A 55,500-nucleotide genomic window follows, 5' to 3' on the forward strand; every position below is an offset into this window, starting at 1 on the left:
GGGCTCCGGCCGTCGAGGAACCACGCCGGGGGATGAGCCCGCGGGCGCAGCTGACAATCCGCCGGAGCCTTGCCCTGGCGATCGCCCTGGGAATGGCCTACGGCATCTTCCATGTGGTCTTCCGCACCGATGTTCTTGCGCCGGTGATCGCTTACGCCGAACCCGTCAAAGACGGGATCACATGGGTGATCGAGGACCCGAAGCGGGCCTGGCTGGCCTTCGCCGTGCTCGTCACCCCGCACATTGGGCTCTACTACCTGCTGTTCGAGGACCGGAAATGAGGGGACTGGCCATGCTCAAGAACACCAGAACGATCGTGGGGCTGTGCGCACTAAGTGGAGTCTCGGTCACCGCCGTCATCGGCTGGGCTACCGGCTTCTTCGCCTGGGCCGTAGGCTCCGTCCGTAGCCTGTGGGATGGCTTCATCGCCTTCCTCAACTCGCCGTTCAGCTGGGAGCACCTCACCGCCGGCGCGGGCGTGCTGCTCATCCCGATCATCATCATTATCGTGATCTTCGCCATCGCGGATAACTGAGTCGCGCGGCATCTTTCGCGGAACCCGCTCCGGCTGCCGATTCTTGCTTCAGCGGGCACAAATTGGGTGCTTAGGCCCGCGATAGCTCGGAATGCCGCTCGAGGCTGTACCGGATCAAATCCATAGCCGGGGTAAGGGCCCAGACAAGCAGCCTCATGGTCGGCCGGTTTTCCTTGGCGATGACATCATCCGGCAGAGAAGTTGACTGCGCCGGCTTCAGCACGGCATCCGCGGCCCAGCGCCTGCCGTGGGCAAAACCCGAGCACAGCTGCCATACGGACAAGGCGGACGTCCTGGGCACCAGGTCGCGGACCTGCGTGAGTATGTGCGTGCTGCTGGGGAGAATCAACTTTCCAGCGGCCCCGGAGGCATCGAGAATAGCCTGCAGTTGCGCCTTGTCGCTGTCGAAGTCCGGAAGCGTTCCCTGAAGATTCGGATGGCGACGTGCCAGTTCGCTGTACGCAGTCTCGCGGTCTTTGGCTACCTTCAGCGACAGAGACAGCGAACGAACTATCCTGGTCGCCTGTTCTTCTGGCGCTGAAATCCAGGCGGCCTGTGCGGCGCACTCAATGGCTGCCCTGACCAGCGAGAACGGGGCAAGAGTATGTGATGCTCCGGCACCAAGCATGATGCTGTCCAGCGCGTGCAAATGATCGATCGCGCTGACTACCGCATTGGCGATGTTGTGCGACGCCTGGTGGGGTTTGATGAGCCCATCGTCCTGCGCCAGACGGCTTCCGGCTTCCGGGATCCACGCCTCGTGGGAATCCCGGAAGCCCAGCCAGGTCCTCAGCTCCTGAAAATACGAGTCGGCAATCTCGAACTCTTCAGGTTCATCTTCTCGTCGCATGACTCCATTCTTCACATGGCTACATTCTTTATCGCCAGGCACGCTGGAAGCCTTCCGGGAGGGATACTTCCGTCGGCGACAACTCAGGCCTGACCCGTATGAGGCGGACTGAATGCCGGAATGCCTGACCCGACCAGGCTATGTCGGCCGAGACTTCAACCACCAACGGCTCCACCAAAGTCAAGCGAGTGGTGCCGCCCTCCTTGGTGAAGCGGTCCAGCACCCGTTCGCTGATTTCCTCCGGCCATGGATGCCTTCCCCGGGGAGGATGAAGATATATGGCCAGATCCCTTCCCGCACGAGCCGTCAAGGACGTGGACCGGCCGACAATCCGCAGCCGTCCGTGTACCGGCAAACCCACCACCGCTGCCCGCGGGTGCGCCATGGGACCTATGACCGCCGCAAGAACCACATCAAGGGCGCTTCTGCTCTTGACCTTCAGCCAAATTCGCCGGGGCTCGTACGTCTGCCCTTCACCCTTGATCACAATTCCTTCCACGCCCGTGGCGGTCATGTCACTGAACCACGTGGCCGCCAGGGCCCGGTCGCTGGTCGCCGGTGACAGATGCAGTGGCGGAACCCACCCGCGCGCCAGCTCCTCGAGCAGAGCCCGGCGGTCCCGGAATTGAAGCCCGCGGGTATCCTGCCCCGCCACTGCCAGGACGTCGAAGGCGATCAGCGAGGCAGGGCTTTTCATCACGAGCTCCGCAAGAGCCGCCTTTGAGCTCACCAGGCGCATCTGCAGCGCATCGAAATCCAGCCGCCCTTCGGACCACACCACAACTTCGCCATCGACAACACAGCCCGGAGGGATCTGCTCACGCACGGAAGCCAACACGTCCGGAAAGTACCTGCTCAGATCCTTGCCCTGTCTGCTGTAGAGCCACGCCCCATCCGAACCGACCAGACACACTGCCCGGAAACCGTCGAACTTCATCTCAAAGACTGAGCCGCCGGACAGTGCGTCACCGCGTGGTATCGACTCCACGGCCTTGGCCAAAGCAAGGGCAACAGGAGGATGCAGGGCGGCCGGCAAACCTTCGAACATCGTGGGCACAGCGTAAGCCCAGCGAAGCAGGGGTGGAAACAAGGCTTCCTCCCGGCTGGATACAGCACCAAGCACCGGGAAGCGTCACAGCAAAGCTGTGACCGGGTCCTTCTTCGATCAGGGAAACCAACCACATTCGAAACAGGAGTCGTCATGTCCACTGAAGCTGTTACAAACCCCGCTGGGTCTGCCGGGACTGCCGGTGGCCGGCGCTACAAGGAACCCACCTCACAGCAGATTGAAGATGCCGCGGCCCTGATGTTCCTGGCGGCGACAAGGAAAGCTCTGCGGGACCAGCAGCACATCTGGGATGTCGAACTGGAGTTGGAAGTCACCTACACCGTGCACAACCAGCGCAGGTACTGCGTGCACGCCAGCACCCGTACAGGTGAAAGCCTCACGGGCCCACACGGTGTTCTCGTGCATCCGGCCAACGGAACTGCGGAAACGGCTGCCTGGAGCATTGCCGCCGAGGTTCGCAATGCAACGGCAAAACGTCGGCAAAAGGCGGCCATCAAGATTGCGTGACTACTGGCCTTTACCGGGGCGGGGCTTCCGAGGACCTTCCTGGCGTAGCTTGTGTTTTGTCACTGCCGATCTTCAGCCAGAACCAACCCACATACCAAAGAATCGCCACCAGTCCGATGACAAAGCTGACAAGCAGCAGAATCTTGGACACGACGTCCAGGCCCTTGGGCTCAAAGGCCATCATGACCAAAGGTACGAGGATTCCCAGCGAGAGGAGGCCCAGCATCCACATGGCCGCAGCCACTCCCTCTGGCTTGCCGACGCGGGCCAGCTCTTCATTCAAGCGGTCCCGCTCGGCAACAGCAGCCCGCAGCTGCGTCTTCAGATCAGCCTCAGCGCGGATTTCCTCATCCTGTCGTCGCACGTCCGCTGCGATCGCCCAGTCCGGTCTCAACGCCGCTGCCAGATTTGAGTAGTCGAAGAGATCTGTGGATCCAAGAATCGATAGTGCGGGAGGTTTTGGCAGGAAGGCGCGCCGGCGCTTGAATGCCTGTTCATAAAGATCCTGGTGGGCGTCCGGGATTTCCAGACCGCGCTCGACGAGATCTTCAAGGTCAAGATTCCTGGTATCGCCTTTTCTGAGCTTCAAATTGATGGCCTGCACTGCATTTTGCACCCGTTGCCGGAGTGCAACCGCGTACGGTTTGAGCTCTTCTTCTGCCGTTCCCCGTGCGACACGCTCTTGAATCAGGGCATCCAAGTCCAAGGACGGATTTTCAAGCAGTTTTTCCACTGCCACTTCGTAGAAGTAGCGTTCCGCCCTGTCCAATCGGGTCCGATGGGCCTCTTTCAGGTCCGCCTCAATGTGCCCAATGCGTCCAGCTGCTGCCTCCACCAGCCTCCTGATGCCCTCGCGTTCGCTGGAGATCGCAACAAGCCTGCTGACAAGGAAACCTCCAATGATGGCGACCAGAACGGCCGACGCCTGGCTGAGGGCGGACAACAAAGTGCTCGGGTCCCAGTCCTGTTCCGCCGACCTGACAATCACGCCAAATGGATCGCATTGCACCACTGACTGGAGCAATGGCACATGGGAGGTACAGGTAAGGAATTCAGACGAGATCACCGAGCGATCATAAGCGACCCCTGACGATGCGCCGTGCACAGGGACCGGTCCTGGCACCTGCAGCCCCTTACGGACACAAGAACCCCGGTGATGCTTCCGCATCGCCGGGGTTCTTCTTTTTTTCTGTCAGCAGCTGTCCGTCGTCTATCCCGCCACCCGGGCAAGGACCTCCTCAGCCTCGTCAAACTCGTCGATCAGCCGCAAGGTCTCCGGGCCACCCAGGTCAGCGTCCGGATCGAGCCGTCGATTGATGCTGCGTGACGCGGAGAACTTCAGCACCGAGTAGTCATCCACGTCCTTCTTGCCGAACCGGACCTTGTGGCCTTTGTGCGTCTGCCGGGCGAAGCGGCCAAAGCCGGTGAGCACGACGGTGTCTCCACGGCGCACGGCGTCGGTGAGCTCCGCGATGAGCGACTCGTACACCTCACTCACCACCCTTATCGGCTGTCCGCTGCGGCCGGCCACCTTCGAGATGAATCCACGCTTGCTGATCCGCGGATGAACCGTCGTCTTCATGCCCACACCTTTGTCCTATCATCCCTCGTCGTCCGCTTACTGCTTGAAAACCAGTTTATCCGACAGGCCTGTCGAAAAGCGATCCACAGACCTGTCGGTATCCATTCAAACTAAAGCTCGAAATCCGGATCAATGGACTGGCGGTCGTCCTTGTACTCGTAGTCAACTGACTCAATAATCGACCGAGTCTTCGGATCGCGCCGTGTGCTGACGATCTTGTCGTGGGACTCGTCGAACCGCTGCTGGTCGGCGATCCGGTGGGCCGCGTTGAGCTTGGCGTTGATGTTCTTGTCGCCGAACTCCATCATCGAGCTCACGGAGGACTTCGCACCCTGCTTGGTTGCGTTGACGTTCTTCTTGTTCTGCGCACGCTGCTGCTCCCAGCGACCGCGGTCCTCGGGCGTGACGTACCCGAACATCTGGGCGAGCCGGGAACCGTACCGCTCCTGCTGCTCTACCTGCTGGTCGTCGCTCATGGTCCTGTCTCCTTCTCGTTCGTTTCCGGACTATGCCGGCTGGTAGTCCTCGGCTCCGCGGTCGCGGCTCCACTGGCCCTCCGGCCCCGGCCGGGCCGAGGGGCCGGGCCCCTGTCGGAAGGGCTGGGGCCGCGTGCGCTGCGCCGCCAGGAAAGTAGCGGGATCGTCGACCGCGGCCCGCATCGTGTCCTGCCAGTCCTCGCCGAGGGCCAGCTTGAGCTCGTGCTCAAAATCCGGGTCCTCCTTGTTCAGCTCCTCGATGGCGTCCACGTAGGCGTTCGAGTAGACACGCTGCTGCTCCTCGTCCGAGAGGCCATCGATCTCCATGCTTGCGAGCATGCTCTCGGACTGGTCGAGGCGCTGCTGGAGGTCCTCGGGCAGCCCGCGGGTGTCCAGGCCCTGCTTCTTGGCCGCGAAACCGATCATGTAGCCCATGACACTGCCGCCGAGGGCCTGTCCGTCGCCACGCTGGACGCCGTCCAGCATCGCCGCCTTCATGGTTTCCGCCAGCTGCACCTGGTGCTCGTCCGGCTCCATCGGCAGGCGCAGCGTGAACATGCCCTCGTCGGGGATCCGCCGGCCCAGGTGGTCGTCGAACTCCCCGGTCCAGACCTCTCGTACCCTGTCGGTGCCCGCGAGGCGGGCCTCGTGCGGCGGGGCCTTGACGATGCGGCCGTGCGCGACGCCGTTGAACATCAGGCGCAGCTCCGGCTCGGACTCCATCCGCTCGCCGATGATCGTCCGGGCGCGCTTGACCACCTCGGCACGGTCGAGCCCGTCGTCCTCCATCTGCTGGCGCAGGCGCTTGCGCAGGGCCTTGTAGCTGGCGTTGATCTGCTTCGCGTCCTGCTCGAGGTCACGCATCTTCCAGAAGGCGTTCTCCATGAGTGCGACCTCGGTCATGGCCGCCGACTCGGGAGTAAACAACTCACGGTTGCCCCGCTCGCGGCGCTCCAGGTCCTCCAGGCGGGTACGCCAGCGTCGGGAAAGGAAGTCGTCCCTGCTGGTGCCCCACCGCCCGCCCGACTTCCCGGACTGCTTCCCGCCGTCGTCGCCGGCGGCCTCCTGCGCCTCCGGCGCGCCCCCGAACAGATCTCCGACCAGGGCCGCCTGGCGCTCGGCCCTCTCGCCGATGTGCCGGGTCTTCGCGTCGATCCGGTCCTGGACCTTGTCCTTGAACGGCTGCAGGTAGGAGTCCATCTCCTTCCTGAAGTCAGGAGCGAGCATCCGCATTGCCATCATCATGCCGGCGGCCTGGATGACCGAGTTCGGGTTCACGCCGCGGGTGAGCGGACGCAGGCAGCCCTGCATCATCATCTGCATGTAGACCGCGTGCATCGCGTCGAACTCCTTCGTGCGCTCCCCGTCGTTGAAGCCGGGCACGAGCAGCTTCGAATCGCGCAGCGTCTGCATGTACGCCTCGCCCGCCAGCCGCGTCTCCGCCCGAAGCTTCAGCAGCCGCTCCCGGTCGTCGAGGCCGTCATCGTCGGCCGCAGCGCGCTTCTGGTCGCGTGCACGCTGGCGCTCCCGCTCCTCGGTCCGCTCCCGCGTCGTGGCCCCGAAGAAGCCGCGGGCACGGTCGCGCAGCCGCTCGCGCTGCCCGCGTGAGGTGTCGTGTCCGGCCTGCGTCTCCGGCTCGTCGACAATCTCCGCGTCGATGATGTCCTCCTCCCCGCCGTCCATCCCGTACACGGCATGGACGTCGCCCAACGGGTCGACAGGCAGTGCCTTGCGCCCCCGGCCCCTGCCGCCCGGACCCATTTCCTGCTCCGTGTCCTGTGTCATGTCAGCCTCCCAGTCCATAGTCGTCGTCACTCTGCTGCTGCCCGGTCTCGTAGCTCGGCGTCCAGGCCGGGCGACGGCCGCCCACGCCGACGGCGTGTGCCGAGCGCCGGCTGGCACCGCGCGCCCTGGCGGCCCCGTCCCCGGTCTGCGCGAGCACGTCACGCTTGAGGACCGCGGCATCCACCGCGGCCTCCGCGGACTCCAGGCCGTCCAGCCCGTCGAGGCCGTGCGCCGCGAACGCGTCGAGCTCGCGCGCCGCCGCGGCCCGGGCACGGCGGGTGCCCGCTGAGGCGAACTGCTCGTTCTTCTCGCCGTCGAAGACGCTCTCGCGATTCTTCGCAGCCTGCACCAGCGCCTCGAAGTCGCCGCCGTAGGCCATACGGTCCATCACCGTGCCCGCCAGGGACGGGTCCTCCTCGAGGTTGCGCACCAGGCCCGACTTCGGGTCCTCCAGCGCGCGGGCGACACGGGCGACGCAGTCCGGGTTGACCGAAACGTTGAACCCGTCCTTGGCCTCGTAGAACTCGACGAACTGGGCCTCCCACTCCTCGGCCGTGGCCTGGACAGCCTCGCCGTCGGCGAACTCGGGACGCCACTGGCCGGGGCCGGTGTGCTCGAGCTTGCGGCCGCGCCACAGATCGCGCCCGGGACCCTGCAGCATCTCGTACTTGTGCCGTGCCTCCGCAGCGTCGTGCTTGGCCTGCAGGATCGACTGGGTCACCGGATAGGTCACCTCAAGCACCGCCTTCAGGTCAGCGCCACGCAGGGCGCGCACCGCACGCTGGGAGAACGAGCCACCCAGTCCCGTGCCGTGGGCCTTGATCGCCGTGGCGAACATCGAGGCCTCCTGGTCCTCCTGCGTGATGCCCGGCGTGCCCTGCTCGTCGCCGAGGTTGCGGGCGTAGTCCCCGAGCTTCTTCTCGCTACCCTTGGCCCCGGTCTCGACGCAGACTTCGCGCACGCTCTGCAAGTGCGCCTCGCGGCTGCTGAAGGTCAGCGCCGAGCCGAACTCGCCGCGCTGTGCCGAGCGATAGAGATCGCTGAGCTCCTCGACGAGGACCTCGTGGCCGGCGGCAACCTCGTGCGGATCGCTGACGAACCGCAGGCGGTTCGCCTCCTTGACGACACTCTCAAGGCTCTCCGCCAGCTCCGGGCTCTTGGACAGCGCCACCTGGGTGTCCAGCGAGACCTGCATGGCCAGCGGGTGCGAGCCGTCGGCCTTCACCACGCCGGTGTCCAGGAGGTTCGCTCCGACCGAGAGCCTGGCCATCGCCTCGGCCTTGGCGGCCTCGCTGTGCAGCCTCACGACGGCGACCGCGTCACCGTCGAAGTCGCCGTCGAAGCACTGGTCCATCACCGGGTTGATCGCCGCGCCGGTGAGCCGGTCGTCGATCGCCACGCGCATGTAGCGCACGCCGGCGTCGCGCAGGACCGGGTCGCGCCAGACCAGCGCGTGATCGCCTTCGGCCAGGCCCAGCTGCTCGGCCTTGACCGAGCTCAGAGCGATCTGATCGATGTCCAGCCGAGGGTCGGCGGTCCAGACCATCGTGGCCGAGTCCGACAGGCGCGAGCTCATCAGCCCGGTCTTGAAGATGTTGTTCTTGCCGGTCAGCACGCGGTTCTGCACGTCCGTGGTGATCGCCTCGAAGGCACGCTGGGCCCGCGAGACAGACTCGCTCATGCCCCGGCGCACCTCGGCGCGCTTGTCCGGCGACAGGCCGTGGTCGTCCAGCTGCTCGGCCATGTACCGGTAGCGGCAGGCTTCGACGAAGACGTCCTGATAGCTGCGCGTGTAGTCATGCGTGACGGACGTGCCGTCGTCGAACTCCTGGCCGCTGCGCAGGTGCGAAGAGAGCACCGGCAGCTTCCACGAAGTCGCGCTGACCGTCTCGGTCAGCTGACTCGTCGGGTAGGTCAGCGGAAAGGGGATTTCCATGTCGCCGCCACGATCGCCGATCAGGTCGCCGAAGGACTTGCGCATGGCCGTGGTGTTCAGCCCCGGCGTCGCGCCTTCGCTGCGCGGCTGCGTGCGCATCAGCTCCGGCATCGGGATCAGACGGCGCTCGGGCCGCTCGTCGACACTCTCGGCCTGGCCCACGACACGCAGGGTGCCGTCGGCCTCCATGTCCAGTCCCGCCACCAGCAGATACTCGCGCAGGTTCGACTCGGCACCGGAGTTGTGGCCGTAGAACTCGCGCATGATCGCCGGGCAGTCCTGGGACTGCAGCGCCCAGGCCAGCTGCGAGGAGGCCTTGCGCCCCTTGCCGGCGCGCACCTGTTCGTCGTCGTAGATCTTGGTCTTCTCGTCGACAGCCATGTGGGTGACCACGAACCGCATCTCGCCCAACCCTCCGTCGACCGGCCCGGCATCGGGGCCCTGGACGGCCGGGCGGCGGATGTCGCCCACGGCACCACCCATCAGCTCGCGCGCCGATCCGGCGTTGCGGCGGGAGATCAGCGAGAACGGGCTCATCACCACGTCGATGCCCGGGTTCTCCCTGAACCAGGCCACCTCCTGCTCCAGGCCCTGGGCACGCGCCTCGTCCGGGTCCATGTGGCGGTCGACCACCAGAGAGACGACACCCTTGTTGCCGTGCAGATCGCTGATCTTGTCGCCCACGACGAGGTCGCGCAGCTGGCCACCGGCCCCGCGGATGCGATGCCGCTCGGAGAACTCCGTCGACACCACGATCGGGTCGTCGGCCGTCCAGCCGCCGAAGGTCATCAGAGCGGTGCCGGTCGGCTTCGTCACCTCGGAAGACTGCATGATCGTCGAGGCCGTCATCTGCTGGCGGTCGAACGGGTCATAGCGCAGCGTCTCCAGCTCCGGCCGGCTCATCAGCGGGGCGCGGGAGCCGGTCACGGTCTCCGGGTCACCCGGCTCAATCGTGCCGTCGGGGCGCACGGCGGCGTCCTCGGTGAGGTAGCGCACGATGCCCTGGTTGGTCGCGCCGCCGGTCATCACCGGATCGAAGAAGCCGCCGGGAGCCGTCACATGGTTACGGTCGGTTCCCGTGAGCACCGTCATGTTCCGTCCACCGGTGAGCCGCCAGGCGTCGAAGACGTTGTCGTCGGCCGGGTCGGTGCGATCGCGTTCGGCGCGGTACTCGGCGTAGATCGTCGAGCCCTGCTTGATCTCGTTGGAGTAGCGCACGCGCTTGGCCTCGGTCTCGAGGATCGAGGCCGTCCACTCGTCCAGTCGTGCGGTGGCCTTGCCGGTGGCGGGGTCGACCTCATACGTCGTGGCCCGTTCGATGAAGTCAACCGGGTGCTTGGTGCCGTAGAGCTGCGAGTACACCGCGTTCAGCGAGGCCGGCTCGCCGGTCCGGCTGCGGCCGGAGACGAGGTCACCGGCAAGCTGGTACTGGATGCGCTCGTGCATCAGCTGTTCGTAGCCGCGCAGCACCGTGCGCTCCTCGACCGACTTGGGGGCCTCGCCCGGGGTCTGGGCCTTGATCCGCGCCTCGTAGCCGGGGACGATCAGCGCGTTCTCGCCACTGGCGAAGCGCGTGACAATCTCCCCATGGCTGCCGACATCGAAGACTTGGCCGATCTCACCGGAGACCGGCGTGGCCTTGCCGTCACGACGCAGCTTTTCGGCGGTCCAGCTGATGACGCCCTGCGCGTCGACCAGGATCTCACCCGGCGTCGCGGCGTTGCGCTCGATGCTCTCCCGGACGGTCTGACCGATCCGACGCATGAACTCCGAGGGATGCTCGGCGATGGGGGCGGCGGTGGCCGTGTGGAAGGAGACGATCCGGTCCTTGAAGCGGGTCGCCTGGAAGCTGGTACCCATGAGCTCGGTGGGAGGCACCCCGCAGCGGCGCAGCGCCGAGGCGAGGTTGTCCAGGTTCGACCACTGGCCGGTCGGGCTGGTCATGTACTTGGCGACGCGGGCGGGGTCGAAGCGCTGGTCGAGCCACTCGCCGTCGATCAGGTGCGGCTCCGCATCCCAGGTGCCGACCAGCTCGAACGGAACGTCATCAGCGTGCGCACGGACCTTGTCGGCGGCCGTGCCACCATAGACGAGGTTGCCCAGGTCCGGAAGCTCACCGGCCTGCAGCTCGCCGATCTCCTCCAGGCGCTCCTGGTACATCTCCTCGGTCGCGCCCGGACGCAGCAGCTCGCTGCGCGCTCCGGTGAGTACGTCCCAGTAAGAGCGCTGGATCGCCGCGACCTCGGGGTCAGAGGCATACTCCGGGGGCTCGATCTCGTCGAGCGCGCCCCCGGTGCGCTGCAGCTCAGACTCCGCGCGCAGAATCAGCTCCTCGACGCCCAGGGCGGCGCGCAGGTTCTCCCGCGCGGTGTCCACGGCCTCGCGACCGTAGGCCTCGGCCGGCTCTGCATCCACGAAGAAGGTCGGCAGGGAGTGGTTCTTGGCATCCCGGCGCAGCATGACCTTGGACCCGGGGCGCGGGGCGCTCTCACCGGGGACGACATAGTCCGCGACGACGAACATGCTCTCGCGGTCGACGTGATAGCTGTCCGGCACGTCGATGAGGGAGCGGCCGCGGCCATGCTCGGGGTGGCTGGAGCCGACGACGCCGACCACCGTGCCGGGAAGATCCTGGCGTTCGATGGGCAGGCCTTGGGCGAAACGCAACAGCCGCACGGCGTCCTCGGAAGTCGGGGCGGGCACGGCCATGCCGCCGGGCACCCGGTGATTGGTGCTGTAGCGCAGCACCGTTCCGTTGTCGTAGATGCGCGCCCCGGCGTACTCCTCCTGGCGCGTGTCAGTGAGACGGATCTCCATGCCGGTCCCGGAGATCCGGGCCTTGATCTGCCCGGGCTCACGGTCGCGCAGGACCTCGTAGGCCACGCCCTGGGACTTCAGCTCCTCGAGCAGCGCCGCCGAGCGCGCCACCGCCCGCTGGGACATGAAACGGTTGCGGTCAACGCGGCCGGTCTGCGGGTCGCGTCCGCCGTCGATGACCCACTCGCGGACCTGGTCGTACTCCTGGCGGCTCATCTTGTCCATGAGCGCCGTGAGGCCTGCGGCGTCGTCGTTGGTCATGGCACGGCCGGCCTCGTACGGCTTACCGTCCTCGTCGAGCCGCCAGAGCGTCATGTTCCCGCGGCGCGGCTCAGACAAGGACTCCACCTCGCCGCCGGCGTTCTTCACGATCGTCTCGTCGGGAATGTAGAGCAGCTCGGTACCTGCGCGCTTCACCGTCGCGCGCTCGGACCAGGCCGGGTCGTAAGGGCTGATCGGCAGCCGCGCCGAACGCGGGTCGATCTCCGCTCCGACGCCCGTGGCACGGGTGAACTCGCGCTGCAGCGTCTGGTAGCGCTCGTTGGCGGGGGAGTGGTCGCCGAACTGCGCCTCGTAGTCCGGGACGCGCTCGGAGAAGGCCGTGTCGATCGCAGTCAGACACGCGGTGACGCCGAGTCCGGGATCAGCCAGGGCGGTTCCGCGCTGGCTGAGGATCTGGTCGACCCGTGCACGGATGGCCTTCGCCTGGGAGATCGGAATGATCTCCCCGCTCTGCTCCCGGGCCTGCTCGACTGCCTTGTAGAAGACGTACTCGTAGAAGTACCGCCTCAGTCCGTGTGCCTTCTTCATTGCTACTCAGCCTCCTGTGGACGCTCGGGGACATAACTATGTATAGATCATACCCTTATGATTCGAATGGAGGCGATAGACGAGTCAGAAACGAGCCAAAAGACGAATGCCGGGACAGTCGAATTGCATCGACTGTCCCGGCACGGAGCGAATAGACCCGCCGGCACTACCCCCGGGACTTCATCTCTACGGCCATGGCCCGGTCGAAAGCCCCGTCGGCCAGGACCTCCCAGCTGGGCAGCGAGGCCAGGTACGTGTAAAAGGCGGCGTGCACCTTGACCGTGGCCAGCGACCGCAGATCCTCCTCGGTCACGTCCTGCTCGGCGAACACGCGCGAGCCCTCGTCGCTGATCTGGCCGTTGATCCTGCGGGCGGCGTCGGTGTAGGCATCGGAACGGACCTGGCTGATGTAGGTCTTTGACCCGTCGGCGCTGCGCAGCTCGCCGTCCCCGCCGACTGAGAAGTGCTCGCGGTCCCGCTGCATCTCCACCAGCGCGGTCTTGTACGCCTCACCAATCTCAAGGTCCAGGGCCTTGACCTTCGCCGAGCCGTCGAGATTGATCAGCATCTCCTTGCTGACCGTGCCCTCGGCGTAGACCAGGCGCTTGTGGTCCTTCTGCGTCGCCTGGTGGGCAGCCACGGTCGCGGCCACCTCCACGTCCTCCAGGAACTCCTCGTCGTTGCCCAGCATCATGGCCTCGTAGTCGTCCGGGTCCACGACCACCGGGGCATTGGGATCGCCACTCTCGTCGGTGAAAACCATCCGCGTGATGACCTCCATGACCTCGTCCGAGTAGACGTCCGGGTCGAGGCGCTCGATGTCGATGTCCTTGTAGTCGTACGTCTCCTGGTAGAGCGTCTTGGCGTCGGCCGCCCTGACCGCCTGGGCCATGCGCTTGTCGAGCATCTTGACGAAGTCCGGCTGGTTCATGCGCACGTCGAACTCCATCGCGGAGCTGAGCGTGGGGATCGTCTGCAGCGAGTACTCGTGCCCCGGGTGGGTGATCGTGTTGCCGAGCAGCTTGAATGACATCGGCAGGATCGTCTCGTTGCGGTTCCAGACCGGCGCGTCGCCGGCGCGCAGCACGATCGAGTTGCGCGGCGAGAGGAAGGCGAAATCGTTGTACTTGATCAGCGGCTCCTCCTCCGTCGACCAGGTGCGCGAAATCGCTCCGTCCGTCTTCCCGCCGACCACCTTGTCCAGGTTCTGCGTGATCTGCTTCGAGCTGGCGTGGGTACGGTGAGTCTTGCCGCTCATCTTCTCCAGCGTCTCAATCATCGAGTCGTCGGTCGACTTGAGGAAGACGATGTTGCTCGTGTTTCCCTGCACAATCTTGTCGACCGACTCGCCGTAGACGTCGCGCAGCTGCTGCAGCGTCTGCAGGATAAGCGTGAACTGCTGCTCCTGGCCGAGGCCGATGGAGAGCATGGTCTCGAAGCCGGCGATGCCATTACCGTCGGACTGCAGGTTGCCGAGCTCGTCGAGCATGAACCGGGTGCGGTAGAGCGGCTTCTGGTTCGACTTGGTCATGTACGACTGGTCAAACGAGACGTCCACCAGCTGCTTGACCAGGATCAGGATCAGCTTGGCGTACTTCATCAGGTGCGGGGGAGTGACGAGAAAGACCGCCTTGGGCGACTCCGAGTACCGCGCCATCGTCTGCGTGATCGCGCGCGCCCGGACCTCGACCTCCTCAGGGTGCCCTCCGCCGGAGAAGTCCAGCTTGCGGCTCGGAAAGGTCGTGTCGCCGGGCTGGAACGAGAGGATCTTCCCGTCGCGGGTGCCACCCTCCCGCACCGGTCGCAGCTCGCGCAGCACGCCGTTCTTCACGATCTTCTTGCCGGTGACCGGCTCGACCACGAAGTGCCGGCCGTTGAGGGAGAGCTGGCAGCTCTTGCGGAAGTGGAAGTAGAAAGTGCGCACGAGCATGCCGCTCTGCGGGTTCTTCAGCTCCAGCTTCAGCCAAGCCTCGTCGCCGGGGAAGATTCCCTTGAAGTTGTAGCGCGCCCAGCCCACGCGGCCGACGATCTCCGAGTGCTCGAAGTCCTTGCCAAGGTTCTGGGTGAACATCGGGTCCGCGTACGCCGACCAGCTCGCCATCTGCCCGAGCAGGTGGTCGCGCTTCATGAAGTTCGGCGAGAACCGCACGCCCAGCCGCCGCGGGAAGGACAGGCCCGCCAGGTCAGTGTTCTGGCTCGGCTTGCCCGAGGTCAGGGTCGAGATCGTCGGGTCGGTGAAGAAGCTCATGCCCGTGATCGCGATGCCGTAGACCGAGGACATCATCTTCTCCGCACCGGCCATGGCGACCAGGGCGTTGTGGGCGTTGCCGACGAGCGTGCGCATCGAGTTGCGCGGCAGGGCCTGGGTGGCGTTGAAGTAGAGCGTGAGCAGGTCCTGCTCGGCCTTGCCCTCCCATAGGAAGTCCTTCTCGGCGACCTTGGCCTGCTCCTCGGCCAGGGCGTCCTCGTCCTCTTCGAACTCGCCGTTCTTGATGCGCTTCTCCAGCTCGGCAGCGGGGTTCTTCCACTTCTTCGAGGTCAGCTGCACGAAGAGCTGGTAGCAGTTGTACAGCGTGACCTTTCCCCACATGTCGTCCAGCCGCTGCTCCAGCGTGCCCGGGTCCATGCCGGTGGCTGCTGCGTACTCGCGCAGCTCACGCTCCTCCTCGAGGTAGTAGTCGATGAGACCGTAGGCGGCCCGTTTGAAGGCGTTGTTCGCCGCGTTCGGCCAGACCGGGTCCTCACCGCCGTCCAGCGGGAAGAAAACCTCGCCGATGTTCTCGATGTAGAGCGCGCACTTGGTCGAGTCGCCCTCGCGGGCGGCGTCGGCGGCCATGCCCAGCGGGTTGTAGATGTCGGTCTTCATCGCGTTGATCAGGTTGAACTGCACCGGCTCGAAGCCGCGCGTGACCAGCGGGATGTAATTCTTGACGAGCAGCTCGCCCTTGGGGTCGTTGATGACCATGTTCGAGGGCTTCTTCTCCCGCGACCACATGTCGATCATCGGCTCGATGTAGGTCTGACCCTTGCCCGCCCTGGTGATGGCCAGCACCATCGTGTTCACGGGAGCAGTGTCGACGATGTAGGCACCGGCAGGGCGCTGGACTTCGTACGCCGGGAACTCCCAGTCATCGGTGATCAGGTCCGACACCGTACGGTAGGGCCCGAGCTTGTCACGGTTCGCGCCCTGGAGCTTCCCAGGGTCCTTCGCCTCTTTGGCCTTGCGCCGGCTCTCCTCGGTCGGCGGGTTGTACGGGATCACCGTTGCGTCATACTTCCGGCGCAGCCGCTTGTCCCGGGGCAGGCCCGAGGCGTCAAAGAGCGCCTCGCCGAACTCCTCGTCGATCAGCGGCAGGGTCTCGACCAGCGGCTCGCCGTCGTCGCCGTCCATGACCTCACCCTTGTAGTAGACGATGTTGCCGTCCTGGTCAATCACGTCGGACTCTGCGCGCCGGGAGACCTTGACCGTGCCCAGCCCCTTCTTGCTGAGCATCATGTGACTGATCATCGAGCTGACCTGCACCCCCGAGTGCGCACCGGCGTCCGGGAACCAGTCATAGTTCTGCTGGACCTCCTCCGGCAGCGCGATGTGCTGGTCGTTGCGGTGGTCGTTGATGTCCGTGTGGTCGACCGTCGCGTTGTGCTTGGCGACCTGGCGTCCGGTCCAGGTGGAGATCACGATCATGACCAGCGCGCCCGATCCCAGCGTCAGGAAGAGCTTGAACCCGGTGACGGACCCCAGCTGCCCGCCGACGTTCGTCGCCGTGGGCGTGGCCCCCTGGTCAGCCTTCGGGGCGTCCTGGGCGGCGCTGCCTGCGTGGGTCCACCACGCTGGCACCGGGACGTCCTTGAGATCCGGGTAGCACTTCGAGCCGATCTCGGGGTTACCCTTCTCGTTGACGGCGCGGTAACACGTCATCGGGGCCCCGCCCTGGCCTGTCGTGGTGTCCTCCACGTAGTACGAGTCCGGCTTTCCGCCGCTGTTTCCGCCCAGGCCACCGCCCATCGTCGCCCCGAGCGTGAGCACTGCCGTAGCAATGACCGAGTACAGCACCCACGCCACGATCGCGACCAGCAGGCCCGCGACGCCGGCGAGCACGAGGCCCGACGTGTTCGACTTCTTGCTCAGCCGCTCGCCGCGGTCCAGCTGCTGGTCTTCATAGACGTCCCGGTTCGTCAGCGTCTCCTCCGGCCGACGCGCCGAGATCTTCTCCCAGCCGCTGGCCTTGGGCCGTGCCGCCCTGCGCTTGCTGCCTGCCATGGTTCTCCCTGCCTGTTTCCGCGTGTGTCTGTGTGTCCTGCGCCTGTTGTGATTGCGGAAGACGCCGACGGCGCACGGGGTGCGAGCCCCATGCGCCGTCAGACCCCGTCGATCTCCGAGTCGGATCAGCCGCCCATGGCTGCCCCGCCGATGAAGCCGGCGAGGCCGCCGAGCACGGGCAGCGCGACGATCAGGGCGATGAGCATCTTGTTGTAGCGGCTCTGGATCTCCGAAGCCCTTGCCAGCTCGCTGGCGTAGGACTCCTTGTCCGCAGCCATCTCCTCCAGCCGCGCCTCGTAACGGCGCTTGACCGAGTCCTCGACAACCTCCATCTGCTGCAGCAGGTCCGTGTTGCGCTGCGTGGCCGAGTCGGTCTTCTCCTTCTCGAGGGACAGGCTGTGCTGCCATTCCGTCTCGCGGGCCTGCATCTGGGTGATCGCGTCCTTGCGGTTGCGGTCAAGCTCGTCCTCCATCCGGCGGATGCGGTCGGCGTGCTCGTTGCGGATCGACTCCAGCAGCGCCTCCTGCTCGCGGCGCAGGACGCCGATCTCGTCGGTAGTGCGCTGGTGCTCTGCCAGAGCCTCGGCCTGGGCGATGTCCGCCTTGCGGTTGTCGTCGACGATCCGCTGGATCTCGGCCTTCCACTGCCCCAGACGCTGCTCCTCGGCCTCGAGGTAGGCCTTCTGCTTCTCGGCCAGGACCTCGAAGATCCGCGTAGTGCCGACCTGCATCTTCAGGGCGGCGTCGGAGCGGCGCACGCGCAGGATCTCCTGGCGGTCGTGCGAGTAGGAGTTCTCGAGCATCCGCTCGATCTCGGCGACAGCGTCGGCCTGCTCGCGCTCCATGCGGGAGCGGTTGCGCTCCTTGTACTGGATCTCCGCCTGGAGGGCGGCCTGCTCGGCGAGCTTCTTCGCCTGGGCCTCGTAGTCCTGGACGATCTCGGCCTTGCGGGTGCGGATCCGCTGTTCCTTCTCGGACTCCCGCTCGCGGTGCGCCGCCTCGGTGCCGTCCTTGAGTGCCTTGTAGCGCGAGCCCTCGCGGTCGGTGGCCACGTCACGGATGACCTGCTCGACGTGGGCCGACATGAGGTTCACGTACAGCGTGCGCAGTTCGTCCTCGTGCGCCCACCGCAGCTGGGCAAGATCGGCGTTGGCCTGCCGGTTGAGCTGGGCGACCTGGTCGCCGAGCCATTCGGTCGCACCCTGCGGCACCTCGATCTGCACGACCGGCGCGCCGATGGCGAAGGTCGCATTGAACTCGTCCAGGCGCACGTCGAGGTCCAGGTCCTCGGAGAGGAAGCGGCGGGCGATGACCTCGCGCACCTGCTCCTGGTTCTCCAGCAGGACGGCTTCCTCCTCAGCCGGGGCGTACGCCGTATCGTCGGCGGTCACGGGACCGGACTCCTCATCGAACTCCTCGAAGCCGGCCGTGCCGTCGAAGCCGGGCTCCGGCTCCACCGCAACCGGGGCCGCGTCCTCGTCTCCGAAGTCGACGGCTTCGTCGTCGAACACGGGCTCATCGCCCGCAGCGTCGAAGACCGGCTCGTCACCGGCACCCTCGTCCCCGCCGGGGATCGAGTCGAAGATCGGGTCACCCTCGTCGGCGGTATCCACGGCAGCAACAGCGTCCGCGTCCGACGCGGGAAGGGTCCCGGGCTCGTCGGTGGTGACGCCGCTGTGCTCGCGCCAGGCCTGCGCTCCGACAGCCTCCTCGAGGCTCAGCGTGCCGGAAGCGACCTCCTGGGCCTGCTTGAACGTGGCCTCGGCTACCAGGTCCACCAACAGCTCGCCGCTGGGCTTCTGCCAGACGACGGCCCAGGAGTACTCCGCGCCAGCCAGGAGCGAGTACTCCTCCATGCGCGCAAGCGTCTCCGTGTTGGGGATGATGCCGAAGACCTCTTCGCCCAGCATCTCTGCCGTGGCGACGGTCTTGATCTGGTCGGAGTCAATGAGCTCGATGAGCGAGCCCTTCGCCTCGTCGCGGCCGTGCCGCTTGCTCAGCCCTCCGATGGACTCGGCGGCCAGCACGAGCATGACCCACGCCGTGCCGCTGGGGAAGACGAACTTCGCGTTCGACCGCAGCAGTTCGACTGCTGCGGGGATCGCCGTCTCCCTGACCACGGACGACAGCAGCTCGTCAGGCTTCTTCTTCCGATCCTTGTTCCGGCTTCCCGCAGCCGTGCCCAGAATGCCCATTGGTGTCGATCCCTTCGATGATGAAACGCAGTTCGCCTGGTTTATGAGTATCCTATCGCTTATAAGTCGATAGGTGCAATGATAGGCAATCCGACACGACGCCGAATGGCCCGCAATGGCCGCTGGCGCAGATCAGCGCACGGCGCTCACCTCGATGCACGCTTCGGAGGTGAGCATGTCCTTGTGGTCGCTCGCCAACTCGCCGACGACGTCGATCCGGATCCGCCGCTCAGAGGGATGCTCGTTGATGAACGTCGCCACTCCGGTGGTGACCTCGTCGGTCATCTTCGCCACCGCGCCACGGGCACCGCCGGCATTGGAGTCGGTGTCGCCCTTGTCGTCGATGAGGTACTGCAGGACCCTCTGGTCGATGTCCACCCGCACGTTGTGCTTGATGAGGACCTCCTGCACCATGTGGCGCAGCTTGTTGCGCACAATCTTGCGCTGCGTGTCCTCAGAGAGCGGCTGGAACGGGACGATGGCGTCGATACGGCCCAACAGCTCGGGCGGAAAGCGGTTATCCGCCGAGGTCTCGGTGATCGAGCGGCGGATGAGCTTGTCGTACTTCAGCAGCTGCTCGCCCGAGCCCGTGTCGTCGGCCGCGTACTGCGCGATGGTCTTGTAAATCTCCGAGCCTGCGTTCGTCGTCATGACGATGTAGGTGTTCAGGAAGCTGACCTCGCGGTTGTTGTCGTCGGAGAGCCGGCCGTCGTCGAGCACCTGCAGCAGCAGGCGGGTGACCATCGCCGAGGCCTTTTCGACCTCGTCGAACAGCAGTACGGCGTGCGAGAGGTCCCAGACCCGCTTCGTCAGCTCGGAGCGGAACAGGTCCATCGAGGAGTCCTGGGCGTACTCGGACATGTCGAAGCGGATCAGGTGGCGCTGGTCGTCACCAAAGAGCAGCCGTGCCAGCTGCTTGGCAAGCTCGGTCTTACCCACGCCGGTCGACCCCGTGAACAGCAGCGAGGCCTCCGGCCGGCCCTTGTCGTTCAGGTCCGCGACCGACAGCTGCAGCCGCCGCGCGACCGCACGCGTGGCCAGGTCCTGGCTGAACACCTTCGAGTCCAGCTGCTCCTTGATCTTCGCGCCGTCGACCTTGAAGGCAACGTTGACGCCCAGGGACTCCTGGAGCACGTCCGAGAGCAGATCGCGGTTCAGCGCCCGCTTGGTGAGGCGGTGCCAGCCAACCATGCTGTCCAGCACCAGGATCGACTTGCGCGGCTGCGAGCTCGCCGGCATGTAGCGCTCGGTGTACTCATAGATCTGCCGGTAGATGTGATCGTCGTAGAACTGGTCGGCGACGTCGTAGTGCTCGGCCATGCCCTGCAGAATCCGGATCGTCGTCTCCTGGTCCGGCGGCGTCAAGTTGATGCGCTGCAGCCGTTCAACCAGCGGCTGATTCGGCGCAATGTGCCTGTGGAACTCGTCATAGGTCGTCGCGGCGATGATTCGGATGCCGCGTGCCCCGGAGGCCGCCAGCACCGGCTTGATCGCCTCAACCGCAGCATCGGAAAGCTGGATGATCTGGTGGAACTCGTCGATGAACAGGACCAGCTCCTGCTTCTCGTCCGCCACGAAGTGCTCGGCCTCGTCGAAGAAGCCCTTGAGCATGGCGGCCATGCGGTCCGAGTCGCCGGCCTCGGAGATCATCCGGGACGGATCGACCTCGAGATAGAGCCGCTCGGCGTCAGCGGCCATCGTGGCCTGGACGAGAGCGGTCTTACCCGTACCTGCCTCGGCCAGGAGCAGGGCGTTGCACAGCTCCGGCCTGCTCATCGAGGCCAGCAGCTGGAGCTTCTCGTGCTCGCGGCCGACGATCTCGCGCTCGGCCCTCTTGAGCGGGTCCGACAGCTTCGACAGGAGCGGATAGCCCTCATTCAGGTGCACTTCATGGAACATGCCGTGGAAGACCTCTCGCCAAGACTTGAATTCATCTGATAGATCAGTCGAAAGTCTATCATGGCACTATTCGGCTCGACTGCGATAGGACAGCGAAAGGCCCCCGGACTCATATCCGGGGGCCTCCTGGCCATTCACTCCGTAGGGGTGCTGTCACAGCCCCTGCTGGCGGTCCTCCTGGGACGAAGCCCCATCCTGCTCGAACTGGTAGTCGTACCGCTCGCTCAGCGGCCTGCTGGACTCCCGGTCGCGCCGTGCCCGCTCGTTCGCCTCCCGCTGCTGACGCATCGAGGCACCCACGCGGTCGACCAGTGCGCGCCCGGCCTCCGCCCACATGTCCTTGCCCTCGTCCGGGGCCGTGATCTCGTCCAGGCCCAGCTCCAGCAGGCTCGTGCCGCTCAGTGGGCTGGGATCGTTCGTCGCCATAGCCTTCTCCTCCTCCGCGCCTGTCTCAGGCCCCGCGCTGCTGCTCGGTGCCCTCGGGCCCGCCCTGGCCCTCGAACTGATAGTCGTACCTCTCGCTGACCGGCTTCCGTCCCTGCGGCGAGGTGCCCGGCAGCTGCTCCTGAGCACCACGGCCGACAACCGAGCCCATCCGCCCGACCAGGTCCGCCCCGGCAGCGGAGCCCTGGGGGGCCTTCTGTCCGCCATGTCCGGCCAGCTCCGTGTGCAGCCCGCGGGCTGCACCCAAGGCAGCTCCCCTGGCGGCGCTGGCGGCGACGCCCCTGGTCGATGCACCAGACTGCTGGGCACGTTGGGCGTGGGCCGCGGCATCCTGCATGGCCTCGGTGCCGAGCCGCCTGGCTCCCTCGCGGAGGCCCGCGGACTGCACGGCCTGTCCGACCTTCGACCCGGCGGCCCGCTGGGTGAGCGGGACCTTCACCGGACCCTGAACCGTGCCGCCGGCATGGGCCTGCTTCGCCTGGGGCTGCTCCTGCCGGGACGATTCCGGCTTCGGCACATCCGCTGAAGTGATCATCCCCGGTGCCGGCTCAGCCTGCGGGCGCGGCCGCCGCTCGACCACGTTGGGGTTGAACCTCGAGCCCGGCTGGCCGGGAGCGGGGGAGGAGGGCACGCTGTATCGGGGACCCCGCACCGCGCCGAGGCCCGCCTGCGAGCTCGGGCCCCGCTGCTCTCCGGTATCGGGGGTGGCCCCGCGGATCGCCGCCAGCTGCTCGGGCGTGTACGACGTCGGGCGCTGGCCGTGCTCCGGTCGGCCCTGGGAACTTTTACTGAGATCTGCCATGATGATTCGTTCCTCTCTATGCGAAAGGCCCCCGGAGAGGTCTCTCCGGGGGCCTTTCAATGAGTTCTGCTGAGCCGTGGATCGGTGTCAGCCGACCGCGGGGGCCTCGGCCTCGACGACCTGCTCGGCCTGGGCGGTCTGCTCCGGACCGGCCTGGCTCTGCTTGGCAGCCGCCTGGGCCTCCTTGGCCGCCTTCATGGAGGCGAACTGGTTGTCCAGGGTCTTGGCGTCGACCTTGAAGTCGCTGGCCTCCACGGACTTGGTGTTGACCACCAGACCGGTGCCGCGCGAGGCCGGCATCACGTTGCCCTTGAAGCCGTAGACGGTGCCGACCTTCTCGCCGTCCTTGTTGAGCAGCGGCTCCGTATTCGGGCCCGCGGCCTTGACGATCTCCTCCAGCTGGCCCACCGAGTAGGGGGCGGTGTTGGCGAAGCGCTCCTTGCCGTCCGGGCCCTTCACGCGCTCGGACTTCAGGTGCAGGTTGCTCTGCTCCGGTCCGCGCGAGTCGCGGGCGTCGACCTGGATGTCGGCGTAGTGCGACTTGCCGTCCTTGGTCGCGCCGTTGTCATAGACCTTGGCGATGAGGTTGACCCCGGTCATTGCGCCCTTGCCCTTGAGAAGTGCCATGATCTCGTCCTTTCGTCGTTCCGTCCGCCACTCGGCAGAACGGCCTTGATCATTCACGTCGTCCGAGCAAAGCCCCGAAGTGCAGTGCCGAACTGCTCTATACACTAATACTCCTATAGAGCATTCCGCAACCATTCGAATGATCTTTCGACTCGTGTCCCTACTCGTGCTGGATGCCGTCGGACCGGCCTGCCGGCTCCTGCTCGGGGCCGGGGAGGACCCCGGCACCAGCCACCGCGGCGTCGACCCGCTGCTGGACACGCACCACCAGGCCGGCGTCGAGCGAGGAGGCCTTCGAACGGCGCATCCGGGCCGCCTGTTCCTGCTCTTCGCGCAGCGCCGCGATCCTCGAACGCAGAACCGGCCGCGTGGAGCCGTCCTCCACCGGAACCAGTTCCCGCGAGACCCGGGTCATCGCGGCGATGTCGTCGACAGGGAGGTCGGCGATCGCCTCGGACTGGCCTGACTGGTCGAGGTACTCCATGGCCGCCAGCAGCAGCCGGCGGCGTTCGGCCGCGGCTGCGGTGAACTCCCGCCGGGCCCGCTCGCCGATCTCGACATCGGCCACGAAGTCGTAGCCCAGGTGATGCAGGTCCAGTGCCTTGACCTCGTCGAAGGGGTGCACCGTCCCGGTCTCGATCGACAGCTGGGTGGAGACCTCCGGATCCCCGCCGGCGACGGCGCGGCGCTGGTCAGCAGGACCGGCGACGAGCACCAGCCCCGAGTCGGCCAGGTCGGTGCGCAGCTCCTGGAGCCGTTCGTCGTAGACCTGCTTCATCGTCTCGATGCGCGCGTCCAGGACCGCCCGTCCGGCCTTGCCCGCGGTCAGGTGCCGTCCGCCGGGCTGGCCGTAGATCTCGCGGCCCATCTCCTCGGCCTGGTCGGCGTCCTTCATCCGCTGCAGCGAGGCGTCCTGGCGCAGCGCCATCAGCGAGAGCAGGCGCTGGCCGTACGCGGCGACCTCCTGCTGCTGGGCGTACCACTGGCTGGCGTCGCCGACAAACGGTAGGAAGTGCTGGTACTTGCTCATCACCCGCCGGTGCCAGTCCTCTTCGTAGCGGTAGAAGTCGTAGAGCGGCCGGGAGTCCTCTACGGCCACTTCGGCCTTCTCGGCACGCTCCCATTGCCGGGCCAGGTCGCGGTAGGCGCTGGCCTTGGACTTGTGATGCTGCAGGCGGGAGGCATAGCTGCGCAGCCGGAAGCCGAAGGAGACGACATCGTCCTCCGAGCTGCCGTGCTGCTGCTGGCGCTCTGCGGCCAGGGCGGCCATCTCGGCGTAGTCCATACCCATCACCTCAAGCATCGGCGTACGCACCCGCAGCTCCTCCTCGGGCAGGGCGCGCAGCATCTGGTAGACCCCGTTGACCGCCCGCTCGGTGATCTGGTTGCGGCCCGCGTCGACCAGGCGCTGCCACGCGTCGGTGGGCAGGCCCTCGGCCTCGCGGCGCTGATTGGCGTACTCCACGACCCTCTCCATTGCCGCCGGCAGCGGAGAGCCCGGCCGCTCCAGCTGCTCGGCCACCAGCTCGGAGACCAGACGGTTGGCTTTGCGCATCCGCAGATCGTTGGTTCCGGCGCGCCACAGCGAGCGGTCTGCGGGCAGGCAGGCCAGCAGGAACTGGGGGAGGGCCTCTGAGCGCATGCGCTCGTGTGCCCAGCGCTTGATGAAGGTCGTCACGTTCCTGCGCTCGTATCCGACGGCGCTGGACAGGTGCGCGACGACCTGCTTCTCGTCCAGCCAGGCGTCCACGCCGCGCCGCAACCGGGACTTGTGCCGATCCAGAAGCTTGCCCCGCTGGGTGCCGTCCTTGGCCAGGCGGCCGTGTCCGGCGTCGACCATCGCCAGGTGGCAGTGGACGTGCTCGGTGTCGACCTGGATCACGCCGACGTAGCGCAGGTCGTCGAAACCGCTCGTGCCCGAGCTCATCCGCTCCAGCCCGTGCATGATCGCCATCCGCAGCTTCATCTGGTCGATGTGGCCGCGGTAGTCCCCGCGGCCTTCGCAGTGAAAGTCCTCGCCGACGATGCGGTGCCGTTTCAGGTATTCCTCATCGAAGGAGAGCACGGTCTTCAGCACCGTCTTGCCGCTCTCGAAGTGTTTCTGGATGTCCCGGGACGCAGCCCGCAGCTGCTCGTCGGAGAGCGACACTGAGCCGTAGCCGAAGGCCACGCCGCCATCGCCCTGGGCCTGGCGCATTGTCGTCTTGGCCTCGACCCTGCTCGTCCCTGCGCGCTCGACCGCGCTCTCGCGGGCCATATAGCGCAGGATGAAGTCGTCCGTGCGCAGCCGCTGGATCGGCGCGAGCGACTCAGTCGCCTGCTCGCGCGCCATGTACCGGGTGACGTAGTCGCCGGGGGTGCCGCCCCGGGACCCCTTGCCGCCGGGCAGCGGCACACTGAACTCGTTGACGATGACCACTGACTGCTTCAGGCCCATCCCGCCTCATACCTCCGTCGTGTGAATGCACAGAACCCCGGCCGCTGTCCTCCAGCGACCGGGGCCCGTCCTGACTGCTCTGCCCGCCTCGGCCTCAGTGGCCCAGACCGTGCCCGTCTTCCTCGCCGAAGTCGAGGTCGGCGGCGCGGCGGGAGGCCTCGCGCTTGCGCTCCTCGAGCGTCGGCGCGGGCACCTCCTGCCCGGTGGCCTCCTCATCCAGACCAAAGTCCAGATCGTGGGTCGCGCCGGCATCCGGCTCCGCGTCCGCAGGGGCGGCAGTATCCTCCGGTCCGTCCAGGTGCAGGGCCGGGGCCACACGCTGGTGGTACAGGTGCTCGGGCGTGCCCTCAGTGCGCTCCAGCTCAGCCTGATACTGCTCGCGCTCCGCGGTGATCTCGGCCTCGACCGCCAGCAACTGCGCGGTGACGCCCTCGGCAGCCGGCTGCTGCGCCTCCGGCCGCTGGAGGTTCTCCGCCTGCGCGACCAAGTCGAGCTCGTCCTCGCTGAACAGCGAGTTGATCGCGTCGGAGCGGGCCCGCAGGCCCCGCTGGTCGACGACGGACTCAACCGGACCATGACCATCCTTGGAGCGATCAGCGAAGTAGGCCGCCAGGTCGTACTCGGTGGAGGCCAGGTCGATCTCGAGATCGGCGATGCGGTGCACGTTCATGAAGACCACGGGGGCATCGGCCTGGTCCCCAGACGGGGTGAGCACGAGGGCATCCACCCTGGCGGGCAGCTCCCACTCGATCCCCGTGAGCTGGTCGGGCACGGTGAACGAAGGGCTGAAGTAGCCCTTGGCCGCCAGTGCGACCAGCTGCTCGTCGTCGAACTCGTAGAAGGCGTCGACCTTCTCGCCCTGGCCGTGCGAGTAGGTCACCTGGGTGATCCCGTACGGCAGCGGCTCGGCGGGAGTGATCGAGCGCAGCTCGCCCACGACGTGCAGGTAGGGCCGGTAGTTCTCCTCCTTGCCGCGGTGCTTGAGCTCGACAGAGTCGACCAGCACCCCGATCTGGGCATCGAGGCCGTCGTAGCGGTGCGCCTGCACGCCACGCTCCCGCAGGGCCCGGTCGGCCCACACGTCGTTCATCATCAGTCCAGCAGTGCGCATCAGTTGCTCCTCTTCCGGTTGGTCTTCTTGCTCGGGCGGGTGGTCCTGGGGGCGGCGGTGGCCGGGGCCAGCGCCGGGGTGCGGGCGTCGCGCACAGCCTGGATCCGGCAGGTGGACCAGCGCCACATCCCGCGCATCGCAGCGATCTCCGCGGCGGCCAGCAACAGGACCACAAACAGCAGCGGGGCGATCCACATCGCGACGGTCCCGGCCATGGTCAGGTCGCCGCTTGCTGCGCCCGACTGCCGGTGCAGCCACGCGCCGAGCATCGGGATCACGACCATCGCAGTCATCGAGGCCAGCACGTAGTCGGCGATGAGCACGACCGAGCGGAAGAACACCGCCCAGATCAGCACCGGCGATCCGCCGGAGCCCTTCCCGGGGGCCAGGCGGCGCAGCGCGCCGGCCAGCTTCGAAGGGCCACGCCCGGCCTTCGGCTTGACCGGGGCCTTCTCGACGGGGACTGCAGTGGCAGCCTCCACGCGGGCTTCGTGCTCGGTCGCGCTGCCGGTCTTGTCCAGAGTCTGGATCGTCATTCGTCTCGTCCTTCGTGGTTGTCGTGTCGTGTCTGTGCGGGTGTCCCGCCGGTCAGCCGCTGTGGCTGGGTCCGGGGCTGGCGGTATCGGCCGGTGAAGCAGAGGCAGGTGGCCTCTGCGCGGCAAGCTGGTCCCGCGTCCGGCCCGAGGCCCGGTACGCTTCGAACGAGGCGACCGTGCCGTCCTGTCCGGTGGCGAAGGTGAAGAGCACGTACTCACTTTTGGCCGTGGACTTGCCGTCGGCGGACACCGGGTCCAGGCGCGCCACTCCGATGTAGGAGTAGTCCAGGCCCTTCACCGCGGCAACGTCGACGTCGAAGTCGGCCAGCTGGTACGCCGTCCCCGCGCCCTTTCCGGCACCGGTCGCTGCCATCCACTCCGGGATGAACTCGGTGAGGGTCCGGGACGAGGTCCCGAGAAACCCGTACCGGGCGTCGAGGGCGGCCTGCGTCTCCTTGACGGTCCGCGAGGCGGCCGAAGAATCCGTCAGGCTCAGCAGCACCGAGCGCGCTGCGGCCCGGTCCCGGTCGGCCCGCTCGGCATCCATCCCCGGCAGGGCAGCCAGCAACCGGGCATGCTTGGTCTCAAGTGCCGCCTGCGCGTCCTCCTGCTTGCCCTGGAGCTGGACGATGAGCTGGTCGGCCTTGGCGTCGGCGTCCGCCGAACCGTCGGCCAGCAGCGCCGGGGCCAGAGAGAGCAGCGACAGCGCCAGCAGCGTTCCGGTGCTGCAGACCAGGACCTTCCCGGCCCTCGCGCGCACCCAGTCCTTCACGTCCTCGATCACGGTGCCTTCACCTCCTGCCGCAGGGCCTCGCCCGTGGTCGTCGTTCCGGTCTGGACCCCGGAGAAGCTCTTGCGGGTCATGTCGTAGTCAGCCCGGGCCCAGGCCAGTACCGCCGGGGCCTGCCCGGCCGCCGGGCGGGTCTGCACCGCCAACCAGGTGACCCGGATCGTGCCGTCCACCTCGACCGAGTAAGGGCGCTGGGCGACCCACTTGAAGCCGGAGTCGAAGCTCATCGGAATCTCGTTGCCCGCGGCGACGTCCTTGTCGGAGGCCAGCAGGTACCAGGGTTGGAGAGTGGCCTGCCCGACGTCGGGGGCGAAGTACGGGGTGAGGTTCCGGCGCGTCGGCTCGGCGGCAGCCTGGTCCAGCGTCCCGCCCGAGTCCGCCACCGAGGGTGTCAGGTAGCGGTACTCGTTCTGCAACCGGGCGATCTGTTCCGCAGCTCCCTGTGCCGTGACCAGGGCGCGGTCAGCGTCCTTGGCCTCCGGGAGGGCGTCGGTGCGCACCGCGGCGGTGCGGATCTGCTCGCGCAGGGAGACGATTTGCTGAGCCTTGTCTTGGCTGACGGTGGCCTCGCCACCAGAGAGACCTGCGCCGACCAGGAAGCAGAGCAGCGCAGCTGCCCCCGTGCACACCCCGCCGATGGCCGCCCGGCGGCTCATCAGCGCACCCGGGACATTTCCGTCCCCAGTGGGGTCGGCGTCGCCCGGTGCCGCACCGGCGTCCGGCGCGGCCACGAAGCGGGTCTTGCGGACAGGCTTGTCAGCCTGCACACCCGACTCGCCGATCTTTGTCGATGCCATTGCCCCTCAACTCGCTCTTCGTCTCGAGTACCAGTACAACTCTATCAAGAAGATGAGTCGAAAGGGAGTCGGATCATCTGGAATGACGAGTCGAACCGCCAGCGGGAATGGCGGACAGGCCAGAGACCTTCCCTTGCGCGTCGACGGTGAGGTACACCAGCACGGTCCGGTACGACTTGACCCGGTCCGGTGCCACCTTGTTCTGGGACACCGCATCGGAGGTAGCCGCCACCTCGATCTGCACGGCATACGTGTACTCGTCCGCGGTGACCTTCACGACCTCGAGGTCCGCGTCGGCATTGACCGCCGAGTTCAGCCCTTGGGTGTCGATGTAGTAGTAGCGCTTGCCCGCGGCGTCTTCGTTGAAGCGCGCCGGCGGCATGAACTGCTTCAGGAACTGCTCGTCCTCGGACAGGTGGTAGCGCTCTTTCAGGTCCCGGCGAGCGGCCTCGTAGGCCTGGCCGGAGTCCCAGGTGAATGCCGTCTTCACCAGGCGGTCCACGATCTGCGTGTCGTCGTGGATCCGGCTCTGGCTCACGCCGAGCGACTGCATGACATCCTGCTCGACCTGCTCGGACTTCGCGGTCCCGACCGAGGCAAGCTGGCCCTGAAGGCCCGTGATCGTCTGCTGCTGCTGATCCAGTGCACTGCGCTGGGACCCCCATGTCAGGCCGGTCACCGTCACGGCGGTAACCAGCAGTACCGCGACCCCGACCACCAGGGCGTTGCGCCGCATGAAGCCCGGTTCCGGCGCTGCCGTTTCGTCCGTGCCGTCAATCTGCTGCTCCTGCATCATCAGCCCTCTCCGCTTCCGTTACCCGTCGTCGATGCGCCCTGCTGGTGCTCCGCGCCGGCGGCGGTCACCACGACCTTGAGATCCGCGAAAGTCCCGGCCTTCCCGTCGTAGGAGTAGGCCGCGTTCGCCCACGCCAGCACCTGTCCACCCGCGGTGTCCCGGCACAGCCAGATCACCCGCGCCGTGCGCGTGGTGCCCGTGGCGTCCTGGGTGGCGAGGTCCGGCATTACCGACTCGACCGACCAGGCGTACGCTCCAGGCGAGGAAGCCTTCAAACCCTCGTAGCGCACGTACCAGGGGAACCGCGGGTCGATCTGCGTGCTCGGGTCGAACGGCGTCACAGAGGTCCGGGAGTAGGCCCCCTTCTCGTCGGCCAGGAACGAGCGCGGGCTGAACAGGGGTGCCAGCGTCCGGCGGTGCTCGGCGATCTGCAGTGTCGCCGCGTTCGGCGTACCGTTGCCCGCATTGGGCTGTGTCGCCGCCTCGTGGTGCAGCTGAGCGAAGCGCTGCTGGGCCTCCGCGACCTTCTGGGCGTCCTTTGCGGCTGCCTCCATCAGCCGCGTCATCTTTCCGGGCAGATCCGGGGCGACCGGAGTGCTCCTGGCATCCTCGATCTGGACCTGGAGCGCGGAGATCCGGTCGGCGTTTGCCGCGTGCTCCACCTCGAATCCCTTGCCGCTCACTCCCGCGGCCGCCGCGAGCCCGAGGATCGCCACGCCCATTGCGGCGCTCAAAACCAGGCGCGTCCGCCGCGCCGACTCCTCCGGAGTGCGTGCCTGCCGCTCTCCGCGCCGCTCGGAGCGCCAGCCCTCGAAGCGGGCCTCGAGTTCGACCCCGCTGACCCGCCTGCGGGTGGCGGGGGCCTTCAGCTTCTTCGGCGCGCCGTCCTCGTCCTTGACCGTGTCCCCGGCCCTGCCACGCGCATCATCGTCCGCACTCGTCACGATGCCCGCCCTTTCTCGCGTTGTCCTCATATATGACTCCAAGTCTATCTGTAATGGTCATTCAATAACGAGTCTGCCCCATTCGACAGGTCACTGCGCACGGATCGGGACGCAGAAAGGGCCGGTGCCCGGATCGTCCGGACACCGGCCCTGCTTCCGCCGGCTACGCCGGCAGGTTGCCGCCCGTGGTGATGAGGTCCGTGACGTCGACGAACACCCACCCCTCGGACTTCATCCGCTCCGCACTGTCAACGCGAACGCGGCCCATGAACGCGCAGTAGCCGGCCTCACCGAGGATGACCTTGTCGCCCTGCACGCCCAGCACCACGAGGGTGTGGCCCGCGGACCCCGTACCCGGCCCGGAACCGACCGAGTACGCCGTCGGCGTACTCGAGACCTGCTTGCCCGTCATGGACGCGATCGCGTGGGCTGTCTGGATGCCGTCGCCCGGCGGGTACTGCTGGAACGAGGTGTACTTGTTCATGAAGTAGACCGAGAACGACACGCAGTTCATGGCGTGGTTGTCGCCGCAGGAGCCCGGTCCGCTAGCGCCGTACTTGTCGTCCAGGAACTTGTCGCCCTCCTGGTTGTACAGGTCGATCAGCTGCCGGGCCTGCTCCTCGTTCATGCCGCCGTCGACGAGGCTGCCCGGGCGCACCTTGGTGTCGCTGTCGCAGTTGCCGAAGACGGAGCGGATCCCGCTGCCGACCGTGTCGACAATGCCGCCCACGATGTCCTGAACCCCGCCCACGACCGAGGTGTCGACGGTCCAGCCGCTCATCTTGCCGAACCACATCTCGGCGTCGGCCTTACGCTGCTGCAGCTGTGAAGCGTTGTCGGCCGAGCGCTCCCACTTGTCGTGGAAGTGCAGTGCAGCAGCAGAGGGAGAGCCCTGCGAGGTCTTGATCATGTCCTTGAACACGGCCACGTCCCCCGGGCTGTCGCCCTCCGCCATGAATGCCAGCTGGGCCTTGATGGTGTACCAGTCCAGGTTCTTGGACTTGGCATAATCCAGGAGCATCGTGGTGCGCCCGTTCGACCACTGGCCCAGACCGATGCCGCCGTGCGACTGGCCGGGGATGTGGGTGAAGTTCCCGTCCCAGGCGGTCTGCTTGCGCGGGCCGATCTGGTAGGGCTCGTTGTAGATGCCCTCCACGCTGGTGGGGTCCACGCCCGACTCCTGCGACCAGTTGCCCAGGATGCCCGCGATGTTCTCCTCGGGCATACCCCAGGTCTTCAGCACGGAGTAGACCGCCCGGGCGTTCGCCTCGGTGTTCGCCGGGACGTCAGCGCCGGGGCCGTTGCGGCTGACATTGACGATGCAGTTGGTCATGGTCGAGCCGCGGCCGCCATCGAGGCCGGCCTGGTCGAGCACACCCGTGAGGACCGTGCTGAGCACAGCCACCGCGGCAACGGTCGCAGCCACCCCGGATGCGGCCGTGGCCACCGGGGCGACGGTGGCCGTCACGGTGACCCCGAACACGGCTCCTGCCGCCTTGCCGACCAGCCCGCCCAGTGCGATGAACGGTGCGGCGATCGTGTGCCCGACCGCCTTGGCGATCCCAAGGATGAAACCCCAGATCATGCTGGCCGCGTTGGCGGCCATCGCGAGCATCGCGAAGAACATGGTCTTGAGCCACTTCAGGAAGGCCATGACCATGAGAAGCCCCGCAGCCGGGGGAGCGGCCGCCGCGGTGCCGCCGACGGCGACACCCCTGGCGGTCTTGGACAGCAGCTGGCCGTCCTTCTCCTTCTGCGAGGTCCGCTCGTAGCCGGTGCCCCCGGCACCGAGCCGCTTGTCGGCAGGCTCGGCGTCCGGACCTCCGCCGGTGACCTTGGACGCACCGTCGACAACATCCTTGCCGGTCTCCAGGCCCACATTCTTGGCAGCGCCGACCGCTGCCCCGGGCAGCGCGCCGACACCACCGGCGGCGGCTCCGGCCTGCGCCCCGGCGACAGCTCCCGAGGCAGCCGCTCCCGCGTACCGGCCGGCACCGCGGCGGACCGCGCTGCTGCCGTCACCCTCGACCGCCTTGCGGGCAGCTCCCCCGGCCGCCCCGGCGGCGACACCGTCGAGGCTCTTGGCAGCCTTGGCGGCCTTGCTGGTCTTGCTGGCTGTGTCGGCCGCACCTGTGGCCTTGCCAGCGGCAGCCGCTGCGTCCGGGGCCGGTGCGGCTCCCAGGTGCTTCGACCCGCGGCCCGCAGGCGTCGGGTCCACGGGCTGCGGCGCGGGGGAGGCCCCCGGGGTTTTCGGCAGACCCTTGGCTGCATCCCCGGACGGGGAAGGAGCGGAGGCCGCTCCGGTACGGGGCCCGGCGCGGCGTACGCCGGACCCCTCACGACGAGGTGGCTGCGACTCCTCCTTCGCACCCCCGTCGGCGGACCTGCGGTCCCCGCGGGGCGATGCAGCGCGCCGGGCCGGGTCATCCCGCCGCGTCGGCTGGTCGATGGCCATAAGCTTGTCCTTTCCGGCTCGATGCCTGGGTGGTGACTGCCCGCTCCGTGGAGCGCGCTCAGTGATAGACGGTCAGGAAGTCCCCGGCCGAGTTCGCAGTGCTGTTGGACTGCACATCGCGCAGCTTCACGTCCAGGCCGAGCAGCTCGAGCAGAAGCCCGGACTGGTACTCCGACTTGGCCTTGCCGTAGTCCTGGTAGGCCTGAGAGAGGTTGTTCATCACGTTCGTGAGCGGGCGCATCGTCACATCGGAGGACCGGTAGTCCTTCTTCAGGTCGGTGCCGTCGGAGAGGACCCACTTCATGTCCGAGACCTGCTGGCTCGTGCTGTCGCTGCCCTCGGCGCGCTTGTCGGCGAGGAACTGCACATAGCCCTTACCGGCGGGCACGAGCGTGTCGAGGTAGCCGGCATAGACGTTGCCCGCGCGCCAGTTGAAGTCGAATCCGCCGGGCACGACATGGCCCGTCTTCAGCTCCAGCGTCGCTTTCCCGTCCTTGGCCTCGGCCGCCGAGACACCAGCCACCTGATCACCTGCGATGGAGGTCGGAACGGCCGGCGGACGGAGGAAGAGCCCATCGACCTTGGTGGTCGCCAGGTCGGAGGTGTACGACTCGACCTGCTTCAGGCTCGTGCGCATCGCGAGCAGCTTCTGGTCGAGCTTGTCCCGCGTCTGCTGCTCCTGGGTCTTCAGCACGACGTCGTAATAGGCCCGGGCCGGGTCGAAGCTGGCCGCGTCCAGGGCCGGGATGTCGGTGGTGCCCGACGCACCCGGGTTGATGATCACGCGCCACTGGTCGTACTTCTTGAAGCTCGAGTCGCCCACGACCTGGTCATCCCTGCTCTGCTGCCGCTCGTCGTAGGTCAGCTCGGCGTTCGCGCGGACGGTCAGGTTGAGCACCTGCCGGTCGAAGGGCCGGTCCGCGTCCAGGAGGACCCCGACGTAACCGGTCGAGCCGAAAACGTGGAAGGTGCCCCTGATTCCGCTGGTACTGACCTTCTCGGTCTGCAGCTTGTCGTTGGTGCCCAGCAGGAAGGCCTGGTAGTCCGCCGCGTTGTACGAGATCGCCGCGCTGGCGGGGAAGTGCATCATGACCAGTGCCCTGTTGCCGGTGTGATTGGTGTAGACCCCGTCGACCGTGCCCTTGAGCTGGGTCTTCGAGGAGGTGAACTCGGTGTTGTAGAGCGCGGTGTGCGACACCGCGTCGCTGCCCGCCTTGAAGGCGGCGGCACCCGAGCCGGCCACCACGACCAGCCCCATCACAGCGAAGATGCCGAAGAACACCCCGAAGCGCTCGATTGCGTGGTGCGAGTCGAGCTTGAACCGCTTGCCGAAGGCCAGCGCCTTGTCCTTGATCCCCATGTCCGTTCCCGTTCGTCCTGTTCCTTGCTCTGCCTGTCCTGCTCGTCGTCAGCGCCCGTCGTCCGACCCCGGAAACGACGCACCGGGCCGGTTGAGGCCTGGTGACCTCAACCGACCCGGTGCGGTCCGTCGACGCTTTGTGTGCCCGGCCGTTGATTCCTGCCGCGCCGGGCTTAGCCCAGGACGCCGCTGGTCAGTACGTGGCTGACCGTCTGCACGAGGACAGAGCCGCCGCCGAGGTCCTCGAGGGTCTTCTGGCCGCCGGAGCCGATGGTGTTGATCAGCGACCACCCACCGGTGCCGAGCGCGCCGCCGACCAGGATGAGCAGGGCGATGGTGCCCCAGCCCTGCTGCTGGCCCGCGGACTGCGGGGTGGCCATCAGCTTCTTGATCAGGAGCACGCCGCCCCAGACCAGTCCGACCGCACCCAGGAGCATGAGCAGCAGCCCGCCCCAGAGCTGGATCTGGGACTTCGCGTTCTCCAGGAAGCTCGTCAGGTCCCAGGCCGCGGTGGGCAGGGCGACCCGCTCGAGTGCCGCCTCGTAAATCTTCGTCATGGTTCTTTCCTCTCGCCTATCGAATGGTCGCTTGCATGACATGTGTCACGAGGCGACTGGCACAACCGATTCGCCTAGATAGAGCACAGCGCCCTATCAATGGTCTCTCCCGATGCGACGTGACTCCCCGTTGAGCGGGACGACATGCCTGCAATCATGCGGCCGACCCCTCTCTAGGGACTCGTATACGTGCACATCTTCAGTGACCAATCTACATCATTCGAGTCATCAGTCATAGTCGTATCAGTGACGAGTCGGATACGAGTCCAGAATGTGCTCGAAGACCAGCGCAAACGAGGTGTCGGCGGGAGGACTGACGTTCTGCTCAAAAACGTGTAGATTTCACATGACGGGGCGCGCGGTGTGCGGCTCCGGCACGGCTCGGCATACGCTTCTTGCTGAGCCCTTCGCGCCCATGTACCCGACCAGGAGCCCAAACCAGATGAACGCCTTGCCCGGAGACCTCTTCGCCCGCCGACTGCGACAGGAGAGGGAACGCCTGGGCATCAGCCAGGCTGAGCTGGCCCGCAGGATTGCCGAGATCCTTGGAACGAACGTCGACCCTTCGGCGGTGACCCGGATAGAGCAGCAAATCCGCGCCGTCCGCCTGGACGAGGCGGTCGCCGCCTCCAAGGCCCTGGACGTCCCCCTGGCGATCCTGGTCGCCGAGGATCCGGAGGCAGAGAGCGAGGCCCAGCTGCAGCAGTACCTCGCCGACCTGGCAGCGGCCCAGCGCGAGTGGGAGAAGAACAGGCTGGAGGTGCTGCGGCTCTCCAAGGCCATTCAAGTGCTCGGCGGCGGCGCTCAACTCAAAGGTGTCGTCGACTTCCGCCTCATGGAAAGCATCGACGCCCGCGTCCCGGTCGAGGAGGACGACCAGCACGGGCACCGGGTTGCCCCCGGCATCGAGGGGTCTACAACCCCAGACGCATGACGCTGTTGCGTGCCGCAGGATTGAACTCGCGGTCGTAAACGTCTACCGTCGCTGCCCGGCTCCACCGGCCGGCGCGCATGATCTCCTCCGTGCTCGCACCGTTGCGCCGCGCCTGGGTGACGTGCCCGGCCCGCAGCGAGTGGAAGCCGTAGGCAGCAGGGTTCATCCCCGCCTCGACCATGCGCGAGAGCAGCATCGTGTGCAGCGCGTCGCCGCTCACCGCCCGTGCATGGATCCGGGCGTCCTTCCTGTTGCGGTACGTTGCCCGGAGCAGGGGCGCGCCCGAGGCCAGGTCGGCGCTGCTGATGAGCGCCGTCGAGCCGGCGGCTCCGCAGACGTGCTCCTCGAGACCGTACGAGAACAGCTGCTGCATGATCCCGCGACGCCGTGTGCGCGCGTCGTCCTGCCGGGCGAGCCCGAGCAGCACGACCCAACGGTGCACCGCACACGGGGGACAGGATGCCGGCGAGCTCCCGAACGGCAGCACGACCACGTCCGGCAGCGCGTTCTCCGGGTCGGCCTTCGAGGCCCCCACATGAACGTGGACACCATCGACCGGGTGCAGCTCGAGCCGGTTCAGCGTCAGGGCCGCCGCCTCGCTCCTGCGCAGGGCCCCTGCGAACCCGAGCCACACCGCCAGGGCGTCCCTGGTGGCTGACACGCCTGCCGGATATGTGTCGTGCTCCATCACCGCGATGATCCGGACCACGTCGTCCAGAAGCAGAGGGCGCTTGCGCCGGGGCCTGGTGGCCCGCAGCTTGGCCAGCCCGCGCACGAGATCCACCACGCCGCGGTGGGCCGTGGGATCCAGAAGCCCGCCGCGGAGGTGCCTCTCGCCGATACCGGCCAGGCGCTGGCGGATCGTCGCGACGGAGAACCGGGGGAGCCCGTCGTCATCGAGCTGCGTGGACATCCAGGCGACGTACCAGCGCACGGTCTCCGGATGCGCAGGCAGCGCCTCCAGCCCGTGGCCGGTACAGAAGTCATCAAAGGCACGCCACGCCGTGGCATAGGCGCGCCGGGTGGCAGCAGACAGCGTGTGTCCTTCCAAAGACCGCGAAATTTCTTCGAGCTCGCGCAGCTCGTCGTCCACCTCCGGTTCAGGTGGGACGGTGGGAGCGCTGAGCGCTGCGAGCCTCACCTGTACTGCCATGACTCCAGTCTCGACTCACTGGCCGGAGAATCCAAGTCGCAATGGTCTGTCAGTGGCGATTCCCCATACCCGCGATCGACGGGGCGGCTTCGAACCGGGTCTCTGGTAAGTGCGCTTATCGGGGCATGGAGAAGGACTGCCTTCGCGTGACGCGGTGAGGGGAAATCAGCAGCGGCCAGGTCCCGGATAAGATCACGAGGGGCAGTGTGTCCCGCCCTGCCATGTAAGGAGTAGCAACGTGCGTGAACCATGGTCTTACGCAGACGGTAATTCAGTCGGAGTCGAGGACAGGCGCATGAGTACCAAGCGCCCAGCGACCATTGACGGTATTGCATGCGCACAAGGAATTCGTACGTGGCGAAGCTAAATCTGAAAGCCATCGAAGAGCGCGTCGCACCACTCGCCGGCCGTGAGACGTACGACCGCGAGTTCATCTTCGATCTCCTGCTCGCCTACGGAAAGCCTCAGAGCAGCGTCACTCGCCTGCGCAACGGCGATCTGAACGTCGCAGCTGACCAAGGGGGTGAGGTCGCGCAGAAGAAGGTTGTCTACTTCAAGGAGACATCTGGCGACACGCTGGAAGTGCTGGAAGAACTGAAGACGTCCCCGGACGTCGTGCGCTACAGCACGCGCTTCGTGATCGTCACCGACTACGTCGAGCTCGTCGCCACGGACACCCAGACCGGCGAGACGATCGGATTCCCGATCAGGGACATCGATCAGCACTTCACCTTCTTCCTGCCCTGGGCCGGAATGGAGAAGGCGCAGTACGTCGCCGAAACGCATGCAGACGTCAAGGCTGCCGAGCGCATGGGCAAGCTGTTTGATGAACTGCTCCGCGCGAACCCTGATCTTCTTAAGCAACCACGTGGACGCCACGCGCTTAACCTGTTCTTCACTCGTCTGCTGTTCTGCTACTTCGCCGAGGACACCGGGATCTTTGCCGAGAACCAGTTCACCAACGCCGTAGGGTCTCACACGCTGGACGACGGCTCGGACACCGCGGACTTCCTCACAGACCTGTTCACGGCGCTCGACACCGCAGAGGCGTCCGGCAGGCCCAAACACCTCGCGGCGTTCCCCTACGTCAACGGCCGGCTGTTCACGATGTCTGAGCACCACGTGGTGCCCATGTTCACCAAACAGGCGCGAGAAGAGCTCATCAATGCCGGCAAGCTCATCTGGCGCGAGATCAACCCGGACATCTTCGGCTCGATGTTCCAGGCGATCGTCACACCGGGCAAACGCAGCGACCTCGGTCAGCACTACACCTCGGTTCCGAACATCCTCAAGACGATCGAGCCGCTCTTTCTGAACGCGTTGAAAGACGATCTCGACGAGAGCTTCGACTCCGTCAAGAAGCTTGAAGCGCTGCTCGACCGGATCAGCGCCATCAAAGTCTTCGATCCCGCGTGTGGCTCCGGCAACTTCCTGATCATCGCCTATAAAGAGCTGCGAAAGCTCGAGCACGCTGTCCTCGAACGCCTTGCCGAGCTGGACGACAAGCACCAAGTGCTATTCGCCGAGTCCAGAATCAACATCGAGAACTTCTACGGGATCGAGATCGACGACTTCGCGGTTGAGGTCGCCATTCTTTCCCTGTGGATCGCCAAGCACCAGATGAACACGGAGTTCAAGGAGAAGTTCAACGTCTCGATCCCGCTGATCCCACTCAAGGAAACCGGCCAGATCAAGCAGGGCAATGCGACGCGCGTCGACTGGAACGCGATCTGCCCGAACGACGACGGTGAGATCTACCTGATCGGCAACCCACCATATGTTGGCTCAAGTATGCAATCGCCTGAACAAAAGGCAGATTTTTCATACGTTTTTGGAAGTCGACCATTCTCGAAAAACCTTGACTACATATCTCTCTGGTTCATGAAAGGCTCCGACTACATCAACAAAACTCGTGCTCAACTTGCATTCGTCACAACGAACTCAGTCGCGCAGGGCGAACACGTCAGCCTTTTATTTCCTACGATCTTCAATATGGGGATTGAGATAGGCTTCGCATACACCTCGTTCAAATGGGAGAACAATGCCAAACGGAACGCCGGTGTGACCGTCGCAGTGATCAGCTTGCGAAACGAGACATCAGCTCAGAAGTACATATTTGCAGACGATCTCCAGATCTCAGCCAAAAACATCAACGGCTACCTAGCTGACGCGCCAAGCGTCATCGTCGGACGTCGAACGAAGCCGATTTCAGGATCTCTTCCGCCGATGGTGTTTGGGTCGAAACCAACCGACGGCGGCCACCTCATCTTGAACCAGGCAGACCGTGGCAGGTTGCTCTCGATGGCCCCCGAAGCTGCAACTTTTGTTAAGAAGTACATAGGCGCTTCGGAATTCATCAACGGTGACGAGCGTTACTGCCTCTGGATCCGCGACGATGAAGTCCAAGAAGCGCATAACATTCAATATATTCACGAACGTATGGCACTCGTGCAAAAGGCACGGGAGGCAGAGAAGGCTAGCAGTATCTCCAAGAAGTTTGCAGCACAGCCGCACCGTTTTCTTCAACGCGCATACAAGCTCACCGATTCTATTGTCGTGCCGAGTGTTTCATCCGTGCGTCGAGCGTATGTTCCCATAGGCTACCTAGACAAAGACACAGTCGTTTCAAATCTTGCGTTCGCAGTTTACGACGCTGAACCATGGCTGTTTTCACTCTTGACATCGGCAATGCACATGTCGTGGACCCGGGCTGTCGGGGGCCGCATGAAGACTGACTATCGGTATTCAAACACCATCGTCTATAACAACTTCCCCATACCGCCACTGTCAGATGCGACAACGGAGAAACTCACCGCCGCTGCACTCCGGGTGCTCGACGTGAGGGAGTACCACTGTGAGCAGACTCTCGCGGAGCTCTACGACCCTGACAAAATGCCGGGTGACCTGCGACAAGCTCACGCCGAGGTGGACTCGCTGGTCGATTCGATCTACTCCAAGCGCGGATACGAGACCGATGAGCAAAGACTGTCTGACCTCTTTGCTATGTATGAGGAGATGACAAACGCCGAGGCCGCAAGGGCCCCAGTGAAGAAGACCCGGAGGACCGCGAAGTGAACGCGATCAAGAAGCCCATAAACATCGTTGACGTCACCTATGCACAAACGAAAGCTTCGGTGAACACGGACGTGCTGGGTATGCGCGACATGCAGCAGCGGGTCTTCGCGAAGCGTGACGCACAACACCTCCTCGTCAAGGCCCCGCCAGCGTCCGGGAAATCCCGTGCGCTGATGTTCGTTGCCCTCGACAAGCTGTACAACCAGGGACGTAAGAAGGTCATCGTGGCCGTCCCGGAGCGCTCAATTGGCGCGTCCTTCGCCTCGACGGAACTGTCCAAATTCGGCTTCTTCGCAGACTGGGAGATCAAGCCGGAGCACAACCTCTGTGATGCCGGCTCTTCAGCGGGCAAGGTCGACGCGTTCATCAGCTTCCTCGAAGGGCCCGATGCAACGCTCGTGTGCACCCACGCGACACTCCGCTTCGCGTTCGAGAGGCTGGCACCGGAGTCGTTCAACGGCACGGTTCTCGCGATCGACGAGTTCCACCACGTCTCTGCGGACATCGAGTCGAGCCGCCTCGGCGCGCTCCTGCGCGACGTGATGAACGGGAGTGACGTCCACATCGTCGCGATGACGGGCTCCTACTTCCGCGGGGACTCCGTCCCGGTGCTCTCGCCGGAGGACGAGGCCAAGTTCACGCCGGTCACCTTCAACTACTACGACCAGCTCAACGGATACGAGCACCTGCACTCGCTCGGCATCGGCCACCACTTCTACCAGGGCCGCTACACCGACGCGATCGGCGAAGTGCTCGACCTCGACAAGAAAACCATCGTGCACATCCCGAATGTCAACTCGGGTGAATCTACGAAGGACAAGCTCGAAGAGATCGGTCGCATTATCGATGTCATCGGGCACGTCGAGGAGACCGACCCTGACACCGGCATCATCAGCGTGCGCCGGCAGGACACTGGAATCATTGTCCGCGTCGCGGACCTCGTCGACGACACTGACCAAAAGAAACGCGGCGACACCCTCCACTACCTGGCTCATACAGCCTCCAAAAACCGCGACGCGGTCGACATCATCATTGCGCTGGGCATGGCCAAAGAAGGCTTTGACTGGCCGTTTGCCGAGCACGCCCTCACCGTCGGGTACCGGGCCTCTCTGACCGAGGTCATCCAGATCATCGGCCGGGTCACCCGCGACAGCCCAGGCAAATCCCACGCCCAGTTCACGAACCTCATCGCCGAGCCCGACGCCTCACAGGGCGAAGTGAAGGTCTCGGTCAACAACATGCTCAAGGCCATCACAGCATCGCTCCTCATGGAGCAGGTCCTCGCGCAGAACTTCACCTTCAAGACGAAGAAGTTCGACGGCGACGATTCCGCGGTGCCGGGGCAGCTGAAGATCAAGGGCTTCAAGGAGCCATCGAGCGCGCGCGTGAAGCAGATCGTGGAGACTGATCTGAACGACCTGAAGGCGACGATCCTCCAGGACGACACCTTCGCGCGGGCCGCCGCCGGCTCAGTGGACGCGGAGACGACCAACAAGGTGCTGATTCCGAAAATCATCCGCGAGAAGTACCCGGACCTCACAGAGGCGCAGGTGGAAGAGGTGCGGCAACAGGTCGTCGTGGACTCGGTGATCAAGAACGGCGAAGTGCGCACTGTAGGGGACAAGCGGTTCATCAAGATGGCGGAGAAGTTCGTCAACATCGACGAGCTAAACATCAACCTCATCGATTCGGTTAACCCGTTCCAGCGAGCGTTCGAGGTCATCTCGAGGTCGGTGACGACTTCGGTGCTGCGGATCATCCAGGACCAGATCACTGCCACCCGAGTCGAGTTCACCGAGGAAGAGGCGCTGGCCCTCGTTCCCCGGATCAAGAACTGGATTAAGGTCAACGATCGGAAACCGGACCCGAGGGCCGAGGACCCGACTGAGAAGCGGTATGCAGACGCACTGCTGTGGCTCCAGCGGGCCAAGCAGAAGCTTGAAGCACAGAAGCGCGCGACTGAGATGGTGGAGAGCGAATGAGCGATTACGACGACGTCCTCGAAGCAGCACCGTCCTCCCTGCAGGACCTCATCGACAACGACCTCGACGGGCTCCTCGACGCGCCCGAGAAACCCAAGAAGATCACCTCGTCCGACCGGCTCGAGCGGGCGTTTCTGGAAATTGTGGAGTTCCGCCGGACGCACGGGCGTCTGCCTAGCTCGGCGACCCGAGAGGTCGCCGAGCGGAAGCTTGGGGCCCGGCTCGAAGGTATCCTCGCCAACGACGAGAAGATCGCAGCGCTCAAACACCTCGACACGGAGTTCGAGCTGCTGGCAATAGAGGCAGCTCCTGAGTCGCTGGACGATCTTTTTGAGAGTGATGACCTGGACGATCTGCTCGGCGACGACTCCGGCATCCTCGACGTGTCGGATCTGCCCGTGATCAAGCGTCCCGAGGCTCCGGACTCGGTTGCCCAGCGGGTGAAGTCCGAGGACTTCGACCTGTTCGAGCCGCTGTTCAAAACGAAGCACGCCGAGCTGGCCCAGGGCACGTACAAGCTGATGCCCTTCACTGGCATGGATCTCATCCGCGAGGGTGTGTTCTTCGTGCTGAGCGGCGTCATGTGTTTTGTTGCAGAGGTCGGCGAGGACGTCGACCTGATCGTTGGTGGTAGGCCGAGGCAGAAGCAGCGCCTGCGCGTCGTCTTCGAGAACGGCACGGAGTCGGCGATGTACAGGCAGAGCCTCATGACCCGTATGTACGAGGCGCAGGGCCAGGTCCTGGCGCGGACCGGCCACGATGCGGACGAGGTCCTCGACGCGGACGTGGAGAGTGGTCATATCTACGTGCTGCAGTCGCTCAGCGACGACCCCCAGATCGCGGGAATGAAGGACCTTCACAAGATCGGTTTCTCCACCACCAAGGTCGAAACCCGCATCAAGAACGCGGCGCATTCGCCAACCTACCTGATGGCACCCGTGAAGGTGCTGGCGGACTACCAGCTCTTCAACGTGCGTGCATCGTGGCTGGAGCATCTCTTGCACCGAGTGTTTGCCGAGGTGCGTCTGGATCTGACGCAGGTCGACCGGAAGGGACGCGATTACGACCCCTCGGAGTGGTTCGTGGTGCCGCTGGAGATCATTAACAAGGCCGTTGCGATGATTATGTCCGGCGAGATCACCGACTATGTCTACGACGCCCAGCTCAAGGAACTCGTCGAACGACAAAAGGGAATGACCAATGGCGGTTGAGATGGGCTTGTGGCGGGCAGAGGGCGGCCAACTCAGCCGGATCGTGCCGGTATCAATCGGCTTGGAATCCCAGTTGGAGGGCTACATCGAGTCTGACCCGTCAGTGCTTGGCGAGCCGCTTCTCGTCATTGGCCGGCAGGTTCCGACGGCACATGGGGGATTCGTAGATCTGCTCGCGCTGGACGAAACGGCGTCGCTGCACGTAATCGAACTCAAACGCGACAAAACTCCACGCGATGTTGCCGCTCAAACCCTCGATTATGGCTCGTGGGCAGCAACCCTTGGCCGAAGCGATATCGACAATATCTTCGCCACCTACCGTCCAGGCCTTGCTCTTGAAGAAGCGTTTGCCGATCGTTTCGGCGACACTCTTCCGGAAGAGGTCAACACTGCACAAGAATTTACAATCGTTGCCGCCAGCGTTGACAACGCTACCGAGCGCATCGTGCGGTTCCTCAATGAAGACTTCGATGTTCCGATCAACGTCGTCTTCTTCAGACATTTTCAGGACAACGGATCTTCGTACCTTGCCCGCAGCTGGCTGGTCGATCAGAGCGAACAAGCCAAGTCGTCCATTTCCGCGATCTCGCGGAAGAATAAGACACGTGAGCCTTGGAACGGGTCTGACTGGTACGTCTCATTTGGTGAAGAGCCAACAGGCCGGCAATGGGTCGACGGCATGAAGTACGGTTTCGTCTCGGGCGGCGGCGGCAAGAGATACTCTCAGACGCTCAAGAATCTGCCGATTGGTGCCAGAGTCTTCGCCTACATTCCCAAGATTGGGTATGTAGGAGTTGGTACCGTCGCCGGCGAAGCCCAGCGATACGACCAAAGCACGCTTCTCGTGAACGGGGCCGATCGACAGCTGCATGAACTCGACCTCTCCGGGAATTATCGCCACGAGGGCGATGAGAACGACGACAATGCTGAATGGGTTGTTCCGGTCGAATGGATACGGGCCGTTCCACAAGCGCAGGCCGTGCGGAAAACGGGTCTTTTCGCCAACCAGAATACGGCTACAAGGCTGCGAAACCAGTTCACGATCGAGCACGTGACCGCTGCTTTCGGGCTTGATGGCTGAGCATCGGCGGATGGCCCATTGAGAGTTATGCGGACAAGAGCGGTCGCGAGTAGCAGGCCTAACCCTCGCCTGAGGCGACGCTCGTGTCGAACCAAGCCACGATGGGAGAATCGTGAGGATGACGACGGCGCTTCCCGATCTCTGGACCGACTGGTGCTCCGTCACGGGCGTGCCCACCCATAAGATCGACGAGGTATCGCTCTCGTGTTTCTCGCAGCAGGCGCAGCCGTCCCAGGCTGTGCTCGCGGCTCTGCGCCGGCGGCTGGCTCCCATAGATCCCGTCGCCCCGGCCTGGCCGCGCGGGCACCGGGACGACCCTGATTCCCTGCAGCGGTTGATCCGGCGCGCAACGGCGATCATCCAGCACCCGGACACCCACTGGGTTTTCCGGCTGCGGCTGCGGCGGATGCTGTTCGCGGCGGTGCTGCTGGCACGTCGCACCCACGGAGGCCTCGGACTGGACAGGTCAGCTGCGCTGGGACTGCGGCCGGACGGAATGCACCGGGTGCGCGGGCAGATCGGTGTCGCCCCGGAACCGGATGCCTGTCCGGCATGCGCCACCTGGTCGTGGCTCGATGTGATCGGCACCAACAGCGGGTGGTCGCACGGCTCCGTCCGCGCCCTGGGGAACCGCCGCGACGAAGACGGCCCCGCGCACCGGCACCTGCGGCCGGACCCCAATCCGGACTGGCACCTCTGCGTCGGCATGCTGCCAGCCGTGGACCGCTGGGGATGGATCGATGCCTACCGCTCCATGCACCCATCCTCGCTGTCGGCGGTCATCAGTGCCGCAGCCCTGCTGCTCGACAGTCCGGAGCCCGCACCTGCGCCGGTGCCTGCTGCAGCTGCGATGCCGGCCAGCCCCAGGCGGCAGATGTCGCGCGAGGAGGAAGAGCAGATCCTCAAGCGCGCCGATGAACTGACCGCGCGCGTCGAGGCGATCCTTCGCGAGTTCGACACCGGCCGATAAAGTCGTGTGTATGGGATTCAACTGGGAGCAGGTCCTCGGGACCAATGGTGCAGGCCTCTCCGATACCTACGACCAGAGCGCCTCGGACGAGTTGTACCAGGACCACCCGAGCGCGGCTCCGCCAGCAGGTCCGGAAGACCCGGGCGATGAGGTCGTCCGCCTGCCGTTCGACGAGAGCTGAGCGCAGACCGACGTGAGGCATGACTGGCTCCCGGACCGCCACCTCGGCGTTGCCGCCACACTGGCACATGCAGAGGAGCTGATCGGACAGGTTTCCGCACTGCTGTTCGCCTACCAGACGCAGCCCGAGGGCATCTTCGGGCTGGTCGAAGTGCCCACGACCGCCGCGTTCAGCTGCACAGTCGTTGGGCGCGTGGCTCCGATCCCACGGAAAGTGCCGCTCCTCGTAGCCGACGCGCTCGTGACGCTTCGGGCTGCGCTCGAACACACCCTTTTCGCAGAGGCCGAGTTCCTGGACGGTGCGCCCCTCGACGCGAAGGCGGCCAAACTGGTCGAAGTGCCTGCCTCGGACACCTGGGAGAAATTTGAGGACTGGAAGAAAAAGCGGGCCCGCAATGGGCCTCCGTCGCTGCGAGGGCGGGGAGAGCTCGCCCGACGGCTGGAGGCCCTGCAGCCGTTCCACCGTCGGATGGAGCCGCAGTCCCATCCTCTTGCCCGGCTTGTGCTGCACACCAATCATGCGAAGCACAGGATGCCGGCGATCACCGCGGTCCGCCTGGCTGCCATGTACGAGGACGACCGGATGCCCCGTTCAATCCGTGATCTTGCGCCTCGGCCCGAGGAACCGCTGCGTGTCGGCGAGGTCATCGCCCAGACACCCATCGGCACGAAGGTCCCCGTCACCCTGTTCCCGACAGTCGGGATCAATCGGCCGGGTACTGACCGGTGGCCGGTGCTAATCGAGGAGCTGGAGGAGATCGCCCACTGGGTACGCACGCAAGCCGTTCCGCGCCTGATCACAGGGACCGAGCCACCCGAGCCTGGGCTTCCGACGCGCTACGAGATCTCCGTCGGACATGAGGACGAGCGCCAGGCGATGTCGGCGGGGTCGACGACATCGGCCGGGGAACGCCACAAAAAGGCCTTGGTTGCAGCATCGGCGCGTGGCGATCTAGCCGAGATGATCAGCATGATAGATGGCTCCCCGAGCGAACCGCAGATCGCCAGGTGGCTGGCTCAGCTGAACGATGAGGAGGTGCTCGAACAGATGTCGCGGCTGCGGGTGGCATTCGACTACGACCCCGAGGTCGAGCGGCACAATCTCGAAGTCCTGAAGGGCTGTCGAGATGCGGCGCTCAGGTTCGGGGACAGCGACGGGCCCCACAAGAAGTAAGCTGGGTCCCCTCGACGGGATGCCCGTTTTGGGACATAACCGCAGGTCAGGGCGCATGCACGCTTAAGTGTGCACTCCTCCAGGGGCTGGGAAGACCATGCTCGCCGAGCGGTTGCCGGGATTGCTTCCAGACCTTGGCGACAAGGCGGCGATGGAAGTCACGGCGATCCATTCCTTGGCGGCGGTGCGGTCATCCTTGACCACCCTGATACGCAGGCCGCCGTTCGAGAATCCGCACCATAGTGCCACCGCGGCGGCAATTATCGGGGGTGGTTCCGGCTTGCCGAGGCCTGGTGCCGCCTCACGCGCGCACCGCGGCGTACTGTTCCTTGACGAGGCGCCCGAATATGAGCGACGAGTCCTGGACGCGCTTCGCCAGCCGCTGGAGAGTGGGGAACTGGTCATACACCGGTCCGCCGGAACAGCAGCATACCCGGCCCGATTCCAGCTCGTTCTCGCTGCCAACCCCTGTCCGTGCGGAAAGGCGTCAGGCAAGGGCGTGGAGTGCACCTGTACGCCCCTGATGCGCCGGCGCTATTTTGCCCGCATGTCAGGCCCTTTGCTGGACCGGGTGGATATCCAACTCCAAGTCCAACGCGTGTCACTTGCCGACTTCGGTCAGGCACAGATGGAAGAAGACACCGGTGCAGTCGCCGCGCGGGTGCAGGCCGCTCGGCGTCGGCAATCTGACAGGTTGGGGTACTTGGGACTGGACGCAAACTCCCAAGTGCCAGGCCGTATTCTCCGAGGCGAGTTGAAGCTGCATCCCCGCACGACGCACATTCTCGATACGGCACTGGAACGAGGCATCCTCACCGCAAGGGGCTACGACCGCGTGCTGCGGTTGGCTTGGACGTTGGCGGACCTGGAACACAGCGAGGCTCCGGACGCAGACCACATTGGCCAAGCACTGGGCCTGCGCCAGGCAGCGGCCGCATGAACGCGCTGGAGAAGGAACGGATTGCCCGGGCCGCATTATCCCGGCTCATGGAGCCCCAAGACACCGTGGGGCTCGCCCTTGTCCGCGCAGCCGGTGCCGTGGAGGCAGTGGGGATCGCCACAGGAGAGGTGGCCACCGGGGCGGCGCTGGAGCAGGAAATCTCCTCCTTGCTCGCCGAAGAGGCAGGAACATCAACCTGGGCGGGCTTACCGGAGAGCTTGCGGCGCTGGGCGCCCCGTATCGCCGATCTCGCGCCGGACCGAGACCTTGAGACGATGCGCCGGCTTGGTGGGCGGTTGATTGTCCCGGGAGATGACTTATGGCCCGAGCAATTGGAGGACCTGGGCCTTCAGGAACCACTGTGCCTTTGGTGGCGCGGACATGAGGAACCCCTTCCTCCCGCCCGGCAGACTGTGGCCCTTGTGGGATCCAGGGACAGCACGAGCTACGGTGCCTCAGTTACGGGCGACTTCGCTTATGGTCTTGCCCAAAGAGGCTACACAGTGGTCTCAGGTGGTGCATACGGAATCGACGCACACGCCCATCGAGGGGCTCTCAGCGGCGGGGTGGCCCGCATACCAACCGTCGCCGTCATGGCAGGGGGAGTGGACCGCTTCTACCCCTCCGGCAACGAGGACCTGCTCCGCGCGGTGTCGCATCAAGGGGCAGTCATTTCAGAAGTTCCGCCCGGTTCTGCCCCCACTCGATATCGGTTCCTGCAAAGGAACCGATTGATAGCGGCCTTGGCGGCGGTGACTGTGGTGGTTGAGGCCCGGTGGCGTTCAGGTGCCCTCAATACCGCCCACCATGCCGAGACCCTCGGTCGCGTGGTGGCCACTGTTCCCGGGTCCATCCACAGTGCCAACTCGGCAGGCTGCCATCGGCTACTCAGGGACGGCGGTGCTATATGCGTAACAGACGTAGGGGAGGTCGCGGAACTAGCCGGAAGGATCGGGGAAGGAGCTCCTGATGAGAAGGACACGCCTCCCGCGATCCACGACGGTTTGTCGCTGGAGGATTTGATCCTGCTGGATGCCCTTCCCCTCCTGTCGGCAAGTTCTGTCGAGAAGTTGACGGTCGTGGCGGGCCTCAGCCCCGAGTCGGTGCGTGCGGGACTTGGGCGTCTTGGCCTCTTGGGCCTCGCTGTTTCGGAGAGGGGAGCGTGGAGGCGGACCAAGAAGAATTAGGCGACGCCGGCAAAAGGCATGTCAGACGTGATCTCGGGGACCGCTACTGGCACAGTTGGGAGGGTGAACGACGAATCATTGCCCGGCAGTTTCAAGGGTGCTGTCAAGGCTTTTGGACGGTACTTGGAAGGCGAACGCGCGAGATCGCCGCATACTGTCCGTGCCTACCTGGCAGACGTTGAAAGCCTCCTCGGCTTCGCGGCGCACGAGGGCATCCAAGAACTCGAAGACCTCGAACTTGGTTGCCTGCGCCGGTGGCTGGGTGCGCAGAGTGAGTCCGGAATGTCCAGAGCGACCCTTGCCCGCCGTGCTGCCACTGCTCGATCTTTCATGGGTTGGGCCCTCCGTGAAGAACTCATTGCAACAGATCCATCCGTGCGGCTGCGCGCACCCAAGCGGGAAAAGACATTGCCGGGTGTTCTCCAACAGCAACAGGTTACTCGGATCGCAAATGACTTGAAGTCCGCAGCTCAAGAGGGGGCGGCGATGCCCGTCCGAAACCGGGCCATGGTCGAGCTGCTGTACGCGACCGGCATCCGTGTAGGTGAGCTTGTTGGCTTGGATGTTGACGACCTCGACTTTGACCGGCGCACATTGCGCGTAGTGGGCAAGGGAAACAAAGAACGGACCGTTCCATTCGGGATTCCGGCCTCCTTGGCCTTGGACGACTGGCTCCGGCGTGGCCGTCCCGCGCTGGTTAAACCGAGCAGCGGCGCGGCGCTGTTTCTGGGAGTGAGGGGTCACCGGGTGGATGCGCGGCAGGTCCGAGCTGTGGTGAACGGGCTGCTCCAGGCATTGGGAGATACCTCAGCCACGGGGCCACACGCATTCAGGCACAGCGCGGCGACCCATCTGCTGGATGGGGGAGCCGATTTGCGGGCCGTGCAAGAGATTCTTGGGCACAGCAGCCTTGCGACTACCCAGATCTACACGCACGTCTCCGTCGACAGGCTTCGGAAAAGCTACCTGCAAGCCCACCCACGGGCCTGAAAGATGACGCTGGCGCCGTCGCACTGGCGGAATCCAGCACCGTACGGCAAAATGAAAGCAACAAGGGGGAACCTTCAATTTATGGATGAAGGTTAGCTCTGCGTCGATTGCGGTCCGACGTGGGATACGATCGGTCTGGTTACAAGAAAAAGTGAATAGCTGCAGGCAAGCGTTCCATGGCACCTCGCAGCAGCTGCAATCCATCCAGGCAGAGGACGTTGGGGAAGACGTACCTACAGCTATGGAGGATGGAATGTCTGTTGCAACAACCCGCGGTGTCCTGTTCGTGCACTCGGCGCCTACTGCCTTGTGTCCGCATGTCGAGTGGGCCATCGGATCGGTCGTGGATAAGCGGACCGATCTTGAGTGGACCCCACAGCCAGCTGCGCCTGGAATGTTCCGGGCAGAGTTGTCTTGGACTGGCTCGCCCGGTACCGGGGCGCTATTGGCGTCGGCTCTTCGCGGCTGGGCGCATTTGCGCTATGAAGTCACCGAGGAACCGAGCCAAGGCGTGGACGGGGCCAGATGGTCACACACCCCTGAACTGGGAATCTTCCACGCCGTCACGGACGTTCACGGCAACATCATGGTCAGCGAAGACCGCATCCGGTACGCCTACGAGTCGGGCGCAGGTGACCCCTCCGCGGTCTACCACGAGCTGTCATTGGCCTTGGGCGAAGCTTGGGACGAAGAGCTGGAGCCGTTCCGGCACGCCGCCGAAGGAGCCCCGGTACGCTGGCTGCACCAAGTTGGCTAACTGGCATTACAACAGAACACATCACCAACGAAACATCCCATAGCAATGACAATGGCCCCACCGAGAGGTAGGGCCATTGTCATATCCAGCTATGGGAACCAGCTATGAAAGCTGCTCGTTCAGACGTTGCGTACGGCGATGACGGCGTTGTGTCCGCCAAAGCCGAAGGAGTTGCTGAGTGCGACGATGTCTCCGGACGGCAGGTCCCGAACGGACGTCACAACATCCAGGGGGATCTCCGGATCCTGGTTCTCGAGGTTGATGGTGACCGGTGCCTTGCGTTCGTAAACCGCCAGCACCGTCAATACCGCCTCAACGGCTCCGGAAGCGCCCAGAAGGTGACCCATCTGGGACTTGGTAGCAGAGACGGCCACGTTGTCCACGTGGCTCCCCAGGGCCGCTCGTAGGGCCGTGTACTCAGGCTTGTCACCGACGGGCGTCGATGTAGCGTGGGCGTTGACGTGGACAACGTCCTCTGCCTGGATGCGACCGTCGAACATCGCAGCCTTGAGGGCACGCGTGGCGCCCAAGCCTTGGGGATCCGGCGCCGTGATGTGGTACGCGTCTGCTGTCACCGATGTTCCGGCAAGCTCGGCGTAGATACGGGCGCCGCGGGCGAGTGCGTGTTCCTCGGCCTCCAGCACCAAGGCGCCAGCGCCTTCACCCATAACGAAGCCGTCGCGGTCGACGTCGTACGGCCGGGACGCACGTTCGGGATCGTCGTTGCGACGGGACAGCGCTTGCATGGACGAGAACGCAGCCATGGGCATGGGGTGGATGGCAGCTTCGGCGCCGCCGCACACCACCACGTCAGCCTTGCCGGATCGGATGAGCTCCAGGCCAAGGTGCATGGCTTCGGTACCGGATGCGCAGGCGGAAACCGGAGTGTGTGCACCGGCGCGGGCGCCCAGATCCAGGCTTACAGCGGCAGCTACGCCGTTAGGCATCAGCATCGGGACCGTCATCGGCAGGACCCGGCGGGGGCCCTTCTCCCGGAGCGTGTCCCAGGCATCCAAAAGTGTCCAGACGCCACCGATGCCGGTAGCGAAGGCAACAGCCAGCCGGTCATGGTCTATTTCGTCGATACCTGAGTCGGCCCATGCTTCCCGGGCAGCGATAACGCCGAACTGGGTTGAAGGGTCCATGCGCTTGGCCTCCACACGGCTCAACACGTCAAGCGCTGGTACGGAGCATCGGGCCGCAAAGTGGACGGGGAGGTCGTACTTGGCCACCCACTCGTCACCGAGCGTGTGGGCACCGGAGACCCCTTTCAGCGCGTTCTGCCACATTGTGGGTACGTCGCCGCCGATGGGAGTGGTGGCCCCCAGACCGGTTATGACTACTTTGCGTGCCATGCGATCACTCTCTGTCGGATCAGCCGTTCCGCTCGCGGGTTCGCAGCGGGGGCAAAAAATCGTTGGGTGTTACTGCGACTGTGCCGGGCCCAGGGATAGAGCTCCGGGCCCGGCACAGCTGGTGTCAGGACTAGTCCTGTGCGTTGGCGATGAAGCTGACGGCGTCGCCGACCGTCTTGAGGTTCTTGACTTCCTCGTCCGGGATGCGAACGCCGAACTTCTCCTCAGCGTTGACCACGATGGTCATCATGGAGATGGAGTCGATGTCCAGGTCCTCGGTGAAGGACTTGTCCAGCTCCACGGCCTCGGGTGCAAGGCCGGTCTCTTCGTTAACGATTTCAGCCAGGCCGGCCAGGATTTCTTCGTTGCTAGCCATTGTTGGCTCCTTTTCTTGTTTGTACCGGCTGACGCCGGAAAGGGGGCAAACCGCGGTTACGGTTTGGGTTTGTAGGTCGTATTACGGCAGGACCACTACCTGCGCACCAAACACCAGTCCGGCGCCGAAGCCGATCTGCAGGGCCAGGCCGCCGCTAAGCTCCGGGTTTTCCTTGAGCAGGCGGTGGGTGGCCAAAGGGATGGAGGCCGCAGATGTATTGCCCGCCTCGGCGATATCCCTGGCGACGACGACAGTCTCCGGAAGCTTCAGCTTCTTCACCATCTCATCAATGATCCGCATGTTCGCCTGGTGGGGGACGAACGCTGCGAGGTCGCTGGCTTCGATTCCGGCGACGTCGAGGGCTTGCTGCGCCATCTTGGCCATTTCCCAGACTGCCCACCGGAAAACAGTTTGACCGTCCTGGCGCAGTGTGGGCCACACATCCTGTGTGGCGGAGATAAGCGCGAGGTCATCGGTTTCGTCGGAGTGCCGGGCCGACTCACCCAGTGCGCGGACGTCTTCAAGGGAATGCGTCATTCCGATCGCATCCCACTTGCTCCCATCCGAACCCCACACCGAGGGACCGATGCCGGGAGTCTCCGATGGTCCCACTACAACGGCACCCGCGCCGTCGCCAAGGAGGAACGAAATTGTCCGTTCGTGGTTGTCGATGACATCCGAAAGTTTCTCGGCACCGACAACAAGAACGTAAGTCGCGGCACCGGATCGGACAAGGGCGTCCGCCTGGGCCACACCATAGCAATACCCGGCGCAGGCGGCCGAGATGTCATAGGCCGGGGCCGGCGTCGCACCCAAACGCTCTGTCAGCGCAGCGGCAGCCGACGGCGTGGCGTAGGGGTGGGTGACGGTGGAGACGATGACAGCGCCCAACTGCGAAGGGTCAATGCCCGCGTGCTGGATTGCCTCCCGGGCTGCGCCTTCGGCCATGTCGATGACGCTGACGTCGGCAGCGGCGCGGTGACGGGTGATGATGCCGGTGCGCTGGCGAATCCACTCATCGGAGGAATCGATCCACTGGCAGACGTCCTCGTTGGTGACAATAACGTCGGGGCGGTACGCGCCAATCCCCAGAATGCGGGCGTTCTTGTTGACCGGGGCTTGCTTCAGTACGGGAGTGCTCATGCCTGTCCCTCCAGTTCGGCGAAGAGTGCGAGGGCCGCAGACAGGTCCTCCGGTGTTTTGACGGCGACGGTCTTCACCCCGGGCATTCCGCGCTTGGCGAGGCCCGCGAGTGTTCCTGCAGGGGTCAATTCGATAACGCCGGTCACCCCACGCTGCACGAGGGTTTCCATGCACTGGTCCCAGCGAACGGGGCGGGATACCTGGGCAATCAGGCTATCGACGGCGGCAGGACCTGCCGTTACTTCCTGACCGTTGTAGTTGGACAACAGCGGAACCGATGGGCTCTGCGGTGAGAGCGAGGGCTTCAGGGCTTCGAGTGCGCTGACGGCGGGGGCCATGTGCGATGTGTGGAAGGCACCCGCGACCTTCAGCGGAATGACGCGCGCTTTCGCCGGCGGGTTCTCAGACAAGGCTTTCAACTGGTCAAAGGTGCCCGCGGCCACTGTCTGTCCTGCGCCGTTGACGTTGGCGGGCGTTGCGCCGGAAGCCTCGATGGCTGCCAGGACCTCGGCAGGGTCTCCGCCCAAAACCGCGCTCATGCCGGTGGGAGTGACTGCTGCTGCCGCTGCCATGCTGTTGGCCCGTTCCCGGACGAAGGTCATGGCCTCGGATTCGGTGAGGACACCTGCGAGGGCCGAGGCGGTGATCTCGCCCACCGAGTGCCCGGCCAGGATGACGGGAAGGGTGCTGAGTTCGACGTCGAACAATGACTTGGCCGCAATCAAGCCAGCCGCGACAATCAGCGGCTGCGCTACTGCGGTGTCCTTGATGGTCTCTTCATCGGACGTGGTCCCATGGGCCTTGAGGTCAATGCCTGCGATCTCGCTTAATGCGGCCAAATGGCCCTCAACGGAAGGGAGCTCCAGCCAAGGGGCCAGAAATCCGGGGGTCTGGGAGCCCTGTCCAGGGCAGACGATTGCAAGCACGTATCCAGCTTTCCAAATTGCCACGTGATCCACTGGTGTTTGCGTACACCAAGCTCACTGGGTCAGTTTGTAGGAAGTCTACAACGGTTCAGTGCTGGGAACGTGACGCGTGACGGTCAGGAGCGGCCTTCGGTTGGGCCGAAAGCCGTCCCACGACCAGGGCTGTTTGCAGCACAAACGCTTCGCGCGGAAGCAGGGGATCCCAGCCTGTCACGTCGCAGACACGCTTCAAACGGTAGCGCACGGTGTTGGCATGGACGAACAGTTCGCGGGCCGTTGCCTCCAGCGAATGACCCAATTCGAGATAGGTGCCCAGCGTCTCCACCAAGCCGTTTGAGGCGGCGAGAAGGGGGCGGTAGATGTTTTTGATCAGTGAGCGGCGTGCTGCGTCATCGCCGGACACCACCCTTTCAGGCAGGAGGTCGTCTGCGGCAACGGGGCGGGGAGCGGAAGGCCACGCCCGGGCCGCCGTGAGTCCGGCGAATGCTGCTTGAGCGGAACTGCTCGCTTCCAAAAGTGAGCCGGCTTCCGGCCCGTAGACCACTGCGCCGGGGGCAAATAATTCGCTGAGTTTGACGTATGCCGTGTCCCGATCGTGAACCCCGCCCAGAATCAGGATGAGCCGGTCTCCCTGGATCCCCACTAAGGCATCCTCGGCGAATCGTCCGGCCATGCGTCGCAGTTCGCTCACGTAACTTGCGCTCGGTTCCGACGGCGAATTGCCCACCATTACCGTGAAGCGCTCTTGGGCTTTCCACCCCAGCGCGGCGATCCTTGACCGCAAGGCGTCCGTATTCTCGCCGCGCAGGATGGCGTCCACGATGAGGGCTTCGAGCCGTGTATCCCACGAGCCGCGGGACTCGGCGGCGCGTGCATAGACGTCTGCGGCGGCAAACGCGACTTCCCGGGAGTAGCGCAGGACCGCTTCGCGAAGGGACGGCTGGTCCGATTCCGGCGCGATCACCGGAACTTGGTCCTCGACGACTTCAACCACAATGCGAATCAACTGCAGTGCTTTCTGCAAGCTGATGGAACGGGTCAGTTCAGTGGGGGCGTTGCCGAACACGTCCGTGAGGATCCACGACGGCGAACTCGGCCTCTCGTACCACGTGACAAATGCGGCGATTCCATTCTGGGCCACGAGGCCCAAGGCCGAGCGTTCGTCCGAGCTGAGCCGGCTGTACCACGGCAGGGACTTTTCGAGTTGCCGCATGGTGCTGGTGGACAACTGCCCCACGTTGGCGCGAAGCTGACGCAGGGTCTCAGCCTTTTCCGGCGTTAAGGCCTGCGCTGCTGCTTTGCGCTTGGACGTGGTTTTGCTGGGCTCTGCCATGGAAAGAGCATACGGCCCAGCTCTCTGAAGCTCCATTTGTGAGAAGGCTACAACAGACGTTGTTGCTGGTCACCTCGCGGAGGCCTCCGGATACCGCGTTAAAGCCCGACGGCGGCCGTCACCTTTCGGTGCCGGCCGCCGTCGCGGTAGTGCTTGTCCAGCTGTGGTCGGTGCAGCCGGCTTTGTTAGGCGTCTCCGCCTGCTCCGCCGGTGGTGCCAGCAGTGACATCCAGCAAGCGGTACTTCTCGATGGCCTGCTCCGGTGCACTTGCGTCAACTTCTCCCTTGGCGGCGAGGAGTTGGAGTGTTTTGGTGACGATGGAGTGGGTGTCGTTTTTGAAGTAGCGGCGTGCGG

At 65.1% G+C, this 55,500-nt stretch carries 43 protein-coding genes and 1 pseudogene (1 of these 44 only partly in view); 15 read left to right on the forward strand and 29 right to left on the reverse strand.

Annotation, left to right across the window (positions count from 1 at the left end; genetic code table 11):
- On the forward strand, positions 1-281 hold the 3' portion of the coding sequence (locus tag QRN04_RS06825) for a hypothetical protein (RefSeq protein ID WP_133830728.1). The gene continues 34 nt to the left of window position 1, outside the view; only the last 281 of its 315 coding nucleotides appear in the window; its start codon lies beyond the left edge, outside the window; the stop codon is at positions 279-281.
- Positions 278-535, forward strand: coding sequence for a hypothetical protein (locus QRN04_RS06830; RefSeq protein ID WP_133830727.1), 258 nt, complete (start codon positions 278-280; stop codon positions 533-535). Before QRN04_RS06825 ends, QRN04_RS06830 begins: the two co-directional genes overlap by 4 nt.
- A 70-nt stretch (positions 536-605) precedes the next feature.
- Here QRN04_RS06830 and QRN04_RS06835 read toward each other — a convergent pair whose 3' ends face one another.
- Both QRN04_RS06835 and QRN04_RS06840 read right to left on the reverse strand, forming a co-directional pair.
- Positions 606-1,427 (reverse strand): hypothetical protein, encoded by an 822-nt coding sequence (locus QRN04_RS06835; protein WP_284975285.1) that lies wholly within the window; start codon positions 1,425-1,427, stop codon positions 606-608.
- Positions 1,414-2,475, reverse strand: a complete 1,062-nt coding sequence (locus QRN04_RS06840) for an ATP-dependent DNA ligase (protein WP_284975286.1) — start codon at positions 2,473-2,475, stop codon at positions 1,414-1,416. Before QRN04_RS06840 ends, QRN04_RS06835 begins: the two co-directional genes overlap by 14 nt.
- Positions 2,476-2,586: 111 nt before the next feature.
- Here QRN04_RS06840 and QRN04_RS06845 point away from each other — a divergent pair, with 111 nt between their 5' ends.
- Complete coding sequence (locus QRN04_RS06845) at positions 2,587-2,961, forward strand: hypothetical protein (RefSeq protein ID WP_133830709.1); 375 nt, start codon at positions 2,587-2,589, stop codon at positions 2,959-2,961.
- 10 nt (positions 2,962-2,971) lie between these two features.
- Here the strand turns inward: QRN04_RS06845 and QRN04_RS06850 are convergent, their stop codons facing one another.
- The 21 genes from QRN04_RS06850 to QRN04_RS06950 all read right to left on the reverse strand — a co-directional run bounded on the left by QRN04_RS06850 (position 2,972) and on the right by QRN04_RS06950 (position 34,378).
- Positions 2,972-4,027, reverse strand: a complete 1,056-nt coding sequence (locus QRN04_RS06850; protein WP_133830708.1) for a hypothetical protein — start codon at positions 4,025-4,027, stop codon at positions 2,972-2,974.
- A 144-nt stretch (positions 4,028-4,171) separates the two neighbouring features.
- Positions 4,172-4,543 (reverse strand): HU family DNA-binding protein, encoded by a 372-nt coding sequence (locus QRN04_RS06855; protein WP_133830707.1) that lies wholly within the window; start codon positions 4,541-4,543, stop codon positions 4,172-4,174.
- 110 nt (positions 4,544-4,653) lie between these two features.
- The gene (locus tag QRN04_RS06860) at positions 4,654-5,019 is read right to left on the reverse strand and encodes a hypothetical protein (RefSeq protein ID WP_166185560.1); all 366 of its coding nucleotides are present in this window, start codon (positions 5,017-5,019) and stop codon (positions 4,654-4,656) included.
- A 30-nt stretch (positions 5,020-5,049) separates the two neighbouring features.
- Positions 5,050-6,804: a hypothetical protein gene (locus QRN04_RS06865; protein WP_133830705.1), complete on the reverse strand. Its 1,755-nt coding sequence runs from the start codon at positions 6,802-6,804 to the stop codon at positions 5,050-5,052.
- 1 nt (position 6,805) lies between these two features.
- Positions 6,806-12,367, reverse strand: a complete 5,562-nt coding sequence (locus QRN04_RS06870) for a hypothetical protein (protein ID WP_284975287.1) — start codon at positions 12,365-12,367, stop codon at positions 6,806-6,808.
- Between the two features lie 166 nt (positions 12,368-12,533).
- Positions 12,534-16,628 (reverse strand): type IV secretory system conjugative DNA transfer family protein, encoded by a 4,095-nt coding sequence (locus QRN04_RS06875; protein WP_133830703.1) that lies wholly within the window; start codon positions 16,626-16,628, stop codon positions 12,534-12,536.
- A 125-nt stretch (positions 16,629-16,753) separates the two neighbouring features.
- Entirely contained in the window at positions 16,754-18,823 is a 2,070-nt protein-coding gene (locus tag QRN04_RS06880) for a coiled-coil domain-containing protein (protein ID WP_284975288.1), read from the reverse strand.
- 132 nt (positions 18,824-18,955) lie between these two features.
- A complete protein-coding gene (locus tag QRN04_RS06885) occupies positions 18,956-20,710 on the reverse strand; it encodes an AAA family ATPase (protein ID WP_284975289.1) in 1,755 nt (584 codons plus the stop codon).
- A 165-nt stretch (positions 20,711-20,875) separates the two neighbouring features.
- Complete coding sequence (locus QRN04_RS06890; protein WP_071416490.1) at positions 20,876-21,148, reverse strand: hypothetical protein; 273 nt, start codon at positions 21,146-21,148, stop codon at positions 20,876-20,878.
- A gap of 25 nt (positions 21,149-21,173) precedes the next feature.
- Complete coding sequence (locus QRN04_RS06895) at positions 21,174-21,968, reverse strand: hypothetical protein (RefSeq protein ID WP_133830700.1); 795 nt, start codon at positions 21,966-21,968, stop codon at positions 21,174-21,176.
- 87 nt (positions 21,969-22,055) lie between these two features.
- On the reverse strand, positions 22,056-22,595 hold the full coding sequence (locus tag QRN04_RS06900) for a hypothetical protein (protein WP_071416492.1): 540 nt from the start codon (positions 22,593-22,595) through the stop codon (positions 22,056-22,058).
- Between the two features lie 160 nt (positions 22,596-22,755).
- A complete protein-coding gene (gene mobL / locus QRN04_RS06905; protein ID WP_166651670.1) occupies positions 22,756-25,032 on the reverse strand; it encodes a relaxase MobL in 2,277 nt (758 codons plus the stop codon).
- Positions 25,033-25,126: 94 nt separating this feature from the next.
- Positions 25,127-26,143: a hypothetical protein gene (locus QRN04_RS06910; RefSeq protein ID WP_133830699.1), complete on the reverse strand. Its 1,017-nt coding sequence runs from the start codon at positions 26,141-26,143 to the stop codon at positions 25,127-25,129.
- The gene (locus QRN04_RS06915) at positions 26,143-26,679 is read right to left on the reverse strand and encodes a hypothetical protein (protein ID WP_133830698.1); all 537 of its coding nucleotides are present in this window, start codon (positions 26,677-26,679) and stop codon (positions 26,143-26,145) included. The genes QRN04_RS06910 and QRN04_RS06915 overlap by 1 nt, the downstream gene beginning before the upstream one ends.
- 52 nt (positions 26,680-26,731) lie before the next feature.
- Complete coding sequence (locus QRN04_RS06920; RefSeq protein ID WP_284975290.1) at positions 26,732-27,463, reverse strand: hypothetical protein; 732 nt, start codon at positions 27,461-27,463, stop codon at positions 26,732-26,734.
- On the reverse strand, positions 27,460-28,266 hold the full coding sequence (locus QRN04_RS06925; protein WP_133830696.1) for a hypothetical protein: 807 nt from the start codon (positions 28,264-28,266) through the stop codon (positions 27,460-27,462). Before QRN04_RS06925 ends, QRN04_RS06920 begins: the two co-directional genes overlap by 4 nt.
- A 73-nt stretch (positions 28,267-28,339) precedes the next feature.
- The gene (locus tag QRN04_RS06930; protein ID WP_284975291.1) at positions 28,340-29,062 is read right to left on the reverse strand and encodes a hypothetical protein; all 723 of its coding nucleotides are present in this window, start codon (positions 29,060-29,062) and stop codon (positions 28,340-28,342) included.
- Positions 29,062-30,006 carry a hypothetical protein gene (locus QRN04_RS06935; protein WP_284975292.1) on the reverse strand — a complete coding sequence of 315 codons (945 nt, stop codon included), beginning with the start codon at positions 30,004-30,006 and terminating at the stop codon, positions 29,062-29,064. Before QRN04_RS06935 ends, QRN04_RS06930 begins: the two co-directional genes overlap by 1 nt.
- Positions 30,007-30,169: 163 nt before the next feature.
- A complete protein-coding gene (locus QRN04_RS06940; protein WP_133830693.1) occupies positions 30,170-32,461 on the reverse strand; it encodes a phage tail tip lysozyme in 2,292 nt (763 codons plus the stop codon).
- A 58-nt stretch (positions 32,462-32,519) separates the two neighbouring features.
- Entirely contained in the window at positions 32,520-33,821 is a 1,302-nt protein-coding gene (locus QRN04_RS06945) for a hypothetical protein (RefSeq protein ID WP_133830692.1), read from the reverse strand.
- Between the two features lie 173 nt (positions 33,822-33,994).
- Positions 33,995-34,378, reverse strand: a complete 384-nt coding sequence (locus QRN04_RS06950; protein WP_056387364.1) for a hypothetical protein — start codon at positions 34,376-34,378, stop codon at positions 33,995-33,997.
- A 442-nt stretch (positions 34,379-34,820) separates the two neighbouring features.
- Here QRN04_RS06950 and QRN04_RS06955 point away from each other — a divergent pair, with 442 nt between their 5' ends.
- Positions 34,821-35,312, forward strand: coding sequence for a helix-turn-helix domain-containing protein (locus QRN04_RS06955; protein ID WP_133830691.1), 492 nt, complete (start codon positions 34,821-34,823; stop codon positions 35,310-35,312).
- Here the strand turns inward: QRN04_RS06955 and QRN04_RS06960 are convergent.
- Positions 35,293-36,465, reverse strand: coding sequence for a site-specific integrase (locus tag QRN04_RS06960; protein ID WP_056387362.1), 1,173 nt, complete (start codon positions 36,463-36,465; stop codon positions 35,293-35,295). The two genes, QRN04_RS06955 and QRN04_RS06960, sit on opposite strands and share 20 nt — an antisense overlap.
- A 354-nt stretch (positions 36,466-36,819) precedes the next feature.
- Here QRN04_RS06960 and QRN04_RS06965 point away from each other — a divergent pair, with 354 nt between their 5' ends.
- The 11 genes and pseudogenes from QRN04_RS06965 (at position 36,820) to QRN04_RS07015 (ending at position 50,012) form a co-directional block, all read left to right on the forward strand.
- On the forward strand, positions 36,820-39,540 hold the full coding sequence (locus QRN04_RS06965; protein ID WP_208294358.1) for a DNA methyltransferase: 2,721 nt from the start codon (positions 36,820-36,822) through the stop codon (positions 39,538-39,540).
- Entirely contained in the window at positions 39,537-41,522 is a 1,986-nt protein-coding gene (locus QRN04_RS06970; RefSeq protein WP_284975293.1) for a DEAD/DEAH box helicase, read from the forward strand. Before QRN04_RS06965 ends, QRN04_RS06970 begins: the two co-directional genes overlap by 4 nt.
- Positions 41,519-42,733, forward strand: a complete 1,215-nt coding sequence (locus tag QRN04_RS06975; RefSeq protein ID WP_133830688.1) for a GIY-YIG nuclease family protein — start codon at positions 41,519-41,521, stop codon at positions 42,731-42,733. Before QRN04_RS06970 ends, QRN04_RS06975 begins: the two co-directional genes overlap by 4 nt.
- A complete protein-coding gene (locus QRN04_RS06980; RefSeq protein WP_133830687.1) occupies positions 42,723-43,814 on the forward strand; it encodes a DUF8606 domain-containing protein in 1,092 nt (363 codons plus the stop codon). The genes QRN04_RS06975 and QRN04_RS06980 overlap by 11 nt, the downstream gene beginning before the upstream one ends.
- A 118-nt stretch (positions 43,815-43,932) precedes the next feature.
- Positions 43,933-44,784, forward strand: coding sequence for a hypothetical protein (locus QRN04_RS06985; protein WP_133830686.1), 852 nt, complete (start codon positions 43,933-43,935; stop codon positions 44,782-44,784).
- 10 nt (positions 44,785-44,794) lie between these two features.
- Positions 44,795-44,965: a hypothetical protein gene (locus tag QRN04_RS06990; RefSeq protein WP_166651669.1), complete on the forward strand. Its 171-nt coding sequence runs from the start codon at positions 44,795-44,797 to the stop codon at positions 44,963-44,965.
- A gap of 12 nt (positions 44,966-44,977) precedes the next feature.
- A complete protein-coding gene (locus tag QRN04_RS06995) occupies positions 44,978-46,138 on the forward strand; it encodes a hypothetical protein (RefSeq protein ID WP_284975294.1) in 1,161 nt (386 codons plus the stop codon).
- Positions 46,139-46,214: 76 nt separating this feature from the next.
- Positions 46,215-47,078, forward strand: a pseudogene (locus tag QRN04_RS07000) (ATP-binding protein); the annotation flags it as partial.
- Positions 47,075-48,265, forward strand: a complete 1,191-nt coding sequence (gene dprA / locus QRN04_RS07005) for a DNA-processing protein DprA (protein WP_284975295.1) — start codon at positions 47,075-47,077, stop codon at positions 48,263-48,265. The pseudogene QRN04_RS07000 and the gene dprA, both read left to right, overlap by 4 nt.
- 63 nt (positions 48,266-48,328) lie before the next feature.
- Positions 48,329-49,255 carry a tyrosine recombinase XerC gene (locus tag QRN04_RS07010; RefSeq protein WP_284975296.1) on the forward strand — a complete coding sequence of 309 codons (927 nt, stop codon included), beginning with the start codon at positions 48,329-48,331 and terminating at the stop codon, positions 49,253-49,255.
- Between the two features lie 253 nt (positions 49,256-49,508).
- Entirely contained in the window at positions 49,509-50,012 is a 504-nt protein-coding gene (locus QRN04_RS07015; RefSeq protein WP_284975297.1) for a DUF3145 domain-containing protein, read from the forward strand.
- 119 nt (positions 50,013-50,131) lie between these two features.
- Here the strand turns inward: QRN04_RS07015 and fabF are convergent, their stop codons facing one another.
- The 5 genes from fabF to QRN04_RS07040 form a co-directional block, all read right to left on the reverse strand.
- Positions 50,132-51,367: a beta-ketoacyl-ACP synthase II gene (gene fabF, locus QRN04_RS07020; protein ID WP_284975298.1), complete on the reverse strand. Its 1,236-nt coding sequence runs from the start codon at positions 51,365-51,367 to the stop codon at positions 50,132-50,134.
- A 130-nt stretch (positions 51,368-51,497) separates the two neighbouring features.
- The gene (locus tag QRN04_RS07025) at positions 51,498-51,743 is read right to left on the reverse strand and encodes an acyl carrier protein (RefSeq protein ID WP_284975299.1); all 246 of its coding nucleotides are present in this window, start codon (positions 51,741-51,743) and stop codon (positions 51,498-51,500) included.
- A gap of 81 nt (positions 51,744-51,824) precedes the next feature.
- Complete coding sequence (locus QRN04_RS07030) at positions 51,825-52,886, reverse strand: beta-ketoacyl-ACP synthase III (RefSeq protein WP_284975300.1); 1,062 nt, start codon at positions 52,884-52,886, stop codon at positions 51,825-51,827.
- Positions 52,883-53,812, reverse strand: coding sequence for an ACP S-malonyltransferase (locus QRN04_RS07035; RefSeq protein WP_284975301.1), 930 nt, complete (start codon positions 53,810-53,812; stop codon positions 52,883-52,885). The genes QRN04_RS07030 and QRN04_RS07035 overlap by 4 nt, the downstream gene beginning before the upstream one ends.
- 88 nt (positions 53,813-53,900) lie before the next feature.
- Entirely contained in the window at positions 53,901-55,145 is a 1,245-nt protein-coding gene (locus QRN04_RS07040; protein WP_284975302.1) for a PucR family transcriptional regulator, read from the reverse strand.
- Positions 55,146-55,500: the final 355 nt, after the last annotated feature.

The organism is Arthrobacter sp. efr-133-TYG-104, from assembly GCF_030208915.1.
Lineage (GTDB): Bacteria > Actinomycetota > Actinomycetes > Actinomycetales > Micrococcaceae > Arthrobacter.

What these genes read in the sequence shown, in the direction of transcription:
- fabF (WP_284975298.1), bottom strand. Translation starts at nt 51,367, where the DNA reads ATGGCACGCAAAGTAGTCATAACCGGTCTGGGGGCCACCACTCCCATC.
- QRN04_RS06845 (WP_133830709.1), top strand. Translation starts at nt 2,587, where the DNA reads ATGTCCACTGAAGCTGTTACAAACCCCGCTGGGTCTGCCGGGACTGCC.
- QRN04_RS06940 (WP_133830693.1), bottom strand. Translation starts at nt 32,461, where the DNA reads ATGGCCATCGACCAGCCGACGCGGCGGGATGACCCGGCCCGGCGCGCT.
- dprA (WP_284975295.1), top strand. Translation starts at nt 47,075, where the DNA reads ATGAACGCGCTGGAGAAGGAACGGATTGCCCGGGCCGCATTATCCCGG.
- QRN04_RS06855 (WP_133830707.1), bottom strand. Translation starts at nt 4,543, where the DNA reads ATGAAGACGACGGTTCATCCGCGGATCAGCAAGCGTGGATTCATCTCG.
- QRN04_RS07030 (WP_284975300.1), bottom strand. Translation starts at nt 52,886, where the DNA reads ATGAGCACTCCCGTACTGAAGCAAGCCCCGGTCAACAAGAACGCCCGC.
- QRN04_RS06870 (WP_284975287.1), bottom strand. Translation starts at nt 12,367, where the DNA reads ATGAAGAAGGCACACGGACTGAGGCGGTACTTCTACGAGTACGTCTTC.
- QRN04_RS06860 (WP_166185560.1), bottom strand. Translation starts at nt 5,019, where the DNA reads ATGAGCGACGACCAGCAGGTAGAGCAGCAGGAGCGGTACGGTTCCCGG.
- QRN04_RS07040 (WP_284975302.1), bottom strand. Translation starts at nt 55,145, where the DNA reads ATGGCAGAGCCCAGCAAAACCACGTCCAAGCGCAAAGCAGCAGCGCAG.
- QRN04_RS07025 (WP_284975299.1), bottom strand. Translation starts at nt 51,743, where the DNA reads ATGGCTAGCAACGAAGAAATCCTGGCCGGCCTGGCTGAAATCGTTAAC.
- QRN04_RS06950 (WP_056387364.1), bottom strand. Translation starts at nt 34,378, where the DNA reads ATGACGAAGATTTACGAGGCGGCACTCGAGCGGGTCGCCCTGCCCACC.
- QRN04_RS06830 (WP_133830727.1), top strand. Translation starts at nt 278, where the DNA reads ATGAGGGGACTGGCCATGCTCAAGAACACCAGAACGATCGTGGGGCTG.
- QRN04_RS06960 (WP_056387362.1), bottom strand. Translation starts at nt 36,465, where the DNA reads ATGGCAGTACAGGTGAGGCTCGCAGCGCTCAGCGCTCCCACCGTCCCA.
- QRN04_RS06990 (WP_166651669.1), top strand. Translation starts at nt 44,795, where the DNA reads ATGGGATTCAACTGGGAGCAGGTCCTCGGGACCAATGGTGCAGGCCTC.
- QRN04_RS06900 (WP_071416492.1), bottom strand. Translation starts at nt 22,595, where the DNA reads ATGGCACTTCTCAAGGGCAAGGGCGCAATGACCGGGGTCAACCTCATC.
- QRN04_RS06985 (WP_133830686.1), top strand. Translation starts at nt 43,933, where the DNA reads ATGACGACGGCGCTTCCCGATCTCTGGACCGACTGGTGCTCCGTCACG.
- QRN04_RS06930 (WP_284975291.1), bottom strand. Translation starts at nt 29,062, where the DNA reads ATGATGCAGGAGCAGCAGATTGACGGCACGGACGAAACGGCAGCGCCG.
- QRN04_RS06910 (WP_133830699.1), bottom strand. Translation starts at nt 26,143, where the DNA reads ATGCGCACTGCTGGACTGATGATGAACGACGTGTGGGCCGACCGGGCC.
- QRN04_RS06915 (WP_133830698.1), bottom strand. Translation starts at nt 26,679, where the DNA reads ATGACGATCCAGACTCTGGACAAGACCGGCAGCGCGACCGAGCACGAA.
- QRN04_RS06890 (WP_071416490.1), bottom strand. Translation starts at nt 21,148, where the DNA reads ATGGCGACGAACGATCCCAGCCCACTGAGCGGCACGAGCCTGCTGGAG.
- QRN04_RS06895 (WP_133830700.1), bottom strand. Translation starts at nt 21,968, where the DNA reads ATGGCAGATCTCAGTAAAAGTTCCCAGGGCCGACCGGAGCACGGCCAG.
- QRN04_RS06945 (WP_133830692.1), bottom strand. Translation starts at nt 33,821, where the DNA reads ATGGGGATCAAGGACAAGGCGCTGGCCTTCGGCAAGCGGTTCAAGCTC.
- QRN04_RS06865 (WP_133830705.1), bottom strand. Translation starts at nt 6,804, where the DNA reads ATGACACAGGACACGGAGCAGGAAATGGGTCCGGGCGGCAGGGGCCGG.
- mobL (WP_166651670.1), bottom strand. Translation starts at nt 25,032, where the DNA reads ATGGGCCTGAAGCAGTCAGTGGTCATCGTCAACGAGTTCAGTGTGCCG.
- QRN04_RS06975 (WP_133830688.1), top strand. Translation starts at nt 41,519, where the DNA reads ATGAGCGATTACGACGACGTCCTCGAAGCAGCACCGTCCTCCCTGCAG.
- QRN04_RS06880 (WP_284975288.1), bottom strand. Translation starts at nt 18,823, where the DNA reads ATGGGCATTCTGGGCACGGCTGCGGGAAGCCGGAACAAGGATCGGAAG.
- QRN04_RS06955 (WP_133830691.1), top strand. Translation starts at nt 34,821, where the DNA reads ATGAACGCCTTGCCCGGAGACCTCTTCGCCCGCCGACTGCGACAGGAG.
- QRN04_RS06925 (WP_133830696.1), bottom strand. Translation starts at nt 28,266, where the DNA reads ATGGCATCGACAAAGATCGGCGAGTCGGGTGTGCAGGCTGACAAGCCT.
- QRN04_RS07015 (WP_284975297.1), top strand. Translation starts at nt 49,509, where the DNA reads ATGTCTGTTGCAACAACCCGCGGTGTCCTGTTCGTGCACTCGGCGCCT.
- QRN04_RS06980 (WP_133830687.1), top strand. Translation starts at nt 42,723, where the DNA reads ATGGCGGTTGAGATGGGCTTGTGGCGGGCAGAGGGCGGCCAACTCAGC.
- QRN04_RS06875 (WP_133830703.1), bottom strand. Translation starts at nt 16,628, where the DNA reads ATGGCAGGCAGCAAGCGCAGGGCGGCACGGCCCAAGGCCAGCGGCTGG.